Here is a 57,671-nt window from a genome sequence, read left to right as displayed (position 1 = left end):
CGCCGATGGCCTCGAAGAGCTGGCTGCGGGCGTCCAGGACGCGGCCTTCGCGGGCGGCGATGGCGACGGCGAGCTGGTGGCGGGGCATCTCGTGCTGCGGCATCCGGTCGTGCGGCCCGAAGTACCTTGTGGACTTGGCCAGTTGCGCCTTGGCCTCCTCGATCTCGCCCCGGTGCAGGGCGATCTCGGCCCGCCAGCGGGCGGCGGTGCCGCGCGGGCGGATGCTGGGCGAGGCGGCGAGTTCGGTGCGCAGGAAGTTGGCCGAGGCGTCGTCCCAGCGGCCGAGGGAGAAGTAGGACTCGGCCTGGTTGCCGAGGATCCAGTGCTCGCCGTCGACGAGGTTGTGGTCCTGGGCGTAGGCCAGGCCCACGGCGCAGAGATCGGCGGACTCCTGGGAGCGGCCGATGCCTTCGAGGTGGGAGGGGATGTTGGTGTGGGCGTGGTTGACGACGGAGACGATGCCCCGGGCGAGGGCGAGTTCGCGTACGGCGGTCATCTCGGCGAGGCCGTTGTCGATGTCGCCGGAGTCGACCATCAGGCCGCCGAGGGTGAGCCGGGAGCGGAGTTCGGTGTCCTCGGCGCCGACCATGCGGGCGTACTCGACGGCGCGTTCGGCGGTGGCGATGGCCTCGGGGCCGGGCTCGTGGAGCATGGCCCAGCTGGCGGCCATGGTGAGGATGTCGGCGTGCACGGCGGACGGCGGCAGCCCGCGCAGCAGTTCCTGCGCGGTGGCCAGTTCCTCCCAGCCGTCGCCGCGCGAGAGCCCGGTGATCGCCTTGCCGCGCTGCACCCAGAACCAGGCGGCACGCAGGGTGTCGGATTCGTTCACGCCGCCGGGGCCGGTGCCCGCCTCCTCCTCCAGGATGCGCAGGGCGCGCTTGGCGAGCTTGAGGGCGCGCTCGCGCTCACCGGCGAGGCGGGCGGCGACGGTGGCCTCGGCCATGAGGTCGAGGTAGCGCAGCGGGGCGGCGGCGGGGTCGCAGCCGCAGGGCGGGTAGACCTCGGCGTAGTCGATGGGCCGCAGTTCGTCCCGCACGTCTTCGGGGGCGTCGTCCCACAGCCCCAAAGCCCGCTCCAGGAGCTGGAGTTGCTCGGAGCGCGCATACCGCTTGCGGGCCTCGACGGCGGCGGAGAGCACGGCGGGCAGGGCCTTCGCGGCGTCGTGGGCGGCGTACCAGTAGCTGGCGAGGCGGGTGGCGCGGGCCTCCTGGCAGACGAGCGAGGGATCGGCCTCCAGCACCTCCGCGTACCGCCGGTTGATGCGTGAGCGCTCCCCGGGCAGCAGGTCGTCGCTGACGGCCTCGCGCACCAGCGAGTGCCGGAACCGGTACCCCTCCCCGTCGGGCGCGGCCTGGAGCAGGTTGGCGCCCACGGCGGCCCGCAGCGCCTCGATCAGGTCGTCCTCGGCGAGCCGGGCGACGGCCAGCAGCAGCGGGTACTCGACGGTCGACCCGCCCTCGGCGACGATCCGCACGACGCGCTGCGCGTCCTCCGGCAGTGCCTCGACGCGTACGAGCAGCAGGTCCCGGAGCGAGTCGGTGAGCCCGGTCCGGCAGCCGCCGCCGATCGAGACGGCCAGCTCCTCCACGAAGAAGGCGTTCCCGTCCGACCGGCCGAACACTTCGTCCAGCAGGGCGGGTTCGGGCACGCAGTCCAGGATTCCGGTGAGCTGGAACCGCACTTCCTCGCGGGTGAACCGGGGCAGTTCGATGCGGCGTACGGTGCGCAGCCGGTCGAGTTCGGCGAGCAGGGGCCGCAGCGGGTGCCGCCGGTGGATGTCGTCGGCGCGGTACGTCCCCAGCACCAGCAGCCGCCCGCTGCGCAGCGTGCGGAACAGGTACGACAGGAGGTTCCGGGTGGAGGCGTCGGCCCAGTGGAGGTCCTCCAGGACGAGGACGACGGTGTGGTCGGCGGCGACGCGCTCCAGGAGGCGCACGGTCAGCTCGAAGAGCCGCGCGGTGGCGTCCTCGCTGCCGGTCCGGCCGGGACCGTAGCCGCCCTGGTGGGCGTACGGGGCGTCGCTCAATTCCGGGAGCAGTCGGGCGAGTTCGTCCTCGTGCCCGGCGGCAGCGGCGGCCAGCACGTCGGGGAGGAGGCGGTGCAGGGTGCGCAGGGCCGCCGAGAAGGGGGCGAACGGCAGCCCCTCGGCGCCGATCTCCACACACGCTCCGACGGCGACGACGGCCGTCGTGGCCCGGTCGAGGAACTCCTCCACGAGCCGCGTCTTGCCGACTCCCGCCTCACCGCCGAGCAGCAACGCCTGCGGCTCGCCCGCGGTGGCGCGGGCGAGCGCATCGATGAGGGTGCTCAGTTCGCCTGTGCGGCCGACGAACACGGGGCTGACTGACCTGGTCTCCACGTCGCCGAGCATCGCACAGGCCTTCGTGGCACCGGCACCCGCTGTCCGCATTGCGGGCGCCCGTTCAGGCGGCGTGGGTGAAGTGGTCGCGGAGGGCTCTGAGCCCACTGGGGGCTCCCTCCTCGTTCTTGCCCACGCTCTGGGCCCGGCGGGCCTCCTTGCGGGCCTGGCGGGCGGCGCGGAGGAGACGGTCGTGGGCGGCGGCCCGGACGAGCTCGGTGTGGCGGGCCTGGAATTCGTACTCGAACATCTGGTGCTCCCTGGTGGGCTGTTTCTCATCGCTCTCTGCGATGACTCAACCTTCGCCCGCCAGGGGGGTGCACGGCATCGGGAGTGTGCCGGATCTTGGGTGGGGTGGGGGGCCTTAGGCGGGGGCCGGGTGCCTTAGGCGTCCCGCCCGGGGCACCGGGGGAAGGGGGAGGGCCTTAGGCCGCCGGAGGCACCGGCATCGGGGCGAAGAGGTCGAGGTACATCCCGGTGGAGATCAGGAGGCCGATCAGGCCCAGGATCACGCCCGCCCAGGCCACGGCCCGTATCCAGAGTCGGGGGGCCGCATCCGGGCCCGTCGGCCGCAGGGCCGCCAGCACGACCACGCCCACGAGCAGCGCCACCAGTGCGAAACCGCCGTTGACCAGGGCAGTCATGTGCCAGCCGTTGCCGTACAGCCCTTCGATCTGGGCGCTCGCCGCGCTCGACTTGGAGAGGTTGAGCTGGCTCACCAGCGTCTCCCGCTCGGCGAGCACCCGGCTCGGCCAGCCCCCGACCAGGGCCACCAGCCCGAGCCCCGCCGAAACGATCCCCGCGGCCCCGGCGCCGACACCCGCCGACGCGGGACGCGCCTTCACTTCTTCCTCGGGAATCTCGGGGGTCTCGTGAGTCTCATCTGCCTCGGCAGCCTCCGCCGCCACGGCCTCAGCCTCGGCGGCCTCAGCAGCCTCGTTGTCGCTCTTGTCCTCGGTACGGGTCGTCGCGTTCATGCCCCGCACGCTAGGTGTCCCGGATGAGAGACCCCTTAACGGCCTTCCAGCCACTCCGGCCCCAGCACCGACCACACCTCCTCGTCGCGCCACACCCCCCGGAAGAAGTACGCCTCGCGCAGCACCCCGTCGCGGCGCATGCCCAGCCGCTTGGCGACCTTGCTGCTGGGGAGGTTCTCCACGTCGCAGATCCACTCGACCCGGTGGATCCCCCGCACCCGCACCGCCCAGTCGATGATCTCCCGGCAGGCCCGGGTGACCAGCCCCTTCCCCGCCCCCGCCGGCTCCAGCCAGCACCCCACCTCGCAGGTCCGGGCCTCCGCGTCGAAGAGCCGCAGCGTGACGGCCCCGACGAGGGTCCCGTCGAGCCAGATCCCGTGCATCCGCCCCCGGTCGGCGGCGGCCTTCTCCGCGTACCGCTGGAGCAGCGCCCGCGCCGACTCCAGATCGCGGACCACGTCCGGCAGCCCGACGTACTGCCCGATGAAGTCGCTGCCCCGCTGTATGTGGGCCCAGAACTCCTCGGCCTGCCACGGCTCCAGCGGCCGCAGCTCCGCCTTGCCGCCGCCCTCTACCGCCCCAAGGTCCTTCGCGAACATCCCACCCCTGCTTCCCTGTTGGCGGCACCGGAGAGGGGCCGTCCCGGAGGGGATCCTCGCACGCACGCAAACGGGCGGGGCCCCTGGACCCCGCCCGCTCCCCCGCCTCACCCCGAGACGCTCGCCCGCCCGTTCTCGATGTGGCCCATCAGCCGCCGCCGGAAGCCCTGTTCGCCCTCAACGGTGACCGCGAGGTCGTACCAGCCGTGGGCGTCGTCCGCCGAGTGCACGACGCTGCGGCTACGCCCCGGCTTCACCACGACCCGGCGCGGCCGGCGCTCGTCGAGGTCGTCCTCGTCCGCGTACGCCAGCGGCTGCACCACGAAGGTGACCGCCTTGCGCCCCCGGTTGGTCAGCGTCAGGTGCAGGTCACGGTCCCGCGCCTCCACCCGGCTGCTGACCTCAGCGGTCCCCGCCTTCGTCCCCTCGAACTCCCGCCGGAAACCGTTCGGCCCGGTCACGGTGAAGCGGTACGCGTCCCCCGCGAGCGGCACGCTCCAGTCGACCCGGCCGCGCCCGGCGACGTCCAGGTGCTGCGGCACCGCGAACTCACCGGCGTACGGGTACAGCGCGAAGTGCGCACTGCCGCGCCCCTCGTTGCCGACGGTCAGCCGGAAGGAGGCACCGCCCGCGACGACCCTCCCGTACGCATCCGGCTGGTACGGCAACGGACGCGCCCGGCGCGCACCCGGCTCCTGCTTCGGCATCTGCTGGACGGCGGGGGGCACGGGCCGCCAGCGTCCGGTGAACGGCGGGATCGCCCCGGGGTGGTCGACGGACGGCTGCCGGTGCGCCCTCTTGAAGTCGAACGCCGAGGTCAGGTCACCGGTGACCTGCCGCCGCCAGGGCGTGATGTTGGGCTCCCGCACCCCGGTCCACTGCTCCAGGAAGCGGATCACGGAGGTGTGGTCGAAGGTCTCCGAGCACACGTACCCGCCCACCGACCAGGGCGAGACGACGAGCATCGGCACCCGGATGCCGAGCCCGGTCGGCCGTCCCTTCCACCGCTCGTCGGTGTTGTCGGTCGGCGGCACGGGCGGCGGGACGTGGTCGAAGAAGCCGTCGTTCTCGTCGTAGTTGATCAGTACGACGGTGTGCCGCCACACGTCGGGATGCGAGCCGAGCGCGTCCAGCACCTGGTACACCAGCGATGCGCTCGCCACCGGCGACGAGGCGCCCGGGTGCTCGGAGTCGATCGCGGACGGCACCAGGTAGGACACCTCGGGCAGCTTCCCGGCCGCCACGTCCGCCCGGAACTTCTTGGCCAGGCTGCCGGTCTCCCCGCGCCGCAGCCCCCGCTCGAACAGCGACCGCTCCTTCTTGTCGAGCGTGGCGACGCCCTCCTCGAGGAGTGCGAGCAGCTTCTCCCGCTCGGCGGCGTCCTTCGTGTCCCGGACCTGGGCGTAGAAGGACTCCATGAAGGTGTGCCCGCCGGTCTTGGCGAGCGCCTTGCGGGCGATGTTCTTGAAGCTGGTGAAGAACTCGATGTTGTTGTCGGTGAAGTTCTCCCACTCGGTGTACGTCTGCCAGGTGTGCCCGGCCTTCTCCAGCCGCTCGGCGTACGTCGGCCACGGGTATCCGGGGTGGGTGCCCTCCGCGTACGCGGCGTTGGTGACGGCCCGGCTGCCGTTCGCCTCGTACCCCGTCCAGCCGCTCCACAGGTGATTCCGGTTCGGGCTCGTCGACGTGTGAATGGACGAGTGGTAGGCGTCGCAGATGGTGAAGGTGTCGGCGAGTTCGTAGTGCAGGGGCAGGTCACGGCGGTCGTAGTACGCCATGGTGGCGCCGGTCTTGGCGGTCACCCAGCCGTTCATCCAGCCCTGGTTCCAGGCCTTCGCGCCGCCGTCCCAGGAGTGGTCCAGGTCGCCGATGTACTGGAGGTCCTTCTTCTGCGCGGCGGCCGCATCCCGCACCGGGAACGGCAGCACGCTCTTCAGCGGCCCCGGCTGTTCGAACACCGGCTTCCCGCCGGGGAGTTCGATCGCATTGCGGTCCCCGAAGCCTCTCACCCCTCGGAGAGTGCCGAAGTAGTGGTCGAAGGACCGGTTCTCCTGCATGAGTACGACGACGTGCTTGACGGCACGCAGCCCGCCGGCCGGGGGCCGCTCGGCGGCGATCGCGGCCTGGAGGGAGGGCGGCAGCATCGACGCGGCGGCGAGGGCACCGCCGCTGGTGAGGAGGCGGCGGCGGGTGAGGTCGGTGGGCATGGTGGTCCTCCCGGGGTGAGTGGGGCGTTGCCCGGAAAGTACGGGGCGGGAGTGTCCCGGAGAAGTACCTGAGCAAGATCACCGGTTAACGGGTTCCCCCACCGCCCCGCACCTCCCTAGAACCTCAGCCACGCCGACACCGGCACATGATCGCTCCCGGTGGCCGCGAGCCGCTCCACCCGGGAGACGACCCCGTCCCGGACCATCACGTGGTCCAGCCGCGCCACCGGGAACCTCCTCGGCCAGCTGAACACGAACCCGTCGCCGCCCGTGTCGTCCATGCGGGCCACCACCGGGTCGAGCCCCCGGTCGTCCGCCGTGGCGTTCAAGTCGCCGAGCAGCACGACCCGTTCGACCTGCTCGTCCCCCAGCGCCGCCCCCAGCTTGACCGCCGCCTCGTTGCGCCACCCCGTCTTCAGGCCCTGCGGCCAGGCGGCCCGTACCGACGGAAGGTGGGCGACGTACACCGCTACATGACCGACCGGGGTGGACGCGGTGGCGCGCAGGCCGCGCTGCCAGGGCTGTGTGATGCCCGCCGGCTTGAGGTCGAGCGGGCGCACGTCCCGCAGTGGGGACTTGGACCAGAGCCCGACCGTGCCGTGCACCGCGTGATGCGGGTACTGCTTGTCCAGTACGCCGGAGATCGCGGGGAGCGCCGCCGGGGTGACCTCCTGGAGGGCGATCAGTTCCGGCCCGGCCGCCGCCAACGCCCGTACGGTGCCCGCCGGGTCGGGGTTGTCGTCGGCGATGTTGTGCTGCACGACGCCGAAGCCGTACGCCCCGGTGCCGCCGTTGTCGAAGCCGCCCAGGTAGACCCCGCCGAGCAGTCCCGCCCATGCCATGACCGGCACCGCCAGCGTCAGCAGCGCGAAGGCCGACCTGCGCAGCCGGGCCAGCAGCAGCAACGGCAGGATCAGCAGCCCCAGCCAGGGCAGGAAGGTCTCCGCGAGGCTTCCGAGACCGCGAGCGTCGGGAACGTAACCGTGGAAGACCGGAAGCAGCCCGAGCAGCACCGCGCACAGGCCGATCAGCCGGCCGCGCTGCCAGGTGGTGCGCCCGCGCGCGTCCTCGCCCCAGTGGCGGCCGTCGGGCCGGGCGCCGCGCGCCGGGGGTTCCCGGTGGTTCTCGTACGTACTGGTCATCTTGGTGAGGACGCCGCACCGGCGCGCATGGTTCAACCGGTACGTGAAGGGGCCCCGGTCGCAGGATCTCGACCGGGGCCCCTCACTTGCGTACGACCGGAGCGTCAGCCCTCGACGCCCAGCTTCTCCAGGATCAGCTCGCGCACGCGTGCCGCGTCCGCCTGGCCCCGGGTGGTCTTCATGACCGCGCCGACCAGGGCACCGGCCGCCGCGACCTTGCCGCCGCGGATCTTGTCCGCGATGGCCGTGTTGGCGGCGATGGCCTCGTCGACGGCCGCGCCGAGCGCGCCGTCGTCGGAGACGACCTTCAGGCCGCGCTTCTCGACGACCTCGTCGGGGCCGCCCTCACCTGCGAGGACGCCCTCGATGACCTGGCGGGCCAGCTTGTCGTTCAGGTCGCCGGAAGCGACGAGAGCGGTGACGCGGGCCACCTGCGCCGGGGTCATCGGCAGCTCGTCGATCGCGCGGCCCGTCTCGTTGGCGTTGCGGGCCAGCTCGCCCATCCACCACTTGCGGGCGGACGCGGAGTCGGCTCCGGCCTCGATCGTGGCGACGATCGAGTCGACCGCACCGGCGTTGAGGATCGACTGCATGTCGTGCTCGTTGACGCCCCACTCCTCGCGGAGCCGGTTGCGACGAACCCGCGGCATCTCCGGGAGACCGGCGCGCAGTTCCTCGACCCACTCGCGTGCGGGGGCCACCGGAACGAGGTCCGGCTCGGGGAAGTAGCGGTAGTCCTCGGCGTTGTCCTTGATGCGACCGGACGTCGTCGAGCCGTCTTCCTCGTGGAAGTGGCGGGTCTCCTGGACGATCGTGCCACCGCTGTTGAGGACCGCGGCGTGCCGCTGGATCTCGAAGCGGGCGGCGCGCTCGACGGAGCGCAGCGAGTTGACGTTCTTCGTCTCGCTGCGGGTGCCGAACTCCTCGCGGCCGTGCGGGCGCAGCGACAGGTTGACGTCGCAGCGCATCTGGCCCTTGTCCATGCGGGCCTCGGAGACGCCGAGCGCCTTGATGACCTCGCGCAGCTCGGCGACGTACGCCTTGGCGACCTCGGGGGCCCGCTCGCCCGCGCCCTCGATCGGCTTGGTGACGATCTCGATGAGCGGGATGCCCGCGCGGTTGTAGTCGAGCAGCGAGTGCGAGGCGCCCTGGATGCGGCCGGTGGCACCGCCGACGTGCGTCGACTTGCCGGTGTCCTCCTCCATGTGGGCGCGCTCGATCTCCACGCGGAAGATCTCGCCGTCCTCCAGCTGTACGTCGAGGTAGCCGTTGAAGGCGATGGGCTCGTCGTACTGGGAGGTCTGGAAGTTCTTCGGCATGTCCGGATAGAAGTAGTTCTTCCGGGCGAAGCGGCACCACTCGGCGATCTCGCAGTTGAGCGCGAGGCCGATCTTGATGGCCGACTCGACGCCGATCTCGTTGACGACCGGCAGGGCGCCGGGCAGGCCGAGACAGGTCGGGCAGGTCTGGGTGTTCGCGTCCTGGCCCAGCTCCGTGGAGCAGCCGCAGAACATCTTGGTCTTGGTGCCGAGCTCGACGTGGACCTCGAGGCCCATGACGGGGTCGTACGCCGAGAGGGCGTCCTCGTAGGACACGAGGTCGGTGGTGACAGTCACGGTGAAACTTTCCCTCTCAGCCCAGCAGGACGTCGTCGTCGCCCAGGCGCTTCAGCTCCCGCAGGAGGATGGCGACGCCGGTGGCGATGGCGGCGGCGGAGACGACGGCGTCGATGAGCTGGAGCGTGTCGTTCTCGGTGCGGGCCTTGCGGGCCTGCTTGATCACGCTCAGCGCGCCGAACGCGGTGGTGCCGATGGACAGGTACGTACCGGTGCGGGACTTCTTGAAGCCCTTGGCCTTGGCGAGTGTGCTCACAGCGACGGTGCCTCCTCAAGCAGGTGGTGCCCCCACTTTTCCACGAAGGCCGCTTCCACAGCGGCGCCGACCTTGTAAAGACGGTCGTCCTTCAGGGCGGGGGCAATGATCTGGAGCCCGACCGGCATGTTGTCCTCCGGCGCGAGGCCGCAGGGCAGCGACATGGCGGCGTTGCCGGCCATGTTCGTCGGGATGGTGCACAGGTCGGCGAGGTACATCGCCATCGGGTCGTCGGCACGCTCGCCGATCGCGAAGGCGGTGGTGGGCGTCGTGGGAGACACGATCACATCCACCTGCTCGAAGGCCTTCTCGAAGTCCTGCGTGATGAGCGTGCGGACCTTCTGGGCGCTGCCGTAGTACGCGTCGTAGTAGCCGGAGCTCAGTGCGTACGTACCGAGGATGATGCGGCGCTTGACCTCGTCGCCGAATCCGGCTTCGCGGGTCAGGGCCGTGACGTCCTCGGCGGACTTCGTGCCGTCGTCGCCGACCCGCAGGCCGTAGCGCATGGCGTCGAAGCGGGCCAGGTTGGAGGAGCACTCCGAGGGGGCGATCAGGTAGTACGCGGAGAGCGCCAGGTCGAAGGACGGGCAGTCCAGCTCGACGATCTCGGCACCGAGCTTCTTCAGCAGCTCGACGGACTCGTCGAAGCGCTGGAGGACACCGGCCTGGTAGCCCTCGCCGCGGAACTGCTTGACGATGCCGACGCGCATGCCGTCGACGGAGCCGTTGCGGGCGGCCTCGACGACCGGCGGGACCGGGGCGTCGATGGAGGTCGAGTCGAGCGGGTCGTGCCCGGCGATGACCTCGTGCAGCAGCGCCGCGTCCAGGACCGTACGGGCGCAGGGGCCGCCCTGGTCGAGGCTGCTGCTGAAGGCCACCATGCCGTAGCGGGAGACCGCGCCGTACGTGGGCTTGACGCCGACGGTGCCGGTGACGGCGGCGGGCTGGCGGATGGAGCCGCCGGTGTCCGTGCCGATGGCGAGCGGGGCCTCGTACGAGGCGAGGGCGGCGGAGGAGCCGCCGCCGGAGCCGCCGGGGATCTTGGTGAGGTCCCAGGGGTTGCCGGTCGGGCCGTACGCGCTGTTCTCGGTGGAGGACCCCATGGCGAACTCGTCCATGTTGGTCTTGCCGAGGATGACGACGTCGGCGGCCTTGAGGCGCTTGGTGAGCGTCGCGTCGTACGGCGGGATCCAGCCTTCGAGGATCTTCGAACCGACGGTGGTGGGGATCCCCTCCGTGGTGAAGATGTCCTTCAGCGCGAGCGGGACGCCGGCCAGCGGGCCGAGCTTCTCGCCGTTGGCGCGCTTGGCGTCGACGGCGCGGGCCTGCGCGAGGGCGCCCTCGCGGTCGACGTGCAGGAAGGCGTGCACCTTCTCGTCGACGGCGTCGATCCGGGCCAGGTGGGCCTCGGTGACCTCGACGGCGGTGAGCTCGCCGGAAGCGATCTTCTCCGCCGTCTGGGCCGCAGTGAGCTTGATGATCTCAGTCATGCTGATTAGTCCTCCCCCAGGATCTGCGGCACCTTGAAACGCTGCTGCTCCTGGGCCGGGGCGCCGGAGAGCGCCTGCTCGGGGGTGAGCGACGGGCGTACCTCGTCCTTGCGCATGACGTTCGTCAGCGGCAGGGGGTGGGAGGTAGGCGGTACGTCTTGGTCGGCGACCTCGGAGACGCGGGCGACCGCGCCGATGATGTCGTCGAGCTGACCGGCGAAGTGCTCAAGCTCTTCGGGCTTCAGCTCCAGACGCGCCAGCCGTGCGAGGTGTGCGACCTCCTCGCGCGTGATGCCAGGCATGCAGCGATCCTCAGGGGTTGATGTGCGGTGTGGTTATTGGGCCCAATCCTATGGGTCGCGGTCGTGTGCCCGCGAAACAGTTCCGTCGTACGGAACAGCCGGCGCTCCTCCCCCGCCCCCTTGGGCGGCGCCCCCCCCACTTCCGCCAAGCCCCCTTGGGCGGCGGGGCCGCCCCCCCCCGGGGCGGAACGGGCGGGCAAGGGGGCGGCCCGCCCGATCCGGGCCCGCCCCGGTTCCGCCCCCTGCCCGCACCCACCGGCACCGGCCGGCCCCCACACCCCCCGCCCCACCACAAAGGGGCCCCGGCGGCATTCACCGCCGGGGCCCCTTCGCGTACCGCTCAATCCCTCACCCTCAGCCGCGCCTCCGCGAGGCCATCACCAGCCCTCCCCCGGTCACCAGCAGCACCGCAGCACCGCCCCCCATCCCCCAGACACCCTCACTCCCGGTGAGCGGCAGGAACGCCGCCTTGCCGTGCGGCTTCACCTTCTTCGGCCACGGCGGAACGACCTCCGGAGTCGTGCTGCACCCCGCCTCCTCCCCGGTCCGGCAATTGCTGCCGGCCCCGGTGACGACGTTCCGCAGCCGCCCGTCCCCCTTGAGCACCGGCCGCACCGTGACTGAGAACGTCACCCGGACCGTCTTCCCGGCCCCGAGCGGCCCCCGCCACACCAGCCGGTCCCCGACCAGCCGCACCGCACCGACGGTGGCCCGCGCGTCCCCGTTGTACGAGGCGTCGTCCAGCACCCGCCGCAGGTCGTCGGTGAAGGTGGCCGCCTCGTAGGGCGCCGTCCCGGTGTTGCGCGCGGTGATGGTGAAGGTCACCACGCCCCCGGGCTTCACCTTGTGCGGCGTCGCCGTCTTGCGGATCTCCAGCTTCCGTACGGGCGGCTCCACCGGAGGCTCGACCGGAGTGATCGGCGTGACCGTGGAACACCGCGGATCAGCAGCCCCCTCCGGACAGTTCGACTTCTCACCCCCGTCGACGACGTTCCGCAGCTTCTGGTCACCCTTGGCAGGCTCCCCCACGGTGACCGAGTACCGCACCGTCACGGACGCCCCGACCGCCAGGCGGCCGGTCCAGATCAGCCGCGGCGTCTGGAAGGCGACGGCCCCGGCGGACGCCTGAGCGTCACCGTTGTACGTCGCGTCGTCCAGCACACCGCTCAGGTCGTCGGCGACGAGCGCGTCCTCGTAGACCCCGTCACCCGTGTTGCGGATCACCAGGGTGTACGTCACCTTGCCGCCCGCCTTCACCGGCGACGGCGTCGCGCTCTTGACGACCTCGATCCTCTTGTTCTCGTCGTCCGGCGGAACCGGCGGGATGACGAAGGTGCAGTCGGGGTCGTCGGAACCCTCCTCGCAGTTGGTGCCGGGGGCGACGACCGTGTTCAACAGCGTCTCGTCCCCCTCCAGAGTGACGGTGACGGTATAGCTGATGACGGCCCGCTGCCCCTTGCGGAGATCACCGGTCCACGTCAGCTTCGGCGCCACGAACTCCACGGCACCGACATCGGCGCGCGCGGTGTCGTCCCACGTGGCGTCGTCCAGCACACCGCTCAGGTCGTCACTGACGACAACACCAGTGGCATCCACGTCACCGGTGTTCTCCACAACCAGCGTGTACGTCACCCTGTCGCCCTTGGCGGCCTCACGCGTGTCGCCGCTCTTCTTGACCGTGAGCACCGGCACCGGTTCGCTGGTCGAGCACTCGGGGTCGGTGGAGTCCGGCGGGCAATTCGAGTCACCGGGACCGGTGACAGCGTTCTTCAGCACCTTGTCACCGGCCGGGGGCTTCCCGACGGTGACGCTGTAGACCACCGTGACGGTCTTCCCCACGGCCACGTCACCGTTCCAGGTGAGCTTGGGCCGCGCATAGACGACGTTCCCGGAGTCCGCCGTGGCGTCCTCCCCGTACGTGGCGTCGTCCAGCACACCACTGAGGTCGTCCGTGAAAGTGGCCCCCCGGTACTCCGTGCGCCCGGTGTTGGTGACGGTCACGGTGTACGTGACCTTCTCACCGGGCTTCGGAGCCGCCGGGGCGACCGTCTTGCGGATGTCGATCGAGCCGACAGGCACGACCTCGCCGCAGTCGGGATCGGTCGATCCGGGCGGGCAGGACGAGTCGTCCGGACCCGTGACCGCGTTCTTCAGCTCCTTGTCGCCGGTGGCGGGCTTGTTGACGGTGACGGAGTAGGTGACCGTGACGGTGGCTCCGGCGGGCAGGTCGTGCGCCCAGCGCAGCTTGGGGGCGGTGTAGGTGACCGTCCCGCCGCCTTCGGCCCTGGCGTCGCCGTTGTAGGCGGCGTTGTCCAGCACCTGACTCAGGTCGTCCTCGAAGGAGGCTCCCTCGTACGTCGCGGTGCCCGCGTTGCGCGCGACCACGGTGTACGTCACGGTGTCGCCGGGCTTGGCGGCTGCCGGGTTCGCGGTCTTCTTCAGGTCGAGAAGTGCGACCCCTCCGGTGGTCGAGCAGTCGGGATCGTCGCTCCCCGGCGGGCAGTTGGTGCCCTCCGGCCCGACGACCGCGTTGGTGAGCTTCTTGTCACCGGCGGGCGGCTTCCCGACGGTCACCGTGTAGGTCACCGTCACGGTCGCACCCTTGGCGACGTCACCGGTCCAGGTGAGCTTCTTCGACGCGGCGTCGAAGGACGCCGTACCGCTGCCCGCACGCACGCTGTCGTCCCACGTGGCGTCATCCAGCACACCACTCAGGTCATCGGTGAAGGTCGCACCCTTGTAATCACCAGCACCGGTATTCCGCACCGTCACCGTGTACGTGACCTTCTCGCCGGCCTTGGCGTCCTTCGGCGCGGACGTCTTCTTGATCTCGACGACGCCGAGAGGGGTGACGGTCCCGCAGGCCGGATCGGTGGAACCGGGCGGGCAGGTGGAGTCCTCGGGCCCCACGACGGCGTTCTTGAGCACCTTGTCCCCGGCGGGCGGCTTCCCGACGACGACCTGGTACGTCACGGTCACCGTCGTCCCGCGTGCGACGTCACCGCTCCACCGGAACGACTTCGCCCCGGCGTCGAAGGCGGTCTCGCCGGACGTCTTGGTCACCCGGTCCGCCCAGGAGGCGTCATCGAGCACACCACGCAGATCGTCCAGGAACGACGCCCCGGTGTAATCCGCATCGGCACTCGTGTTCCGCACCTTGACGGTGTACGTCACCGTGTCACCGGGCTTGGCGTCGGCGGGCTGGACGGACTTGCGGATCTCCAGCCCGGGCCGCGGCAGGATCTCCCGGCAGTCGGGGTCGTCCGACCCCTGCTCGCAGTTGGACCCCTCCGAACTGACCACATTGCGCAGGTACTTGTCACCGGCGTTGGTGACCACGACCGTGTACGTGACCGTGGCCTTCTCCCCCTTGCGGAGATCACCGGTCCACGTGAGCCTGGGCGCCGCGAACGTCACGTCCCCGACATCGGCACGCGCGCTGTCCCCCCAACTCGCGTCATCGAGCACATCCGTCAGATCGTCCTCGAAAGACGCTCCCTTGTACTCCGCCCCACCGGTGTTCTCCACGGTGACGGTGTACGTAACGGTGTCCCCGACCTTGGGATTCTCGGGCCCACCGGACTTCTTGACGACGAGCGCCGCAACCGGAGTCACGGTCCCGCATTCCGGTTCGGTCGAGCCGGGCGGACAAGTGGAGCCCTCGGGCCCCACGACGGCGTTCTTGAGCACCTTGTCCCCGGCCGGAGGCTTCCCCACAGTGACGCTGTACGTCACCGTCACGGTCGCACCGGCAGCGACATCACCGCTCCACGACAGCTTCTTCGCGGTAGCGTCAAACGTGGCCGAACCACTGCCCGCACTCACGTTGTCGTCCCAGGCGGCGTCATCCAGCACACCACTCAGGTCATCGGTGAAGGTCGCACCCTTGTAATCACCAGCACCGGTGTTCCGCACCGTCACCGTGTACGTGACCTTGTCGCCGGGCTTGGCGTCCGTACGGTCGACGGCCTTGCGCACCTCGACCGCCCCGACGGGCGTGACGGTGCCACACTCCGGATCGGTTGATCCCGGCGGGCAGTTGTCGCCGCCCACGAGGACGTTGGTGAGCTTCTTGTCACCGGCGGGCGGCTTCCCGACGGTCACCGAGTACGTCACCGTCACCGTCGCCCCGGCAGCGACATCACCGGTCCAGGTCAGCTTCTTCGCCGCGGCATCAAAGGACGCCGTACCGCTGCCCGCACTCACGCTGTCGTCCCACGTGGCGTCATCCAACACACCACTCAAGTCGTCGGCAAAAGTCGCACCCTTGTAGTCACCAGCACCGGTATTCCGCACCGTCACCGTGTACGTGACCTTGTCACCGGGCTTGGCGTCCTTCCGGTCGGCAGCCTTCCGAACCTCGACGGCACTCACCGGGGTGACCGAAGTGCACTCGGGGTCGGTGGAGTCCGGCGGGCAATTCGAGTCACCGGGACCGGTGACAGCGTTCTTCAGCACCTTGTCACCGGCCGGGGGCTTCCCCACGGTCACCGAGTAGGTCACCGTCACGGTCGCACCGGCAGCGACATCACCACTCCACGACAGCTTCTTCCCACCAGCGTCAAAGGTGGCCGTACCACCGTCCGCCGTCACCTTGTCGTCCCACGCGGCGTCATCCAGCACACCACTCAGATCATCGGTGAAGGTCGCACCCTTGTAGTCACCAGCACCGGTGTTGCGCACCGTCACCGTGTAGGTGATCTTCTCCCCGGGCTTGACGTCCTTGCGGTCGGACACCTTGCGGATCTCGATCGAACCCACAGGGGTTTCGGTCCCGCACTCGGGAGCGGTCGAATCCGGCGGGCAGTTGGAGCCTTCCGGCCCCACCACCGCGTTCTTCAGCTTCTTGTCGCCGGCCGGGGGCTTCCCCACGGTCACGGTGTACGTCACCGTCACCGTCGCACCGGCAGCAACATCACCGGTCCAGGTCAGCTTCTTCGCCGCGGCGTCAAAAGACGCCGTACCGCTGCCCGCACTCACGCTGTCGTCCCACGTGGCGTCATCCAACACACCACTCAAGTCGTCAGCGAAAGTCGCACCCTTGTAGTGACCAGCACCCGTATTCCGCACCGTCACCGTGTAGGTGATCCGCTCACCGGGCTTGGCGTCCGTGCGGTCCGCCGTCTTGCGGATCTCGATCGCGCCGACAGGGGTCTCCGTACCGCACTCAGGAGCGGTGGAGTCCGGCGGGCAGTTCGAGTCGTCCGGGCCGACGACCGCGTTCTTCAGCTTCTTGTCACCGGCCGGGGGCTTCCCGACGGTCACGGTGTACGTCACCGTCACCGTCGCACCGGCAGCAACATCACCCGTCCACGACAGCTTCTTCCCAGCCGCGTCGAAGGTGGCCGTGCCACCGTCCGCCGTCACCTTGTCGTCCCACGCGGCGTCGTCCAGGACACCGGTCAGGTCGTCCGTGAAAGTGGCGCCCTTGTAGGCAGCGGCGCCGGTGTTGCGCACCGTCACCGTGTAGGTGATCTTGTCGCCGGGCTTGGCGTCCGTGCGGTCGGCGGCCTTGCGGATCTCGATCGAGCCGAGAGGGGTCTCCGTACCGCACTCGGGAGCGGTCGAATCCGGCGGGCAGTTGGAGCCTTCCGGCCCCACCACCGCGTTCTTCAGCTTCTTGTCACCGGCCGGGGGCTTGCCCACCGTCACCGAGTAGCGGACGGTCACCGTTGCGCCCTTGGCGACGTCGCCGGTCCAGGTGAGCTTCTTCGTACCGGCGTCGAAGGAGGCCGTTCCGCTGTCGGAGCTCGCGTTGTCGTCCCAGGTGGCGTCGTCGAGGACGCCTGTCAGGTCGTCGGTGAAAGAGGCACCCTTGTAGGCGGCTTCGCCCGTGTTACGTACCGTCACCGTGTAGGTGATCCGGTCACCGGGCTTGGCGTCCGTGCGGTCGGCGACCTTGCGGATCTCGATCGTGCCGAGCGGGGTGACCGAGGTGCAGTCGGGGTCGGTGGAGTCGGGCGGGCAGTTGGAGCCTTCGGGGCCGACGACGGCGTTCGTCAGCTTCTTGTCACCGGCCGGGGGCTTGCCCACCGTCACGGTGTACGTCATCGTCACCGTCGTTCCGGCGGCGATGTCACCGGTCCAGGTGAGCTTTTTGGTCGCCGTGTCGTAAGACGGCTGGGTGGCGGTGTTCGTGCCGCCTGTGGTCGTTTTCGCGTCGTTGTTGTACGTCGCGTCGTCGACGACGCCCGTCAGGTCGTCCGCGAGGGTGACGGCTTTCGCGACTGCGCCGCCGGTGTTCTCGGCGGTCACCGTGTAGGTGATGGTGTCACCGGGGCCGGCGTCGGTTTTGCTCGCGGTCTTCTTGATCTTCAGGCCGCTGACGGGGTTCTCGTCGTTGCAGTCGGGGTCGGTGCTGCCCGGCTCGCAGGAGGAGCCGTCGGGGCCGACGACCGCGTTCGACAGGCGCTTGTTGCCACCGGGCGGGTTGTTCACCGTCACCGTGTAGGTGATCGTGACGGTGCTGCCCTTGGCGACCGTGCCGGACCAGGTCAGCTTCTTGGTGTCCGGGTCGTACGAGGGCTGCGTGGCGGTGTTCGTGCCGCTCGTGGTCGCCTTCGCGTCGCTGTTGTACGTCGCGTCGTCCACGACGTCCGTCAGGTCGTCGCTGGTCGTCGCGCCCGCCCAGTCGGCGTCGCCGTCATTGGTGAGTGTCACGGTGTACGTGACCTTGTCCCCCGCCTTCGGGCTGCGCGGGGAGCTCGACTTGGCGATCTTCAGCTGCGCCACCGGCGTGACCGTCCCGCACTCGGGGTCGGTGCTGTCCGGCGGGCACTGGCCGGGAATGTCCGTGGTGACGGCGTTGCGCAGGGTCGTCTTCCCCGCGGGCACCGGCTTGCGGACGGTCGCGGTGTACGTGATCACGACCTTGCCGCCCGCCTTCACCGGGCCCGTCCAGCTCAGCTTCGGCTCCGCGTAGGCGGGAGCGGTGAGCGCAGCCCCGGTGCCGTCCTTCGCGGCCGCGTCGTTGTTGTACGTCGCGGCGCCGATGACGCCGGTCAGGTCGTCCTCGACCTTCGCCGCCGGGTAGTCGGCGCGGCTGGGGTTGGTGAGGGTGATCGTGTACGTCACCTTCTCGCCGGGCTTCACGCTCGCGGGCGCGGAGGTCTTCACGACGACGACCTTCGGCTTGTCGTCCAGCGGGACGACCGTGCCGCAGTCCGGGTCGGTGGAGCCGGACTTGCAGTTGGTGTCGTCGTTGCCGGTGACGGTGTTGCGGAGTTCCGCACCGTCGGCGACCTCGTCCTTGACGGTGACCGAGTACGTCAGCGTCACCGTCTTCCCGGCCTTCACCGTGCCGTTCCACGCCAGCGCCGGCGGTGGCTTCGCCGAGAACGTCCCCGTCTCCGCCCCGGTGTCGTCCTTCGCGGTGGCGTCGTCGTTGTACGTGGCGTTGGCCAGGACCTGGGTGAGGTCGTCGGAGGCGGTCGCACCGGTGTAGTCGAGGGTGCTGGTGTTCTCCAGCTTCACCGTGTACGTCACCTTGTCGCCGGGCTTGGCCCGCCCGGCCGGGACGCCGTTCACGGAGGCCGACTTGCTCACCTTGAGCGTGGGCACCAGCGGCGGGGCGACGTCGCAGCTCGCGAGGTCGGTGATGGGCCAGGAGCCGCCGTTCTCGGAGGTGGGGCTGCCGGTGCGGTTCCGCTCGACGTAACCGGCGTTGGAGACGGCGGTGGAAGCACCGGTGGTCGGGTCGACCTTGTACAGCTGCCCGCTGTAGTTCCCGACGTAGATGGCGTCCTTGTGCCAGGCCATGCCGTACAGCGAACCGCCCTGCGCACCGGGACCGGTGATCTGGAGGACACGGGTGGCGGTCTCCGCCTCGACGTCGATGCGGTAGACGTACGTGGTCGAGCCGGAGTAGGCGCCCATGTACGGGAAGCCGTCGCTGTCCACGAAGATGTCCGGGACGGAGGCGTACGAGGGCCAGACGGTGTCCTTCGGGTCGGCGGCCGTCGGCCGGAAGACCTTGCTGGCCCCGGTCTTCAGGTCCATCGAGAAGAACTGCTTGGTGTACGTGAGGTTCTCCGCGCCGAAGAGCTTGCCGCGGGCCGGGTCGGCGCCCAGGCCGCCCCAGTTGTAACCGGGCGGCAGCGGGCGCTGCTCGCCGTCCGCGATGGCGTCGGTGGCCTGCCAGGTGCCCTGGACGTGCTTGTACAGGGTGCGGTTGGAGGTCGTGTAGTTCGCGTAGAAGAGCGCCGGCTTGCCCGTGTCGGGGTCGCGTCCGGCGGCCATGCTGGTCGACCAGTAGGCGGGCAGGGAACTGCCGCTCGGACGGCGGGAGATCACCCGGTTGGTGATCACGGGTTCGCCGGAGGCGTCGTTGTCGAACTGCGAACCGCTGAGATAGTTCGAGTAGTACAGGCGGTCGCAGTCGATCTCCGCACTCGGATCGCTCTGCAGGGGGTAGTCGGCAGCGTACGCCGGAAGGGGGGACAGCCCCACCAGCCCCAGGGCCACCGTCCCGACGAGGGTCTTGCGGGCCCACTGCCCGATCGCTCTCCCCAGCCGTCCGGAACGCGGGGGCGTTCGCGTTCCGTCGTGTCTGCTCCGTACCACGCTGCTCCTCGGACACCTGTGCCGTGCGGCGGGGGTTCCCGCCAAATGAGCAGCTTCCGAGGAGGGCGCTCAGGGGGGTGCCGGACCCGCTCAAGGTTTCGCCCGAACAGCGGCCCGATCGCTACACACCCCCACCCGAACGGCCCTCCCCGCCCCCGCTCCGCCCGGGCCCGTCCTGAACCTGCACCTCCCCGGCACGGGGCTGTACCGACTTGCGCCCCCGCCGCGCGGGCGCGCCCTTCCCGTCCGGGCCGCTTGAGACCGCGCCCCGTCAGGGGCGCGGGGAACTGCGCGACCAGCCACCCACTCACCCGCACGGAACCCTCCAACTGCCCCGCAGGGTTTAGGCGAAGGGGCGGGGCTGGGGACCCCATGGCCCAGCGGGCCGGAGCTTCACGTGCCCGGTACCGGGAGGCGCCCCGTGGGGCCCGGGGTGAGCGCGTCCGGCGTGCAAGGTGCGGGCAGGGGCGGCACCCGGGCGGGCCGGGAGCGGGAGGGGCCGCCCCCTTGCCCGCCCGTCCCGCCCCCGGGGGGCGGCCCCGCCGCCCAAGGGGGCTAGGGAGGGGAGGGAGGGGGCGGCGCCCAAGGCCCCCTACTCCCCCTCCGCCCGCAAGGAGTCCGCCGCAGCCGCCGCCAGCTCCGCCGGCCGCTGCCACCCCCGCGACCCCCTCGCCAGGAGCCACGCCGTCGCCTCCTCCGGCGGCATGGCCGCCGCGACGAGCCACCCCTGCACCGCGTCGCAGCGCAGGTCCCGCAGCCGCTCCCACGTCTCGTCGTCCTCGACGCCCTCCGCGACGACCAGCAGGCCCAGCGAGTGGGCGAGGTCGACCGTGCACCGTACGATCTCGGCGTCCTCGGTGTCGACGGCCAGCCGCGCCACGAACGACCGGTCGATCTTCAGCTCACTGACCGGCAGCCGCCGCAGGTGCACCAGCGAGGAGTAGCCCGTCCCGAAGTCGTCGAGCGACATCTTCACGCCGTGCCCCGTCAGCCCGGCGAGCGTGTCCGCGGCCCGCTGCGGGTCCTCGAGCAGCACATGCTCGGTTATCTCCAGCTGCAGCGACCCCGCCGGAACCCCGTGCCGCGCCAGCCTCGCCGCGACCGCCCCCGCGAAGCCCGGCGTGTGCACGTCGCGCGGCGAGACGTTCACCGCGACCGGCACGAAGAGGCCCTGTGCCCGCCACCGCGCGACCTGCGCGAGGGCGGTCTCCAGTACGTACTCCGTGAGGTGCGGCATCAGCCCCGACGACTCCGCGATGGCGATGAACTCGTCGGGAGGGACCCGCCCGCGCTCCGGGTGCACCCACCGCACCAGCGCCTCCAGACCGGCGACCTGCCCGTCGAAGCGCACCTTGGGCTGGTAGTGGAGTTCGACCTCCCCCGCGTCCAGCGCCCGCCGCAGATCCCCCAACAGCCCCAGCCGGTCCGGTGTGTTGGAGTCGCGCTTCGACTCGTACACCTCGACCCCGCTGCGGTCCCGCTTCGCCTGGTACATCGCCACGTCCGCCCGCCGCAGCAGCCCCTCGGCATCCAGTGCGTGGTCGGGGAAGACGGCCACCCCTGCGCTGGCCTCCAGGACGAGCGTCAGCCCGTCCAGATCGAGCGGCGAGCCCAGTTCGGCCACCAGGTGCCGCGCGATCCGCTGCGCACTCGTCGCGGACTCCGTGCGCGGCAGCAGTACGGCGAACTCGTCGCCGCCGAGCCGGGCCGCCTCCGCCCCCTTGGGGAGCGCCTTGCGCAGCCGGGCGGCTATCTGGAGCAGCAGCCGGTCACCGGCGAGGTGCCCGAGGGTGTCGTTGACCGAACGGAAGCGGTCCATGTCGATGAGGACCAGTGCCGACCGGGAGCCGAGCGACTCCGCCTCCTCCAGCGCGGGCCAGGCGCGCTCCAGCAGCCACTGCCGGTTGGGCAGCCCGGTGAGGGGGTCGCGCAGCTGCTCCTCGGCCCGCGCCCTGGCTATCCACAGGGTGGAGTCCAGTGCGATCAGGGGTACGGCGAACAGCGGCAGCAGTACGGGCAGCGCGACGGCCACCACGCAGATCAGCGGGGCGATGCCCAGCAGCGCCCCGGCGACAAGTCCCTGGCGGACCAGGGTCGTTCGGGCGACGGACGGCAGCCGGCCGTGCTGCGGGACCTGGGCGAGCCACAGGAGCAGCCGGGTGACCACCAGGTAGGTGCCCGCGGTGAGGACCACTTCGGGCAGTGCGGCCCAGTCCCAGCCGAGCGGCTGCCAGGGCTCTTCCACGGTCGGTACGGCGCCGAAGAGGTTCAGGGTGAGGGCGGCGGCGACGATGCCGAGGATGTCGACGGCGCCGTGCAGCAGGCCCTGCCGCCAGCGTCGCCTGCGCGCGGTGCCGACCAGCACGACAACGGCCAGGCTGACCAGCCCGGCCGGGACCCATCCGTACAGCAGCAGGACGGCGAGGGTGAGCGCCGCCCCCGATCCCGTGCCGCCCCACCACCTGTCCCGGCCGAGTGCGACGAGGTGGCCGACTATGACGCCGGTGAGGACGGCGAGGGACCAGCCCGTCGCACCGGAGGGGAACAGGGCGCGCCCCTCGCCCAGGGTCTGTGCGATGCCCGCGCCGAGGACGAGGGCGGCGAGTGCGGCCGCCGCGGCGGGGAGCGTGGGCCCCCAGAGCCGCCCCAGTCTGCGTCCCCTGCTCTCCGCGGCGGGCATGCCCTGTCTGGTCGCGGACGGCGGGTGCGGGGCCGGGGACGGGGTCCGCACCGGCGGGGCCTGCGTGGCGTACCCGGCGTGCGTCGCGGAACGGCCGTTGCGCTGCGGCAGCCCGGGCTGATGCGGTCCGGGCTGTGTCGGTCCGAGCGGCATCGGACCGGGCTGCGTTGGCCCCATTGGCCCGGACTGCATCGGATCGGACTGCATCGATCCGGGCTGCACCGACACCCCCGACGCCGGGAGCTGCCCGGCCGGAAGCGGCCCCCGATGGCTGCTCGCCGGATGTGGTTGCCCGGCGGGCAGAGGTTGACCGGATTGCTGCGGCTGTGCCGGGCGGGACGGTTCCGGCTGCTGCGGCTGGTGCGAGGCACGCGGCCGGCGCCGGGGGCCCACGGCCCGGCGGCCGAACAGTGCGGCCCGAGTGGCCAGACTGCGCAGCCGGGAGGCCGAATCGGCACTCTCGGTCGGTTTCATTCCCGTCCCTCTCACAGCCGGCGGTGCCCGTGTCACGCGAGATGGCCCCGTAGTCATGCCATCACGGCCACTCTCCCGCTTCCCCCGGCCCTGCGGGCGTCTCTTTACTATGCAGACACCCCGGAGGCGGCAAGCGGTTCCACAGCCGTGCACGACAGGCGCACGTCCCCACAGTAGGCCGCAGCAGGCTCTCCCGGGCAGCGGTAGCCCGCTGTTGCCCGAATGCGACCCGGCCACCCGGCGACGTCTGGTATGCGCCGAACGGGTGGCCCTCCGGCCGCTGTTCTTCCCGTTACTGCTCCACCGGAACCGCCGCTTCACGTGCGGCTTCCGGCCCTTCGGCGAGCAACACCCCAAAGCCCGCCTCGTTGAGCACCGGCACCTTCAGCTGCATGGCCTTGTCGTACTTCGAACCGGGGCTGTCACCGACCACGACGAAGGACGTCTTCTTCGAAACGGAACCGGTCACTTTCGCTCCGAGGTTCTGGAGGGACTCTTTTGCGCCATCCCGGGTGTAGTTCTCCAGCGTTCCGGTGACGACGACGGTCAGTCCTTCCAGCGGGCGGGGCCCCTGCTCCTCGTCCGCGCCCTCCTCCTCCATCCGGACGCCGGCTTCCTTCCACTTGCGCAGGATCTCCTGGTGCCAGTCGACGGCGAACCATTCCTTGAGCGAGGCCGCGATGATCCCGCCGACGCCGTCGACTCCCGCCAACTCCTCCTCGCTCGCCTGCTCGATCTTCTCGATCGACCGGAACTCGCGGGCCAGCGCCTCGGCCGCGACCGGCCCGACGTGCCGGATGGACAGGCCGGTAAGGATGCGGGCGAGCGGCATCTCCTTGGCGGCCTTGATGTTCTCCAGCATCGCCAGGGCGTTCTTGCGGGGTTCGCCGTCCTGGTTGGCGAAGATCAGCGCGATCTTGTCCTCGCCGGTCTTCGGGTCCTTCTTGGGCAGTCCGGAGTCCGCATCCAGGACGTACGACCTGATCGGCAGCAGCTGTTCGATGGTGAGGTCGAAGAGGTCGCCCTCGTCGAGCAGCGGCGGCTCGGCGGGCTCCAGCGGCTTGGTGAGCGCGGTCGCGGCCACGTACCCGAAGTTCTCGATGTCGAGGCTCTTGCGGCCCGCGAGGTAGAACAGGCGCTCGCGCAACTGGGCGGGGCAGGTCTGCGCGTTGGGGCAGCGGAGGTCGATGTCGCCCTCCTTCATGGGCCGCAGCGCCGTCCCGCACTCGGGGCACTCGGCGGGCATCACGAACTCGCGCTCGGTGCCGTCCCGCAGGTCCACGACCGGGCCGAGGATCTCCGGGATGACGTCGCCCGCCTTGCGCAGGACGACGGTGTCGCCGATGAGGACGCCCTTCTTCTTCACGACCTCCTGGTTGTGGAGCGTCGCGAACTCGACCTCGGACCCGGCCACCGTCACCGGCTCCACCTGCGCGTACGGGGTGACGCGGCCGGTGCGCCCGACGCCGACGCGGATGTTGACCAGCTTGGTGTTGACCTCTTCCGGGGGGAACTTCCAGGCGATCGCCCAGCGCGGCGCGCGGGACGTGGAGCCCAGGCGCCCCTGGAGCGGGATCTCGTCGAGCTTGATCACGACGCCGTCGATCTCGTGCTCGGCGACGGAGTGCCGGTTCTTGCCGATGTAGGCGATGAACTCCCGTACGCCGTCGAGGTCGTCGACCACCCGGTTGGCCTGGGCGGTGGGCAGGCCCCACTCCCCCAGCAGTTCGTACGCCTCGGACAGGCGGGCGATGTCGAGGCCCTCGCGGGCGCCGATGCCGTGCACGACCATCCGCAGCGGGCGGCTCGCGGTGACCCGGGGGTCCTTCTGGCGCAGCGAACCCGCCGCGGCGTTGCGCGGGTTGGCGAAGGGCTTGTCGCCGGCCTCGACCAGGCGGGCGTTGAGCTCGCCGAAGGCCTCCATCGGGAAGTAGACCTCGCCCCGGATCTCCACCAGCTCCGGGATCCGGTCGCCCTCGAGGCGCTGCGGGATCTGCGCGATGGTGCGCACGTTGGGCGTGATGTCCTCGCCGGTGCGCCCGTCGCCCCGGGTGGCGGCGCGGGTCAGCTTCCCCTTCTCGTACGTCAGGTTGACGGCGAGGCCGTCGACCTTCAGCTCGCACAGCAGGTGGTACTCGATGCCGCTCAGCTCGCCCGCGAGACGATCGGCCCAGGCGGCGAGCTCCTCGTCGTCGAAGGCGTTGTCGAGGGAGAGCATCCGCTCGCGGTGCTGGACGGAGGTGAACTCCGTCTCGTACGCCCCGGCGACCTTCTGGGTCGGCGAGTCGGGCGTGCGCAGCTCGGAGAACTCCTCCTCCAGCGCCTGAAGGGAGCGGAGCAGCTTGTCGAACTCGGCGTCGCTGACGACCGGTTGGTCGTTGACGTAGTACCGGAAGCGGTGCTCCTCGATCTGCTCAGCGAGCCGCGCGTGCTTCTCCCGTGCCTCTGCGGGTACCGCCGCATGCTGTTCGCCAGCCACCGTCTTCATCCTCCCGTTGGCCCCGTGAGGGGACTGCTCGTCACTCTGGGTTGTCCGCGAGCGACCGTGCCGCCCGGCTGCTGCGGTCCAGCGCCGCACGTGCGTACGCCGGGGTGGCCCCGGCGAGACCGCACGTGGGGGTGATCACCACGGACTCGTACAGAAGTCCGGGATTCAGCCCCAGCCTGCGCCACAACTGCCTGACACCCATGACGCTACCGCCCGGGTCTGACAATGGGCCTTCCACGCTCGGCACGACGCCCGCGAAGAGCTTCGTGCCGCCCTCGACCGCTTCGCCGATCGCGTCGTCGTCACGCTCGGTGAGCAGGGTGAAGTCGAAGGAGATGCCGTCCGCGCCGGCCCTGCGCAGCAGTGCGAAGGGCACGTCGGGAGCGCACGAGTGGACGACGGTCGGCCCGTCGTGGACAGCCAGAACATCGCGCAGTGCGCTCTCCACGACCTGCCGGTCGGGGGCCCGGTAGGTGCGGTAGCCGCTGGCGGTCTTGATCTGCCCGCGCAGTACGGCGATGAGCGAGGGCTCGTCGAGCTGGAGGACGAGCTGCGCGCCGGGAATGCGCCGCCGCACCTCCGCGAGGTGCCCGCGCAGCCCTTCGGCGAGCGAGGACGCCAGGTCGCGGCAGGCGCCCGCATCACCGAGGGCGGCCTCGCCGCCGCGCAGCTCCAGGGCTGCGGCGAGCGTCCAGGGGCCGACGGCCTGCACCTTCAGCGGCCCGGTGTAGCCCTGGGTGAACTCCTCCAGGGCGTCCAGGTCCTCGCCCAGCCAGGAGCGGGCCCGCCGGGTGTCGCGTCCCGGGCGGTCGCTGAAGCGCCAGCCGCTGGGCTCCAGATGGACGTACATCTCGGCGAGCATCCCGGCCGTGCGGCCGATCATGTCCGCGCCGGGTCCGCGCCCGGGCAGCTCGGCGAGGTACGGGAAGTCCTCGAAGCTGCCGGTGACGGTCTTGGCGGTCTCCCGGGCGTCGCCGCCGGGCATGGAGCCGACGCCGGTGGCGGGCCCCCACCACTTCACGGTGCTGTCCGAGGTCATCGTCCGGGCCGCACCGTCAGGTCGTTGACCTCGGCGTCGCGCGGCAGGTCGAGGGCCATCAGGATGGTGGTCGCCACCGACTCCGGGTCGATCCACTTCGACGGGTCGTACGTCTTGCCCTCCTGGGAGTGCACCTTCTCCTGCATGGGGCTCGCGGTGCGCCCGGGGTAGACGGAGGTGACGCGCACCCCGTTGGGGTGCTCCTCGTGCCGCAGGGAGTCGGCCAGGGCCTTCAGACCGTGCTTGCTGGCTGCGTACGCACCCCACTCGGCGTGCGCGTTGAGGCCTGCGCCGGAGTTCACGAAGATCACGTGCCCCTTGTCGAGGCGCAGCTGCGGCAGGAAGAGCCGCGTCAGCTCGGCGGGGGCAATGAGGTTGGTGTTGAGCTGGTTGTGCCAGGCGCGCACGCCCAGGTCGCCGATCGGGCCGAGGTCGACGACACCGGCGATGTGCAGCAGCGAGTCGACCCGCTCCGGCATCCGCTGGTGCGAGAACGCCCAGGACAGCCTGTCGGGGTTGGACAGGTCGCCGACGAGGGTGCCCGCGCCCGGGAGCTGGGCCTCCAGCTCCTTGGCGCGGCCCGCGTCGCGTGCCATGAGGACGACGTCGTCGCCGCGCTCGTGCAGGCGGCGGGCGACGGCGGCGCCGATGCCCGACCCCGCCCCGGTGATCACATGAGTAGCCATGTGCCCCATGCTCGCACCCCCGGGGGCACTACCGGACCCCGGCGGACTCCTCCAGGTACGCCAGCGCCGCCACCCCGTCCTCGGCGAAGAACACCAGGTCAGTGAGGGGAACGGGCAGGAAGCCCTCCTCGTCCATGCGCTGGAACTGCTGCTTGAGGCCGTCGTAGAAGCCCTCGGTGTTGAGCAGCACCACCGGCTTGTCGGTCATCCCGTGCTTCTTCAGCTCCAGGATCTCGGTCGCCTCGTCCAGAGTGCCGGTGCCACCCACCATGATCACTACGGCGTCGGACTTCCCCAGCAGCAGGGCCTTGCGCTCGGCGAGGTCCTTGGCGACGACCATCTCGTCGGCCTGGGGCCGCGCCTTGCTCTGGAGGAAGTCCACGGAGACGCCCACCAGCCTGCCTCCCGCCCGCTCGACGCCGTCGGCGACGACCTTCATCAGACCGACGTCGGAGCCGCCCCAGACCAGGGTGTGGCCGCCCTTGCCGAGGAGTTCGGCGAACTCCCGGGCAGGGCGGGTGTAGCGCTCGTCGAGATCGGCCGCGGAGAGGAAGACACAGATGTTCATGGCCTCCAACCTAACGCCGGGCCCGGTGGCACAGAGCGCCGCGTCCGACGGCGGAGAAGTTCCCGGAAAAACTTCCTCCCGCGAGCGATGAGTTCCGTGCGCGCCCGCAGTCCAAGTCGGTATGAGCAAAGTGATTTCGCGTGACGGCACCCCTCTCGCGTACGAGCGCACGGGCGAGGGCCCGCCGCTGATCCTGGTCGGCGGCGCCTTCAGCACGGGTACGGCGGAGGGCCCCCTCGCGGGTCTGCTCGCCGAGCGGTTCAGCGTCGTCACGTACGACCGCAGGGGCCGCGGCGACAGCGGTGACACGGCCCCCTACACGGTGGCCCGCGAGGTGGAGGACCTGGCGGCGCTGGTCGAGGAGGTCGGCGGCAGCGCCTGCCTGTACGGGATGTCTTCGGGCGGCGCACTGGTGCTGCGGGCGGTCGCCGCCGGGCTGAGCGTGCCGCGTCTGGGGGTGTACGAGCCGCCGTTCACGGTGCTGGAGGAGACGCGGGCCGAGAAGGCGGCGTACACCCGGCGCCTGAACGCCCTGCTGGACGAGGGCGACCGGGGCGCGGCGGTGGAGCTGTTCCTGTCCGTGGTCGGGATGCCGAAGGAATTCGTCGTGCAGATGAAGCAGGCGCCGGTGTGGCGCTCCTTCGAATCCCTCGCACCGACGCTGGCGTACGACGACGCGGTGATGGGCGACGGGACGGTGCCGGTGGAGCGGCTGGCGGCGCTCGCGCAGCCGGTGCTGGTGGTGTCGGGGGACGCCAGCCCCGGTGTCATGCGCGACGCGGCCCGCCGGACGGCGGAGTCGGTGCCGGACGGCCGGCATGTGTCCCTGCCGCAGCAGACGCACGACGTGGACCCGCGAAAACTGGCACCGGTGCTGGAGGAGTTTTTCGCAGCCTCAGCCGCCTCAGCCGGCTCAGCCGCCTCGTAGCCGGAGGCGTGCACCGTTGCGGGTGGGTGCACGCCTCCGCGCGAGCAGAACTTCAGACAGACGCTTCGGTGCGCCGCGACGTCGTCGCGATGGTCGCCGAGCCGACCACCCGCGTGCCGTCGTACAGCACGATCGCCTGGCCCGGGGCCACCCCGCGCACCGGCTCCTTGAAGCTGACGCGGAGCTCACCGCCGACGAGCTCCGCGTCGACCTCGGTCTCGCCGCCGTGGGCGCGCAGCTGGGCGGTGTACGTGCCGGGGGCGGCCGGCTCGGTGCCGCACCAGCGGGGGCGGATCGCGGTCAGCGCGGTGACGTCGAGGGCCTCGGCGGGGCCGACGGTGACGGTGTTGTTGACCGGGGAGATGTCCAGGACGTAGCGCGGCTTGCCGTCGGGGGCGGGGTGGCCGATGCGCAGGCCCTTGCGCTGGCCGATGGTGAAGCCGAAGGCGCCGTCGTGGGTGCCCAGCTTCGCCCCGGACTCGTCGAGGATGTCGCCCTCCGCCTTGCCGCCGAGACGGTTGGCGAGGAAGCCCTGGGTGTCGCCGTCGGCGATGAAGCAAATGTCGTGGCTGTCGGGCTTCTTGGCGACGGCGAGGTCGCGGCGCTCGGCCTCGGCCCGGATCTCCTCCTTGGTGGTGAGGGTGTCACCCAGGGGGAACATCGCGTGCGCGAGCTGCTTCTCGTCCAGGACCCCGAGGACGTACGACTGGTCCTTGGCCATGTCGGAGGCGCGGTGCAGCTCCCGCGAGCCGTCCTCGTTGACCACGACCGTCGCGTAGTGGCCGGTGCACACGGCGTCGAAGCCGAGCGCGAGGGCCTTGTCGAGGAGCGCCGCGAACTTGATCTTCTCGTTGCAGCGCAGGCAGGGGTTCGGCGTGCGCCCGGCCTCGTACTCGGCGACGAAGTCCTCGACGACGTCCTCGCGGAAGCGCTCGGCGAGGTCCCACACGTAGAACGGGATGCCGATGACGTCGGCGGCCCTGCGGGCGTCCCGGGAGTCCTCGATGGTGCAACAGCCGCGCGCACCGGTCCGGAAGGACTGCGGGTTGGCGGAGAGCGCGAGGTGGACTCCGGTCACGTCGTGTCCGGCCTCGACGGCTCGGGCGGCGGCGACGGCGGAGTCGACGCCGCCGGACATGGCGGCGAGGACGCGGAGGGGGCGCGGGGCAGCAGGGCGCGGGGTATCGGTCATAGCTCGTCCAGAGTAGTCGGAACCTTCCCGGACCTCCCAAGCGTTACCGGAGCAGGAACGCCGACAAGGAGGGACAGGGGGTCGTGATGGCCAAGAAGGCGAAGCCGAAGCCGTCGGCGCAGAAGAAGCCGAGCAGACGCGGCTTCCTGATCGGTACGGGCCTGGTGGTGACCGGCGCGGCCGTGGTGTGGGGCGACGACGCGTCGCGGCTGTGGTGGAAGGTGCCGGGGGTGGACAAGCAGCGCACGGACGGCGCGGTGGACCAGCCGGGCGCGCAGTGGGTGGCGGCGTCGCGCGGCAATCTGCGCACGGCGGACCGGCCGGACGACTACACCATCGACCGGATCGTGATCCACACCACGGAAGGCAGCTACGACACGGCGATACGGGTCTTCCGCGACCCGCTGCACGCGGCCGCCGCGCACTACGTGGTGCGCGCCAGGGACGGGCACATCACACAGATGGCCCGGGAGCTGGACGTGGCGTACCACGCGGGAAACCGCGGCTACAACGAGCGCAGCATCGGCATCGAGCACGAGGCGTTCGCGCACAAGAAGGGCACGTTGACGGAGGTCATGTACCGGTCGTCGGCCCGGCTGGCGGCCGGGATCTGCGCCCGGTACGGCATACCGGTCGACCGGGAGCACATCATCGGCCACGTGGAGGTCCCGGGCACCGACCACACGGACCCGGGCCCCTACTGGGACTGGGACCACTACCTGAAGCTGGTCCGCCAGGAGGCCCGCCGCCCGACCCCTGCCGCCAACCCCGTGCGCAGTACCTAGCGCAGGTGCACCGGCAGCGAGTCCACTCCGTACACGATGGAGAGCTTGCGGAAGTCCAGGTCCTCCGGCTTCACCGCGAGCTTCATCTGCGGGAAGCGGCGGACCAGTGCCGGGTAGGCGGCCCGCAGCTCCATGCGGGCCAGCTCGGCGCCGATGCAGCGGTGGATGCCGTAGCCGAAGGCCAGGTGTCCGGACGCCTTCCGGTCCGGGTCGAAGCCGCCCTTGTCGGGGGTGTAGGCCGCGTCCCTGTTGCCGCCCGCCAGGGAGCACAGCACCAGGTCGCCCTTGGGGATGTGCACACCGGCTATCTCGATGTCCTCGCGTGCGAAGCGCGGGAAGGCGACCTGCACGACGGTGAGGTAGCGCAGCGCCTCCTCGACGAAGGGCGCGGCGGCCGCGTCGTCGTCGCGCAGGCGCGCGAAGGCGTCCGGGTTCTGGAGGAGCAGCAGGGAGCCGAGGGCGAGCATGCTCGCGGTGGTCTCGAAGCCGCCGGTGAGGACGCCGTCGGCGAGACCGGCCAGCTCCTCGTCGCCGACGGTGTCGCCGTGGTCCCGGATGATCATGCCGATGAGGCCGTCGCCCGGGTTCTCGCGCTGCTTCTTGACGACGTCGCGGAAGTACGAGAGCGACTCCGACATCGCACCGAAGGGCGCGGTGGCCCCGCTGAACAGGTCGAAGCGCTCCATCGCGAGCTGCTGGAAGTCGTGGCGGTCCTCGTAGGGGACGCCGAGCAGCTCGCAGATGGTGAGGGAGGGGATCGGCAGTGCGAAGTCCTGCACCAGGTCCACCGGCGCGCCCGTGGCGCCCGCCGCCTCCATCACGTCGAGCTGCGCCTCGATCAGCTCGTCGATGCGCGGGGTGAGGCGGCGCAGCCGGCGCATCGTGAACTCGGGGGTCAGGATGCGGCGCAGGTGCGTGTGGACCGGCGGGTCGCTGAAGCCCAGGCCGCCGGGGTTGTGCTCGGCGACGACGCCGGCGTTGCCCGCGAGGTTGGTGAAGTCGCTGCTGAAGCCGTCCGTGGAGCCGAGGACCTCCTTCATCTCCTCGTACCCGGTCACCACCCAGGCGTCCATGCCGAAGGGCAGGGGCACCTGGTAGATCGGGGACTGGGCCGCCCTGGCGGACAGCTTCGCCACCGGGTCGAGGCCGTCTCGGCGCATGGGCAGGAGCAGGTTCTCGGGAAGCCGGTTGAGCAGCGAGGAGCTGATGCCGTGCTTCTGGATCCTGGCCAGATACATGCGCCCGATCCGCGCGGTGATGCGGGAACGGAGGGTCGCCTTCAACGTGTACTCCATGGGTCGTCGTGCGGCCCCCACGCGCGGCGCGTGACTTCTGCGACTTCTGAGGGACTTCAGAGGGCTCAAGTATAAAGAGCGATTGTGGGCCATCAGGGTTGAGCGTGATGAGGGTTACATAAAACAGAGTCCCCCTCCGCTTCCCGTTCTGATACTGACTCGCAGGTCAGAACGGGCGCGCACGGCTGGGGGCGGTCAGCTGAGCCCCGCCGTGCGGGCCCGTTCCACCGCAGGGCCGATCGCGGCGGCGACCGCCGCGACGTCCGCCGCCGTGGAGGTGTGCCCGAGGCTGAAACGCAGGGTTCCGCGCGCCAGATCCGGGTCGGTGCCCGTCGCGAGGAGTACGTGCGAGGGCTGGGCGACGCCCGCGGTGCAGGCGGAGCCCGTGGAGCACTCGATGCCCTGGGCGTCGAGCAGCAGAAGCAGCGAGTCGCCCTCGCAGCCGGGGAAGGTGAAGTGCGCGTTGGCCGGAAGTCGCCCGCCGGGGGCCGGGTCACCGCCGAGGATCGCATCGGGAGCGGCGGCGAGCACGGCCTTCACCAGATCGTCGCGCAGCGCACCGACGGTGCGGGCGAAGTCTTCACGCCGCTCGGCGGCCAGAACGCCCGCGACGGCGAAGGAGGCGATGGCGGGCACGTCCAGGGTGCCCGAGCGCACGTGCCGCTCCTGCCCGCCACCGTGCAGCACGGGTACGGGGGTGTACTGGCGGCCGAGCAGCAGGGCGCCGATGCCGTACGGGCCGCCGACCTTGTGCCCGGAGACGGTCATGGCGGCGAGCCCGGAGGCGGCGAAGTCGACGTCGAGCTGGCCGTACGCCTGGACGGCGTCGGCGTGCAGGGGGACGCCGAACTCGGCCGCCACGTCGGCGAGTTCACGGACCGGCATGACCGTGCCGATCTCGTTGTTGGCCCACATGACCGTGGCCAGGGCGACGTCGTCGGGGTCGCGGGCGATGGCCTCGCGGAGGGTGTCCGGGTGGACCCGGCCGTAACGGTCGACGGCCAGGTACTCGACGTTCGCCCCCTCGTGAGCGGCCAGCCAGTCGACGGCGTCGAGGACGGCGTGGTGCTCGACGGGGCTGGCCAGGACGCGGGTGCGGCGGGGTTCTGCGTCGCGGCGGGCCCAGTACAGCCCCTTGACGGCGAGGTTGTCGGCCTCGGTGCCGCCCGCGGTGAAGACCACCTCGCTGGGGCGGGCCCCGAGCGACGCGGCGAAGGCCTCGCGGCCCTCTTCGACGGTACGACGGGCGCGCCGACCGGCGGCGTGCAGGGAGGAGGCGTTGCCGGTGACGGTCAGCTGGGCGGTCATCGCCTCGACCGCCTCGGGCAGCATGGGCGTGGTCGCGGCGTGGTCGAGGTAAGCCATGGTGGGGCGATTGTACGAGGACGGGGTGCGGCCCCTCGCACGGTGCCGCCCCGGGCGGGGACCCGGCGGGGACCCGGTGGAAGCCCGGCGGGGGCTCAGCCCCCGTACAGCTCCACCACCTCCCGCGCCGCCCGCAGCACCTCCTCGCGGGCCTCCGCCGGCTCCAGCACCTCCAGGCTCGCCCCGAAGTCGAGGAGCCCGCGGACCCAGCGGAGGTCGGGGTAGGCGAGCGAGAGTTCGGCCCACTCCCCCACCGCCTCCCCCACCGACCCCACCGACCCCACCACGTCCGCCCCGTGTATCCGCAGGAACATGTCCAGCCGCCCCCTGCGCACCCTCACCCGCACCACCACCCCCGCCTCCCGGGACTCCACGCCCGCCCGCAGCCCCTCCCAGACCTGCGCCAGCTCCACGCCCGCCCGCCGCCGCACCGGGTCCTCCAGCACGGCCGCCGACCGCACCCGGTCCGCCCGGTACAGCCGGGGCACACCCCGGTGGTCGGCGACCAGGTACCAGGTCCCGGCCTTGGACACGAGCCCGTAGGGGTCCACCGTGTACGTCCGCAGCGCGGCGGAGTCCGCGTGCCGGTAGCGCAGCCGCACCCGGCGGTCGGCGAAGACCGCCTCGTGCAGCACCCCCACGTCGGCCTCCTCGGCGGACCGCCGCCACCGCACCGGGTCCACGACGATCCGCCGGCTGGTCAGTTCGGCGGCGGGCCGGTGCGGTTCGGGCAGCGCCGCCATCACCTTGCGCAGGGCGCTGCCGAGGGCCCGGTCGAGCCCGAGGTCGGCGTGCGTGCCCTGGGCGGCCAGGACGAACAGGGCCCGCGCCTCGTCGCCGGTCAGCCCGGTGACGTCGGTGCGGTAGCCGGGCAGCAGGGCGAACCCGCCGCGCCTGCCCCGCTCCGCGTACACGGGCACGCCCGCCGCCGACAGGGCCTCCATGTCGCGGTGGACGGTCCGTACGGACACCTCCAGCCGCTCGGCCAGCTCGGCGGCCTGCACCAGTCCGCGGGTCTGGAGCAGCAGCAGGATCGAGAGCAGCCGGTCGGATTTCACAACGGCCACCCTCCCACCGCATGTCCGCCCGCACCGGGGGCACCCGGCGCATAAGGATTCCGTAAGGGGTCGCAGGACCAACCGGCACGAGGTCGCAGGACCGGTCGGCCGAGCCAGTCAACTGGCAAGCACACAAGGAGACTTCAGATGCTGGCAATCGTGGGAGCGGTACTTTTCGCCATCGCGTTCATCATCAACGCGGCCGAGATATCGGCGAACCACATCTTCATGCCGACCAGCCTGATGCTGCTCGGCCTGGCCTTCATGGCCCTGCACGTGGCGGGCATCGGCTCCGGCTGGGGCGGCCGGGGCCGCAGCCGCCGCTGACCCCGACCACCCCGGGAGTCGACCCCGACCACCCCGAGAAACGCCTACTGCCGCGGCGCCCGCGCCAGCTGCCGCGACTGCGCCACCAGCCGGTCCGCGCTGTCCCAGACCTCGGCGTCCTCCTCCAGGAAGCCGCCCGCCAGGTTGCGGGTGACGATGGCGACCCGCAGGGGTCCCGGCGCGGGCCGGCACCGTACGTGACAGGTCAGTTCGACGGTCGGCGTCCAGCCCTTCAACCCCAGCTCGAAGCTGGTCGGGGGCAGCGCGTCGACGGTGAGCAGCAGCGACAGCGGGTCCGCGTCGCGGCCGTCCGCCAGCCCGAACCAGGCCCGCATCTCGCCCTTGCCGGACGGTGCGCCGATCGCCCAGCCGACGGTCGCCGGGTCGAGCCGCAGGTCGAGGCGGTCGGTGATGGCGTTGGAGCCGGGGATCGGCGGGGCGGGCCCGTCGGACGCCCCGAAGCAGTGCTCCTGCGGCGGGATCGCGGGCGGCTTCGCGGTCGTACGGACGTCGTCGGTGAGGGCGTCGAGGTCGCCGTAGGAGGCGAGGACGCGGATGCGTTCGACCTCGTTGCCCTCCTCGTCGTACTGGAAGAGGGACGCCTGTCCGGAGGAGAGCGTGCGCCCGCTCCGTACGACGTCCGTGCGCACGACGGCCGGTCCGGGGACGGACGGCGTGAAGTAGTGCGCGGAGACCGTGAACGGGTCCGGGTGCGGGAGCGCGTCGGCGAGGGCGCGGCCGATGACGGCGAGGAGGTAGCCGCCGTTGACGGCGTTGATGATCGTCCAGCCCGCGGAGAGTTCCGCGTCGTACACGCCCGGCTCGCGCAGCCGCACGGCGGTGTCGCGGTCGAACTCGCTGTCCCCGAGGGACCCGGTGGGAATCTGTGCCATGCCTGGCACGCTACACCGGCCGATTACTGAGCGGTAGCTTTTCTCGTACGGGAGCACCGGGCGCCCCCGGAATCACCCCGCCTGATCCGGCGCCTCCACCTTCACCGACGACCTGTGCCAGGCCCTCGGCGCCCGCCAGTGGAACTTCAGCGCGGCCAGCCGCAGCCCGAAGGCGGTGACCACGGCGAGTCCGCTGGTGAAGGGGTTGAGCACGTCGAAGCGGATGCACAGCGCGACCATCGCCGCCCCCACGATCGCGGGCACCGCGTACAGGTCCCGGTCCCAGCGCAGCAGCGACGGCACCTCGTTGGCCAGCACGTCGCGCAGTACGCCGCCGCCGACCGCCGAGGCGAGACCGAGCGTCGCGGACGCGGTCAGGCCGAGCCCGTAGTCGTACGCCTTGGCCGTGCCCGTGACGGCGAACAGACCGAGGCCGGCCGCGTCGAAGACGTTCACCCCGAGCTGGATGCGCTCCACCTCGGGGTGCAGGAAGAAGACCAGGACGGTGGCCAGCAGCGGGGTGGTGAAGTACCCCAGGTCGCTGAAGGCGGCGGGCGGCACCGCGCCGATGATCAGGTCGCGGAACAGCCCCCCGCCCAGTGCGGTGACCTCCGCGAGGACCGCCATGCCGAAGACGTCGAAGTTCTTGCGGACGGCGAGCAGCGCGCCGGAGATCGCGAAGACGAAGATCCCGACGAGGTCGAGCACATGTTGGACGGAGGGGCTGAAGAGTTCCTGGAGCACGCGACATTGTTACCTACGTACGGGCTCCGAACGGCTTTGTGACGGGCGTGTGGCTCACAGCGCGGGCTTGCCCTTCGTGTACAGCCAGGTGTTGAAGAGCCCGTCGAGCTGCTGTCCGGAGATCCGCTCCGCGTACTTGATGAACTCGCTGGTCTCCGCGTTGGCGTACTTGTAGTCGGAGACCCAGGTGCGCAGCAGCTTGAAGAAGGCCTTGTCGCCGATCTTCTCGCGCAGCACCTGGAGCGTCATGGCGCCGCGGTTGTAGACGGCGGAGGCGAACATCGTGTCGCGCTGCGGGTCGCCGACCACGGTCTGCCAGAACGCCGACTCGGCCGGGCGCGCGTTGTACGAGGCGCGCATCAGGTCGTGGGCGTTGCCGCGCCCCTTGTGCTCCTCCCACAGCCACTGGCTGTAGGTGGCGAAGCCCTCGTTGAGCCAGATGTTCTGCCACTCCTCGACCGAGACGGAGTCGCCGAACCACTGGTGGGCCAGCTCGTGCGCGATGGTCGACTCGCTGCGGATCGCCGAGTACACCGGCTTGGTCTGGGTCTCCAGGGAGAACCCGGCCTGCGGCATGTCGTCGACGATCGCGCCGGTCTCCTCGAAGGGGTACTTCCCGAAGAGCTCGGACCAGTAGTCGGTGACCTCGGCGGTCACGCCGTACACGTCGACGCTGCTGCTGTTCTTCAGTACGGGGTCGATGGCGACGTAGATCGGGGTGCCGCCGGGGGTGACGCCCTGCTTGACGTCGAACTTGCCGATGGTGGCGGTGGCCAGGTAGGTGGCCATGGGCTTGGTGGTGCGCCAGTGGGTGAGGGTCTTGTCGCCCTGGTCCGTGGTGGAGACCAGGCGGCCGTTGGAGACGCCCTTGAGGCCCTTGGGGGCCTTGATGCGGATGTCGAAGGTGGCCTTGTCGGAGGGGTGGTCGCTGCCGGGGAACCAGGTGGAGGCGGCGTTCGGCTCGCAGGCGACGAAGACGCCGTCGGTGGTCTTCATCCAGCCGTAGTCGGAGCCGAAGACGATCGGCCCGGACAGCGCCTCGGGCACTCCCCCGTACTTCACCTCGACGGTGAAGGTGTCGCCCTTCTCCAGCCAGTGGCGGGGCGTGATGCGGATGTCGTCGCCCTTGCGGCTGAAGTCGGCACGTCTGCCGTTCACGGATATCGAGTCGACCGTGAGCTTCTGGAGGTCGAGGTGGAAGGAGGAGAGGTTCTTCAGCGCCTTGGCGGTGATCTTCGTCGTGCCGTCGAGGCGGTCGGTGTCGGGGTTGTAGTCCAGCCCCAGGTCGTAGTGGCGGACGTCGAAGCCGCCGTTGCCGAGGTTGGGGAAGTACGGGTCGTCGACGCCCACGGACCCGGGTTTCGGGCCGGGGGCGGCCGCCACCAGACAGAAGGAGGAGGCCGCGAGAGCGACCGCCGCCAGACGTGCCGAACGGGAGAGTGCCATGAGTCATCCCTTCGAACGCGTTGCCCTGCCCCACGGTGTGTGGAGCAGACGCGCCGACTCTGCACTCTCCCGTTCCGGGATGCGACCGACATGTACATGACTTTACGAAGTCGTGCCCTACCGGCCGGTTGGAACCCGTACGTCCGGATTCCCCCTTGCTCAACTCCCGTACGCCTAGGCGTCCTTGGCGACGTCCACGACCTTCACCGCGTCCTTCGCCTCCGCCACGATCTCCTCGCCCGGCGCCTGGTCCGCGGCGTTCTCCGGGTGGTGGCAGGCCACCTGCTGGCCGGGCTTGAGCTCAAGCAGCGGCGGGTCCTGCGTCAGGCAGATCTCGGTCGCCTTCCAGCACCGGGTGTGGAACCGGCAGCCGCTCGGCGGCTTGATCGGCGAGGGCACGTCGCCCTTGAGCAGGATGCGCTCGCTCTTGACGCCGCGCCGCCTGGGGTCCGGCACCGGCACCGCCGACATGAGCGCCTTGGTGTACGGGTGCATCGGCGCCTTGTACAGCGACGCGCGGTCCGCCAGCTCGACGATCTTGCCGAGGTACATCACCGCGATCCGGTCGGAGACGTGCCGGATGACCGACAGGTCGTGCGCGATGATCACGTACGTCAGGCCCAGCTCCTGCTGGAGGTCGTCCAGCAGGTTGACCACCTGCGCCTGGATCGACACGTCGAGGGCCGAGACCGGCTCGTCCGCGACCACCAGCTTGGGGTTGAGCGCGAGCGCGCGGGCGATGCCGATGCGCTGGCGCTGGCCGCCGGAGAACTCGTGCGGGTAGCGGTTGTAGTGCTCGGGGTTGAGGCCCACGAGGGCCATCAGCCGCTGCACTTCCTTCTTGACCCCGCCCTCGGGCGTGACGCCCTGGAGCTTGAACGGCGCGCTGACGATCGTGCCGATCGTGTGGCGCGGGTTCAGCGAGGAGTACGGGTCCTGGAAGATCATCTGCACGTCGCGACGGTGCGGACGCATCTTCGCCGTGGACATGTGGGTGATGTCGTTGCCCTCGAACTCGACCTTGCCGCTGGTCGGCTCCAGCAGGCGGGTGATCAGCCGGCCCATGGTCGACTTACCGCAGCCGGACTCGCCGACGACGCCCAGGGTCTCCCCCGGGTACACCTCGAAGGACAGCCCGTCGACGGCCTTGACCGCGCCGGTCTGGCGCTGCATCAGCCCGGACCTGATCGGGAAGTGCTTGACCAGGTTCTCGACCTTGAGCAGCGGCTCGCCCTTGGGCTTGACGGCTGCCTGCGCGGGCTCGGCCGCCTTCGTCTCGTTCTCGCTCACGGCTTCACCGCTCGTCACAGCTTCATCGCTCACAGCTTCGGCGCAATCTCTTCGGTCCAGATCCGGGTCCGCTGCTCGGCCGAGAGGTGGCAGGCCGAGTAGTGACCGCTGCTGACCTGCTGCAGCTCGGGCCGCACGGTCCGGGTGACGTTGCCCTTGGGCACGTCGGCGTACGGACAGCGCGGGTTGAAGGCACAGCCGTCGGGGATGTTGATCAGCGACGGCGGCGAGCCCTTGACCGGGATCAGCCGCTCGGTCTGCTCGCGGTCGATGCGCGGCATCGAGCCCAGCAGACCCCAGGTGTACGGGTGCTGCGGCTGGTAGAAGACCTCTTCCGCGCTGCCCCGCTCGACGCACCGGCCGCCGTACATGACGAGCAGCTGGTCGGCCATCTCCGCGACGACGCCGAGGTCGTGCGTGATCATGATGACCGCGGAGCCGAACTCCTTCTGGAGGTCGCGGATCAGGTCGAGGATCTGCGCCTGGACGGTGACGTCCAGGGCGGTCGTCGGCTCGTCCGCGATCAGCAGGTTGGGGTTGTTGACCAGCGACATCGCGATCATCGCGCGCTGGCGCATACCGCCGGAGAACTCGTGCGGGTAGGAGTCCACGCGCTTGTCGGGCTGCGGGATGCCGACCAGGTCGAGCATCTCGATCGCCCGCTTGCGCGCGACCTTCTTGTCGACGTTGTGGTGGACCCGGTAGGCCTCCACGATCTGCTTGCCGACCGTGTAGTACGGGTGCATCGCGGAGAGCGGGTCCTGGAAGATCATCGCCATCTCGCGGCCGCGCAGCTTGCGCACCTCGTCCGGATCGGCGCCGAGCAGTTCCTGCCCGTCGAACCAGATCTCACCGGTGACGCGGGCCTTGCTGCGGCCGTACTGACCCGTGGTGTGCAGGCCCATGATGCCGAGCGAGGTGACCGACTTGCCGGAGCCGGACTCGCCGACGATGCCGAGGGTCTGGCCCTTCTCCAGCTGGAAGCTGAGCCCGTCGACGGACTTGACCAGACCGTCGTCGGTGGGGAAGTGCACCCGCAGGTCGCGGACCTCCAGGAAGGAGGTCGACGGCGCGGAGCCGACGGCCTGCGGGACGCCCACGGTGGTGTCGGGCACGGTCTCCGCGGCGGAAGCGGCGGTGGCGGGCTTGTCGAAGTCGGTCATCCGAGCCTCACTCGCGGGTCGATGACGGCGTACAGCATGTCCACGAGAAGGTTGGCGACGCAGATGAAGATCGCCGCGATCAGCGTGACGCCGAGGATCACGGGCAGGTCCTTCTGGGCGATCGCGTCGACCGCGAGCCGGCCGAGACCCGGGAGGTTGTACGTGGACTCGGTCAGGATCGCGCCGCCGAGGAGGGCGCCGAGGTCCAGGCCGAGCAGGGTGAGGACCGGGGTCCAGGTGGAACGCATCGCGTGCTTGCTGATGACGACGCGTTCGGTGAGGCCCTTGGCGCGGGCGGTACGGATGTAGTCCTCGCCCAGGATCTCCAGCATGCTCGCCCGGGTCAGTCGGGCGTACATGGCGGCGTACAGGAAGGCGAGGGTGATCCAGGGCAGCAGCAGGCTCTGGAACCACTGGGCCGGGTCGTCGGAGAACGAGGCGAACTCGCCCTCGATCCAGCCCAGTTTGAAGCTGAAGATGGCCAGCGAGAGCAGGCCGGTGAAGTAGATGGGGAGCGAGACGCCGGCCAGGGCGATGCTCATCGCCGCCCGGTCCCAGATCGTGCCCCGGCGAAGCGCCGAGACCACGCCCGCGGCGACACCGCCGACGACCCACAGCAGGCACGCGCCCGCCGCGAGGGACAGGGTGACCGGAAGGGCGTCGGTGAGCTGCGGCCAGACTTCCTGCTCGGTGCGGAAGGAGTAGCCGAAGCAGGGGGCCGCACACTGGGTGACGTCAGTTCCGCTGGAGTACTCCCGGCCGACGAACAGCGCCTGGACGAAGTGCCAGAACTGCACGAGGACGGGGTCGGCGAGACCCAGCTTCTCCCGGATGCCCTGGATGGACGCCGCGTCGGTCTGCTTGCCGACGAACAGCAGGGCGGGGTCCTGTCCGGCCCATTTGGGCAGGACGAAGAAGATGACGAAGGTCGTCAGAGTGACGACCAACAGCATCATGACGACGGCGAACAGGCGCCGGATGACGTAAGCAAGCACTGTGCGCGGCCCGGTGGCGGCCGGAGCACCCCGGGTCACGGGGTCCTCCGGCCGCCTCCTGCGGCCATCACCTGCCCTTCGGGCTTGGCGGGTTGGCGATGGTGGGGATCAACTGGTCCTCGGTGAGGACTACTTCACGACGCCGAGCGACGCGTAGTCGTAGCGGCCGTTGTAGGCGGTCGACGAGTAGACGTTCGTCAGCCGCGAGCTGCGCCACGAGAAGTTCTTCTCGTACAGGAACGGCATCTGCGCGGCGATGTCGGCGGTCTTGTGGTTGATCTGCTTGTAGAACTCCGCGGCCTTGTCCGGGTCGGTCGCCTTCAGCGCGTCGTCGAACATCTTGTTGATCGCCGGGTCGTTCGTCTCCGAGCCGTTGTAGTTACCGGTCGGAGCGATGAAGCGGCCGTCGATCAGCGGCTGCGAGAAGCCCTGGCCGGTCGGGAAGTCGGGGCCCCAACCGGTCATGATCAGACCGATCTTGCGCTCCTTGACGACCTTCGGCGAACCGGTGATGGACTGCGACTCGGCGCCGTCGATGACCTCGACCTCGGCCTTGATGCCGACGGCCTTGAGGGACTGCTGGAGAGCCTCGGCGGTCTCCTTCTCACCCGGGTTGTTGCTGCGCGCGCTGATCTTGGTGGAGAAGCCGTCCGGCTGGTTGCAGGCCTTCAGCTGCTCCTTGGCCTTGGCCACGTCCGGCTTGCCGCCACGGGCCTTGACGCCGTACGGGTCGTAGTCGTCGTAGCCCTTGATGGTGGTGGGCAGCATGGTGGTGGCCAGCGGACCGCCGGCCTCCTCGCCGCCGCGGACCTCCTGGAGCGACTTGAAGTCGGTCGCGTAGACGACCGCCTTGCGGCAGGCGACGTTGTTCAGCGGGGCGACCGGCGTCATGTCGACGTAGCGGGTGAACGACGTCTGGATGTTGTCGACGTTGTCCTTGTGCTTCTTCAGCGCCTCGATGCGGCCGGACTGAGTCAGGCCGGTGCCGTTCATGTCGACGTCGTAGTCACCCTTGATCAGAAGCTTGTCGAGGGCTTCCATGTTGGAGTTGATCGTGACGGTGATCTTGTCGGGAAGGGCGGCACGGACGGTGTCCGTCTCCTTCTTCCACTTGTCGTTGCGCACCAGCGAGATGGACTTCTTCGGCGCGTACGACTCGAACTTGTACGGGCCGGAGGAGAACGGCTTCAGCTGGTACTTGGCACCGGTGTCCTTCTCCTTCTTCACCGGGGAGCCGGCCGGCATCGCCAGCATCTGCTCGAAGTCGACGTTGGGCGTCGCCAGGTTGAAGACGATGGTCTTGTCGTTGGGCGTCTCGATGCCCTTGGGACCGTCGCTGGTCTTGTCCTTGTACGGGCCCTGGTACTCGCCCTTCGGGTCCAGGGCCTGCTTCAGGTAGGTCGGGCCGCCGGTGATGGCTTCCTTGGCCCAGATGCGCGAGATGCCGTACTTGATGTCCTTGGAGGTGATCGGCGTGCCGTCCTCCCAGGCGATCCCGTCCTTGAGCTCGTACGTGTAGGTCTTGCCGCCGTTCGAGATCTTGCCGTTGGCCTTGGCGAGGTCCGGCACGAGCTCCGAGCTGGCGTTGCCCGGCTTGGCCGCGTAGGTGACCAGCTGACGCGAGTAGAAGCGGGAGAAGTCCCAGGCCATGCCGTAGTACTGACGCTGCGGGTCGGCAGAGTCCAGGTCCTGCTTGCTGATCATCTTCAGCGTGCCGCCCGCCTTGGTGGACGGGTTCGCGATCTTGTCACCGGTGGCCGCGTTGAAGCCCGCGCCCTTGCCACCGCTCTTGTCGCCGTCTTTGCCCTTGTCACCGCCGCCACCGCACGCAGCGGTGGTCATGAGGGCGGCCACGACGACCGCCGCTCCGGCGACCTGCCTGATCCTCGCCGACGAACGCTGGGGATTCATGGGTTCTGCAACCTCCGGGTGAGTGCGGTTACCGGCACAGGGCCCGGGAACCTTCGAGTTGCCGCCTGGCCGTTGTGGCAGGGGCGAGGTGGACGGGGCGCGGTCCTCGCGGACCGCGCGACCGGTGGTCAACGGGTGCCCTTCGGGTCGAGCGCGTCGCGCACTCCGTCGCCGAAGAGGTTGAAGGCGAGCACCGTGATGAAGATCGCCAGACCGGGCGCGATCATGAACAGCGGGTCGCTCTCGTAGGTGTTGATGGCCTTGGAGAGCATCTGTCCCCAGGAGGCCGTCGGCGGCTTCACACCGGCGTTCAGGAAGGAGAGCGCCGCCTCGGTGAGGATGTTGGTGGGGATCATCAGCGTCGTGTAGACGGTGATCGGCGCCACCAGGTTCGGCAGCAGCTCCTTGAACAGGATGTACGCCCGTCCGGCGCCCAGGCTCCGCGCGGCCTCGACGTACTCCTTCTCGCGCAGCGACAACGTCTGCCCGCGCACGATGCGGCCGATGTAGGGCCAGCCGAAGAAGCCGATGACCATGACCAGGATGAAGATGCGGACCGAACTGCCGGTCATACCCAGGAGGTCGCCCGGCAGCACCGAGACCAGCGAGATGATGAAGAGCAGCTGCGGGAAGGCCAGCAGCATGTCCATGACCCGGCTGATGACCGAGTCGATCCAGCCGCCGAAGTAACCGGCAACGATGCCCAGGACCGTACCGAGGACGACGGCGACCACCGCGGCGAGGAACGCCACCAGGAGGGAGATCCTGGCGCCGTAGACGATGCGGCTGAACACGTCGCGGCCGTTGCCGGGCTCGACGCCCAGCAGGAAGTCCGAGCTGACACCGGCGAACATGCTGTCGTCGAGGCCCTTGGCCACACCGAACAGCGGGTCGATCTTGTCCTGGTGGAACTCGTCCGGCGGGTGGCCGAGCAGGCTCACGATCAGCGGGGCGAAGAGCGCCACGAGCACCAGGAAGACGACGACAATGCCGCCGGCCAGCGCGAGCTTGTCGCGCTTGAGTCTGGTCCAGGCGATCTGGCGCAGCGACCGCCCCTCGACCGACTTCTTCGCAACATCGGCCGCGACGTCGGCGGGAGCGGCCTTGTCCGCGTCCGGCGAGGTGTCGTGCAATGGTGCCGTCATCGTGGTGGGGACCCCTCTCGGCCGACGGTGGTCGGCCCTTGCCCGCCGCTGTGGCGGCTTGGAGCTTGTCGAACACAGGGCGAACGCCCCTTGATTCGGGGAGTCTTCAACGCCGACGCCGGACCCCGCCAGACCCCCTGACCAATGGATGCGCAACCGTGATGCTGTCTGCGGTTTTCCGCTATCCGGACGGGGGTGAACGACGGGCGAACAGTGGGCAATTGGGCGCAACGCCCGGCAGTACCGCCCAACTGGCGTGCAGAGCCGCCAAATTGGGGCAGACCCATTTCCCCCGCATGCGCAACCCCCGTCTCAGCATGCAGACCTTCCCAACTCTGCGCGCAGACATGCCGATTGGCCCCCTAAGGGGCTTTTGGCAGGAAAACGGGACGGCTCGAAGGACCCGAGCGGGTCAGACGGACCAGGCGGGTCAGGCGGTCCGGACGGCTCAGTAGGCGCGCGACGGCGGGTAGCCGTAGCCGGGGGCGCCGGTCGGAGCGGGCGCGTGCGCGTCGCGGTCGTAGAACGGGCGGGCGTTGGCGCGCAGCCACATCCCGACCGGGTCGTGCTCGTCGGTCATCGCGACCGTGGACACCGGCAGGCCGTCCGGGACGACGCCGATGGACTGCTGCATCATCGCCCGCACCGCCTCCACCGACTGCCGGCCGGTGTCGTACAGGTCGAGACCGATGGCGAGGTACGGGGCTCCCAGCGCAGGCTGCACCCAGGCGCGGCTGAGCGCGCGGACGGCCGGGGTGCGGTGTGCGTTCTGGGACAGCTGGGCGTAGAACTGCGGGATGTCCAGGGCCGGTTCGCTCATCCGCAGCGGCCCCGCGGGCATCCGGTCCAGACCGGTGGCGATGCGCCGCAGGTCCAGCCAGGGGATGCCGACGCCGCCGCCGGGGGCGTGCGGGTTCAGCCAGATGCCCCAGTGGTCGGGGTACAGGGCGCGGGCCAGGTCACGGCCGGAGGTCACTTCGTACGCCCGGTTCCAGCCGCTCGCGGAGAGCTCCTGGGCGGAGGTCACGCAGGGGGCGTAACCGGTGCCCTCGACCTCCATGTTCCCGTACTGCGCGTCGGGGGAACCGGCCGTGCCGTGCCAGAGCAACATCCACACCTGGCCGTCCGCGAGGGCGTGCAGCAGCGCCTCGTACGCGTCGTACCGCCCCGGGGTCACCTGGCGCAGCATGTGCTCGACCTGTCCGGCCGCCGCGGAGCCTGACGCGCTCACCCTGGGTCCCGCCCCTCTTCGATCCACCGTGTCGACACCGCCCCCGTGTGGCGTGGTCATCAAACCAGCTTAAGCGGCACCGCTGACACCGAGTCGGTGTCGGGCGGGAAGTCTTGGCCCCCCTTTGGGAACCGTGCCGTCCCGCACCGTCGTACCGGATCTCAGTGCTCGCGCGTGTAGAACGGCCGGATCCGCTCCAGCATCCAGTCCGCCACCGGGTCCTGCGCCATGTCGAGCAGCAGCAGGTGCACCGGCCACGGCACGGCCTCCCGGCCCAGCGCCCGCCCCAGCGCGTCCATCGGGGCGTTGCGGTCCGCCCCTTCCCACGACGACAGCTGTACGCCGACGAACAGGGCCGGCGGGTCGCCCTCCACGCTCGCCAGCGCGCGCCGGGCGGTGACGACGACCCCGCTCTGCTGGAACTCGCCCGCGGCGGCGGCCAGGAAGTCCACCGGCTCGTCCTGCCAGTCGGGCTCGAAGAGCCGCACCCGTCCGCCGGTCGAGGGCCCGTCCAGCGGGGTGCGGCCGGTGCGGCACAGTTCGGCGACGGCGGGCGGCGGCAGCGGCATACCGACCGCGCCGTCCGGGTTCACCGCGATGCCGAGCTGCGGCGGCAGCCCGCGGGCGAACTCCACGGCCGGGGCGACCGCGAAGTCGAGGTGGCTGCCGACGCAGGTGCGGAACTGCTGCTCGGAGCTGAAGACCGGTACGTACGCCTGCCCGTCCAGTTCGAGGGTCGGCAGGTCGAGCGGGCCCTGGTCGGGGCCGCCGCCGTTGGGCAGCGGGATCCACACCGGCGAACGCCCGAGCACCTCCACGAGCCGGGGGCCCGCACCGGGGTTCCCGAGGGAGGCGGCCAGCACCTCCTCCAGCTCGTTGGCGGGCCAGCCCCCGCCGGGCAGCGCGCCGTCGCCGGGGAGGCTGTCGCCGGGGGCTCCGTAGGGAGTACCGCCGTACGGACCGGGCTGCTCCGGCACCCCGTACTGCCCCGTCGTCTCCGGTATGTCCACGGACCGTCCCCTTCTCGCCTGCCCACCGCCTCTGTACTGGGCCAGAGCCTATCGCCGGGCGGCTCCGGATCCGCAGAGTGCACCCGAATGGCCACGTTGTGCACCCGTCGCGTTGCGGAGTGTGCTGCGCCATTCGAGGGTGGCGGACAGGGCCGATCGGCCGCCTCCCGCTCCACCGGACGTTCCCCCTGCGGCCCGGTCGCCCCCGTCCCCGAATCTCCCCTTCCGGAAGGAAACCCGCCGTCATGGCACTGAACAGGACCGCCGCCCTCGCCCTCTCCACGTCGCTCTGCGGGGCGCTGATCCTCGGCACGGCCGGTACGGCCGTCGCCACCACCACCGACAGCCGCCCGTCGGCGTCCGCCGCCGCGCAGCACGGCGTCCAGCGGGACCTGGACGCCCTCACCGAAGCCACCAGGACCTTCGCGGCGGCACCCGCGGCGGACCGGGCCGCAGCCCGCGCCCTGGTCGAGGCCCGGCTGGCCGACGCCCTGACGGACGACCCCGAGCCCGCCGCGGCCAACACCCCGCTGTCCCTGCTCACGCCGGTGGACGACGACGTGACGGACACCGGTCCCGCCGGACAGACCACCACCCCCGTGCAGACGGAGGACCCGAACGCCAACGCCGGTGTCGGCACGAACACGGCGACGACCACGGTCGACACCACCCCTCCGCCCGTGATCGTCGACCCGGGACCGGTCAAGCCGTGCCCCATGGTCTCCGCCGCCCGCACCGCGCTGAAGGCGAGCGTCGAGGCGCTCGTCAAGGCCGTGTCGACCGGCAACTGGGACGCGGCCAGGCAGGCCTTCGGCAATGTGCAGCAGGCTTCCGCCAAACTGGCGGCAGCGGTGTGGGCCAAGGCGTCGGCCGCCTCCAGGTAGTTCCCTGGCCGGGCATCCGTGCCCCGAAGCTGCCCTGACGGACAAGACGCCCCGACCGGCGTCGCAGCCACTGCCCCCGGCGTTCCTCCGCCGGGGGCAGTGCCGCAGGTGCCCCGCCCGCCCCTACTCCCCCTCGAACCCGATCTCCCGCAGCACCCCCGCCGCATCCCGGTCCAGCAGTACGGCCGAGGCGCACCCGGCGGGCAGTCGCCCCTCCTCCGCGTCCCGGACCAGGGCGCCGACGGCCCTGCGATGCCGGGCGAAGGCGTAACCGGAGACTCCGCGTCCGCGCTCCCGCTGGCCGTCCCTGGCCACCTCGGGCGACACGTCGAGCAGCACCAGCCGCAGCCCGCGCCCCCGTCTGCGGGCCTCGCGCGCCAGCCACCGGCGCACCCACGCCTGCGTACCGCAGTCGTGCACGACGACCGACTCGCCGGAGCGCAGCACCCGATACAGGCCCGCGTAGTGCGCGAGGCGGACGAGCGGTCGGTAGAGGGCGTACGGCACTAAACGCGGCGCCCTCGCGTCCCAGCGTTCGCGCACGTCCTGCGAGTCGATGGTGCGCACTCCCGTGGCGGCGCGGCCCATGAGCGTGGACTTGCCGCTGCCGGGCAGCCCGGACACCACGACCACGTCCCCCCTGGCGAACATCAGCCGCCGCGGACCGTGCCCCGCACGCTCGCGCAGGTCGCGCACGACCGGAACCGGAACCGGCACGGCTCCCACCGCCCCCACGACCGTCTCGGTCCGTACGCCGGTTGTGGCGCATGCACTGGGCTGCTGCAACGTCCTCACCCCTCCCCCTCGGGTATGCCCTCACCCTTGCCCAAGAAGTGTAAAGAAAAGGTAATGCGGGACAAGCGATTTGCTGACCGAGGGGGCCGTGCAATGATGTGCGCGCCAGGCCTGCCCTGTGCACCCTCAACTTCACAACGGCCGTATGAATCCGCGCGGGAGAGTCCGGGGCAGCAGTCGCCCGGACGCCGAAGGAGCAAGCTCCTCCCTTGAATCTCTCAGGCCCCGAACCGCGCGGGCGAGGCAGATCTGAAAAGCGGGTCCCCCACCGGGCGGCCCCACCCAAGGTGCAAGCCGGATTGCTCCGGCGAACCTCTCAGGTTCCGATGACAGATGGGGAGGAAAGTCCTCGTCGTCATGCCCTGGGAGTTTTTCCGTCATGAGCACCGCACCCCGCCACACCGCCCTCGATGCCCTGCATCGCTCGCTCGGCGCGACCATGACCGACTTCGCGGGCTGGGACATGCCGCTGCGGTACGCCTCCGAGCGCGACGAGCACAACGCCGTGCGCACGAAGGCCGGCCTCTTCGACCTCTCCCACATGGGCGAGATCACGGTGACGGGCCCGCAGGCCGTCGACCTCCTCAACTTCGCCCTCGTCGGCAACATCGGCACCGTGGGCCTCGGCCGCGCCCGGTACACGATGATCTGCCAGGAGGACGGCGGCATCGTCGACGACCTGATCGTCTACCGCCTGGGCGAGACCGAGTACATGGTGGTCGCGAACGCGGGCAACGCCCAGGTCGTCCTCGACGCCCTGATCGCCCGCTCCGAGGGCTTCGACGCCGAGGTCCGCGACGACCGCGACGCGTACGCGCTGATCGCCGTCCAGGGCCCCGAGTCCCCCGGCATCCTGAAGTCCGTCACGGACGCCGACCTGGACGGCCTGAAGTACTACGCGGGCCTGCCCGGCACCGTCGCCGGCGTCCCGGCGCTGATCGCCCGCACCGGCTACACCGGCGAGGACGGCTTCGAGCTGTTCGTCGAGCCGAAGCACGCGGAGACCCTGTGGCAGGCGCTGACCGAGGCGGGCGCGGGCGTCGGCCTCATCCCGTGCGGCCTGTCCTGCCGGGACACGCTGCGCCTGGAGGCGGGCATGCCGCTGTACGGCAACGAGCTGACCACTTCCCTCACCCCGTTCGACGCGGGCCTGGGCCGGGTCGTCAAGTTCGAGAAGGACGGCGACTTCGTCGGTCGTACGTCCCTGGAGGCCGCCGCCGAGCGCGCCGAGACCGCCCCGCCGCGCAAGCTGGTCGGCCTGATCGCCGAGGGCCGCCGCGTCCCGCGCTCCGGCTACCAGGTCGTCGCCGACGGCAAGGTCATCGGCGAGGTCACCTCCGGCGCCCCGTCCCCGACGCTGGGCAAGCCGATCGCCATGGCGTACGTCGACGCGGCCTTCGCGGCGCCGGGCACGGCGGGCGTCGGTGTCGACATCCGGGGCAGCCACGAGCCGTACGAGGTCGTGGCCCTCCCCTTCTACAAGCGCCAGAAGTGACGAACGCCGCATCCTCACGGACGTACCCACGTCTCATCTGTCAAGACCCCGTTCCTCAGCACTCCCCCGCATCCAGGAGAATTCAGCCATGAGCAACCCCCAGCAGCTGCGTTACAGCAAGGAGCACGAGTGGCTCGCGACGGCCGAGGACGGCGTCGCGACGGTCGGCATCACGGAGTTCGCGGCCAACGCGCTCGGTGACGTCGTCTACGCCCAGCTCCCGGAGGTCGGCGACACGGTGACCGCGGGCGAGACCTGCGGCGAGCTGGAGTCGACCAAGTCCGTCAGCGACCTGTACTCCCCGGTGACCGGCGAGGTCGTCGCGGCCAACCAGGACGTCGTGGACGACCCCTCGCTGGTGAACTCCGCCCCCTTCGAGGGCGGCTGGCTGTTCAAGGTGCGCGTCACGGACGAGCCGGGCGACCTGCTCTCCGCCGACGAGTACACCGCGCTCTCCGGCAACTGAAACCCTTAGGGACCCGCCTGATGTCGCTTCTCAACTCCTCCCTCCACGAGCTGGACCCGGACGTCGCCGCCGCCGTCGACGCCGAGCTCCACCGCCAGCAGTCCACCCTCGAAATGATCGCGTCGGAGAACTTCGCTCCGGTCGCCGTCATGGAGGCCCAGGGCTCGGTCCTCACCAACAAGTACGCCGAGGGCTACCCGGGCCGCCGCTACTACGGCGGCTGCGAGCACGTCGACGTCGTCGAGCAGATCGCGATCGACCGCATCAAGGCGCTGTTCGGCGCCGAGCACGCGAACGTCCAGCCGCACTCGGGCGCCCAGGCCAACGCCGCCGCGATGTTCGCGCTGCTGAAGCCGGGCGACACGATCATGGGCCTGAACCTGGCCCACGGCGGTCACCTGACCCACGGCATGAAGATCAACTTCTCCGGCAAGCTCTACAACGTGGTCCCGTACCACGTCGACGAGTCCGGCCAGGTCGACATGGACGAGGTCGCCCGCCTCGCCAAGGAGTCCCAGCCGAAGCTGATCGTGGCCGGCTGGTCGGCGTACCCGCGCCAGCTGGACTTCGCCAAGTTCCGCGAGATCGCGGACGAGGTCGGCGCGTACCTGATGGTCGACATGGCGCACTTCGCGGGCCTCGTCGCGGCCGGGCTGCACCCCAACCCGGTCCCGCACGCCCACGTCGTCACCACGACCACGCACAAGACCCTCGGCGGCCCGCGCGGCGGTGTGATCCTCTCGACGGCGGAGCTCGCCAAGAAGATCAACTCGGCGGTCTTCCCGGGTCAGCAGGGCGGTCCGCTGGAGCACGTGATCGCGGCCAAGGCGGTCTCCTTCAAGGTCGCGGCCTCGCCGGAGTTCAAGGAGCGCCAGCAGCGCACCCTGGACGGCGCCCGCATCCTGGCCGAGCGCCTGGTCCAGGCTGACGTCACCGAGCACGGCGTCTCCGTCCTGTCCGGCGGCACCGACGTGCACCTGGTCCTGGTGGACCTGCGCAACTCGGAGCTGGACGGCCAGCAGGCCGAGGACCGCCTCCACGAGGTCGGCATCACGGTCAACCGCAACGCCATCCCGAACGACCCCCGCCCCCCGATGGTCACCTCGGGCCTGCGCATCGGCACGCCGGCGCTCGCCACCCGCGGTTTCCAGACGGAGGACTTCACCGAGGTCGCCGACATCATCGCGGAGGCCCTGAAGCCTTCGTACGACGTCAAGGCGCTGTCGGCCCGGGTCTCCGCCCTCGCCGACAAGCACCCGCTTTACCCCGGCCTGAAGTAATTCGGACCGATTACGTAGGCTTCATCTGAACGTCGCGTGGTAGGCGACTTCCAGCAATACGTAAATACGGGGCACCGCGCACACTGGACAGTGAGTGCGGTGCCCCGTCCCTTGCCCGGGGCATCCGGCCCCGTACCGCACTGTTCTGCCCTGTTCTGCCCGACGGACAACGGCGTCCGCCACCCTTCTGAGGAGTTCTGCTGTGGCCATCTCGGTCTTCGACCTGTTCTCGATCGGCATAGGCCCGTCCAGCTCCCACACGGTGGGCCCCATGCGGGCCGCCCGGATGTTCGTGGGACGCCTCAAGAAGGACGGCCTGCTCGCCCAGACCACGTCCGTACGCGCCGAACTCTTCGGCTCGCTCGGCGCCACCGGCCACGGCCACGGCACCCCGAAGGCCGTCCTGCTCGGCCTGGAGGGCCACTCCCCGCGCACGGTGAACGTCGAGACGGCCGACGCCGAGGTCGAGCGCATCCGCGCCACCGGCAAGCTCCGCCTGCTCGGCACCGAGATCGGCTCGGCCCACGAGATCGACTTCGACGAGCCCAACGAGCTGATCCTGCACCGCCGCCGCTCCCTGCCGTACCACGCGAACGGAATGACCCTCTTCGCGTACGACTCCCAGGGCGCGCCCCTCCTGGAGAAGACCTACTACTCCGTCGGCGGCGGCTTCGTCGTGGACGAGGACGCGGTGGCGGGCGAGAACCCGATCGTCCCCGACGACACGGTCCTCAAGCACCCCTTCCGCACCGGCGACGAACTCCTGCGCCTCGCGAACGAGACCGGCCTGTCCATCTCCTCCCTGATGCTGGAGAACGAGAAGGCCTGGCGCACCGAGGAGGAGATCCGCGAGGGCCTCCTGGAAATCTGGCGCGTCATGCAGGCCTGCGTCTCGCGCGGCATGTCCCGCGAGGGCATCCTCCCCGGCGGCCTCAAGGTCCGCCGCCGCGCCGCGAATTCGGCCCGCCAGCTGCGCGCCGACGGCGACCCGAAGGCGCACGCCATGGAGTGGGTCACCCTCTACGCCATGGCCGTGAACGAGGAGAACGCCGCCGGCGGCCGCGTCGTCACCGCCCCCACCAACGGCGCCGCGGGCATCATCCCGGCCGTCCTGCACTTCTACATGAACTTCGTCCCCGGAGCCGACGAGGACGGCATCGTCCGCTTCCTCCTCGCGGCCGGCGCGATCGGCATGCTCTTCAAGGAGAACGCCTCCATCTCCGGCGCCGAGGTCGGCTGCCAGGGCGAGGTCGGCTCCGCCTGCTCGATGGCGGCGGGCGCGCTCGCCGAGGTTCTGGGCGGCACCCCGGAGCAGGTCGAGAACGCCGCCGAGATCGGCATGGAGCACAACCTGGGCCTGACCTGCGACCCGGTCGGCGGTCTGGTCCAGATCCCGTGCATCGAGCGCAACGGCATGGCGGCCGTGAAGGCGGTCACCGCCGCGAAGATGGCGATGCGCGGCGACGGCAGCCACAAGGTCTCCCTCGACAAGGTCATCAAGACCATGAAGGAGACGGGCGCCGACATGAAGGTCAAGTACAAGGAGACGGCCCGCGGCGGCCTCGCGGTCAACGTCATCGAGTGCTGACGGCCGTACGGTGACATGACTCTGCGGCGGACGGCCTTTTGGTCGTCCGCCGCAGAGTCATGTGCGGAGGCATCCGCGGAGACAGGCGCGGAAGCTTGTGAAAACGGTCAGCTGTTGTTGATCAGGTTGATCAGCTGCTTGATGCCCTCCGTGCCCAGCGCCGCCAGGGCCAGGCGGACCGGGTGGTACCAGGGCAGGTCGTCCATCCACTTCTTGAAGGCCGTGAAGCCCTTGGCCGCGGCGGACTTCGCGCCGGACCAGACCTTGCCGCCCGCCTTCTTCAGTGCGGCCAGTGCCGCCTTCGCGGCGGCCGACGCGGCGCTCCTCTGGAGCTGCGGCGCGGCCTCGCCCGCGGCGACGGCACGCAGCTCGGTCTGCGCCTGGGTGCTCAGGTGCGGGCGCAGTTCCGGCGAGTCCAGTACGGTGCGCGCCTGGTCGGCGGTGAGCACGGCGACCGTGGCGGAGGCCGCCGCCGGGCGGGCCTGTGCGGCGGTGGCTGCGGGTGCGGCCACCCCGAGGGCGACGGCAGCGGCGACGGTGGCCGCGGCGACGCGGAGGTGCGAGATGTTCATGAAGCGGTGGGTCCTCTTCGGATTCATCTTCGGGTTCATCAGGTTCGGGTGAGCCAGAACAGGGCGCCGAGCAGGACATGGAGCAGCGGAACGACCACTCCGCCCACCCCCGGGGAGATCCTGCGCAGGGCGAACCAGCCGTGCGCCAGGACCGTGCCGGCCGCCCCCGTGGCGTACAGGATCCAGCCGGGCGCGGTGTTGTGGGGCAGCAGGTGGAAGGTGATCCAGGCCGCCAGCAGGGGCAGTGTCACGAAGCCCCAGACCGTGTCGGTCCGCTTGGCCTGCTTCTGGTCGTTCGTCTCTTCCATGGTCAACCTCGTGGTGTCCCGTCGGGCCCGGTCCGGTCCGGCCGCTGGTCAGGCGGCCGGACCGGTTTCGATCAGGGGTGTGGTCAGCCGACCTGCTTGGCGAGCCAGTCGATGATTTCGTACTGGACGGCACCCGGCAGCGCCTTCAGCGTCCACTTGACCGGGTTGAAGTTGGAGAGGCTGTCGACCCACTTGCGGTAGGCGTCGGCGCCCTTCTTCGCGGCCTTCACGGCCGCCTTGAACAGGGAGCCCGACTTCTTCAGCAGTGCCTTGATCGCCTCGGCCCTGGGGCTGCCGTACTGGACCAGCTGCGGGTCCTGGAGCTGAGCGACGACGGCGGCGTTCAGACCGGCCTCGCCGTTCGCGGCCGCGGCCGGGTTCTGGGCGATCAGGGTGGCGAGCCGGGCCGCGTCGGCCTGCTGCACACTCACTGCCGAGACCGGCGTACGGACGGTCTCGGCGGCCTGCGCCGCGGGAGCCGCGACACCGAACGCGACGGCGGTCAGCGCGGTGGCAGCGGCAAGGCGGATCTTCTGACGGTTCACGTGAACTCCGTTGAGCATCATGCGGGGAGGACCCGCGGAAGCCCGGCGAGGCGTGGAAACTTGGCCGTCTTCCGTGGGTCCTCGTCCCCCGAGGAATTGTCGAAGAGTTCCCCCCGCCGGGTCCGGCCCGGCAGTGCGGGCGCGAGCGCCCCTCTTCACGGATGAAATCCTGTCAGCCCGTCGCCGTCGCCCTGTCATGCCTGGGGAGGATTGCCGGGCACCGGCCCCCGCCGGACAGCGGGGGCCGTCCGGAGCGCTCTCCCGGTCAGTCGGCGGGGTGGCCCGCCGAAAGCGGCAGCCGTACCCGGACCGCGAAGCCGCCGTCCGGCTCGTGCCCCGCCGTCGCGCTCCCGCCCAGCCGCTCCGCCCGCTCGCGCAAACCGACGAGCCCGTGCCCGTGCCCGTGCCCGTGCCCGTGCCCGTGCCCGTGCCCGTGTCCGTCTTCGTGTCCGTACGACGACGGGCGCTCCCCCACCGCCCCGTGCGCCGTAGCCGAGTTGACCACGTCGACGCCGAGCACGGACGTACGCGCGCACACCCCGACCGACACCGTGATCCTGCTGCCGGGCGCGTGCTTGGCCGCATTGGTGAGCGCTTCCTGCACCGTGCGGTAGACCGCCAGTTCCCGCTCCGGCGTGAGCCCCGGGTGCTGCGGCGAAACAGTGCCTTCAACGTGTACGGGAAGACCGCTGGCCTCGATCAGACCGGGCAGCCCGGCGAGCCGGGGCAGCCTGTCCGCCGCGCCGGAGCCGCGCAGTACCCCGAGGACGTCGCGGAGTTCGTCCACCGCCCTGCCGCCGAGTTCCCCGATGCGTTCGGCGCGGGACCTGGCCTCGGCGTCCGTCGCCTCCAGAGCGAGCAGATGCGCCTCCATGGACAGCAGGCTGACGTGGTGGGAGACGCCGTCGTGCATCTCGCGGGCGAGCCGGGCGCGTTCCTCCACGACGGCCTTCTCCACGGAGAGCCGCCGCTCCTGCTCCTTGCTGTGCTGGAGTTCGCGCAGCCGGGCGGCCAGTTCACGCCGGGTGCGCGCCAACTGCCCCCACGCCGTGGGCCCGATGCTGAAGAGGGCGGGCCCGATCAGCGTCGCCGCCCACTGGTCGACGTTCCGGTCCCGGGCCTCCGCGACGGACTTGGGCGAGGCGGCTGCCAGGAAGATCAGCCCCGCGCAGCCGTAGACCGCCAGCCGGGCCGGCACCAACGCCGCCGCGGTCGCGAGCGCGGCCAGCGGCGCCAGCCACAGATACCCGCTCGCCGCCGCCGGAACGGCGGCAAGCGTGACGGCCACCGGCCACTTCCTGCGGAACGCCAGAGCGGCGACGGCCAGCACATAGGTCGCCGCGACCCACGGCCCCACCCGTGAGCGGACCGTCAGGTACTCACCGGCCGCGAGCAGGACGATCCCGACGTCGAGCACCCACGGCGAAACCCTGCGCCTCATGTACGGGAGTCCCACTCCGCGCCGTCCGGCCCCGCCCCGGGCACGCCGTGGTGGGCGGCGACGGCGGCCTGGACCCGGTTGGCCACCCCGAGCTTGGCGAGTATCGCGCTCACGTGGTCCTTCACGGTCGAACTGCTCAAAGAAAGCCGCCGGGCAATCTCCGAATTCGTCATTCCTGTCGGCAACAGCTCGAATACGGTCCGCTCCCGCGACGTGAGAACCCCGCGGGAAGACCGCGGCGACACGAACTCGGAAGCAGCCGAATTACCGGACCGGAATCCCGGTTCCTGATTGACCGTCAAAGCCCGAACAACCCTGGACGACAAGGCAGTTCCTCCCGCCCCGAGCAATCGCACTCCCGGAATGAGTTCGTGCGGGGAGGCGTCCTTGAGGAAGAACCCGACTGCTCCCTCGGACAACGCACGCACCACGTGCTCGTCGCTGCCGAACCCGGTCAGCATGGCCACGGCGGGCGCCACGGCCAGTCCCCGCAGCGCGGCGAGCACCGCGAATCCGTCGACGTCCGGCATCTGAATGTCGACGAGGGCCACGTCCGGGGTGTGTTTCTCCGCCATTGCGACGGCTTCGCCGCCGTCGCACACGACGGCCACGCGGATGTCCGGAGCGGTCTCCAGAATGCGCTGCAATCCATAACGGAGAAGCTTGTCGTCATCGACGATCATTACGGTCACGACAGACATGGCCGGTTCCGTCCCCCACGGTTCCTGTTGATGGTGCACGTGCACCATATAGGGGATCCCATTTCCCGCAGAACGCGCCCCTCGGCCGTGCCCGGCGAAACCGCTTGACCTGAAGTGCGCTCCAACACGCAGACTCCGTTCCGAAGCCCGACACCCGGCCCCGGAAAGGGAGTTCCCATGTCCGCAACCACCCCGTCCCCCGCATCCACCCCCTCCACCACGTCCACCCCGCCCATGCGTCACCGCACCATCGGCTCCGACCCCGCCACCCGGCGCGAGGTCAGCGTGCTGGCCCTCGGGGCGATGCTGTTCGGCACGTACACCGACGAGAGGACGTCGTACGCGATCCTCGACCGGTTCGCGGAGGCCGGCGGCACCTTCCTCGACACCTCGAACAACTACTCCTACTGGCACGACGACAGCCAGGGCGGCCAGAGCGAGCGCCTGCTCGGCCGGTGGCTGAAGAGCCAGGGCGTCGCCGACCGCATGGTGATCGCCACCAAGATGGGCGCCCGCCCGAAGGCCGCCGGGACCGGGTACATCGAGAACCGGGAGGGCCTGGGCGCGAAGGCGATCCGCGAGGCCGTCGACCGCAGCCGCGAACAGCTCGGCATCGAGAAGATCGACCTCCTCTACACCCACATCGAGGACCGCACGGTCGACCTCTCCGAGACCGTCGAGGCGCTGGGTGAGACGGTACGGGAGGGAGCCGTCGGCCTCCTGGGCACGAGCAACCACGCCACCTGGCGCATCGAACGCGCCCGCACCCTCGCGAAGGCCGCCGGCCTGCCGGGTTACGAGGTCCTCCAGTACCAGCACAGCTATCTGCGCCCGCGCTTCGACATCCCCTTCCCGCTCTTCCCCGAGGGCAGCCTCGGCCACGTCGGCCCGGACCTGGCCAGCTACCTGCACGCCGAGCCCGGCCTCTCCCTGGTGGCGTACTCACCGCTGATAGGCGGCGCGTACGTCCGCGAGGACAAGCCCGTCCCGGACGACTACGACCACCCGGGCACTCCGGCCCGCCTCGCCGTACTGCGCGAGGTGGCCGCGGAAACCGGCGCGACCCCCAACCAGGTCGTCCTGTCCTGGCAACTGGGCCACGCCCTGCCGCTCATCCCGCTCGCGGGAGCTTCCTCGGTGGCCCAACTCGACGAGAATCTCGGCGCACTGGCCCTCGAACTCTCTCCCGAGCAGCGGGCCCGCCTGGACGCGGCCCACTGAGAAAGGGACCCGAAACGCAGAAAAGCCCCGCACCATTACTGGTGCGGGGCTTTCCCGTTATCAAAATTAGTTCGGCGGCGTCCTACTCTCCCACAGGGTCCCCCCTGCAGTACCATCGGCGCTGAAAGGCTTAGCTTCCGGGTTCGGAATGT

General features: G+C 70.6%; 45 protein-coding genes, 1 rRNA gene and 2 riboswitches (1 of these 48 running past the window's edge). Of the genes, 9 read left to right on the top strand and 37 right to left on the bottom strand.

Annotated features, from left to right (window positions below):
• From IE269_RS26935 to IE269_RS26860, 16 genes are all read right to left on the bottom strand, one after another.
• Positions 1–2,371, bottom strand: the 5' portion of a protein-coding gene (locus tag IE269_RS26935; RefSeq protein ID WP_189825940.1) for a helix-turn-helix transcriptional regulator. Its footprint begins 713 nt before the window's first position; the window shows 2,371 of its 3,084 coding nt (coding positions 1–2,371); its start codon is at positions 2,369–2,371; its stop codon lies off the left edge, out of view.
• Positions 2,372–2,423: 52 nt separating this feature from the next.
• Complete coding sequence (locus tag IE269_RS26930) at positions 2,424–2,609, bottom strand: hypothetical protein (protein ID WP_189825756.1); 186 nt, start codon at positions 2,607–2,609, stop codon at positions 2,424–2,426.
• 175 nt (positions 2,610–2,784) lie between these two features.
• Positions 2,785–3,336: a hypothetical protein gene (locus tag IE269_RS26925; RefSeq protein ID WP_189825755.1), complete on the bottom strand. Its 552-nt coding sequence runs from the start codon at positions 3,334–3,336 to the stop codon at positions 2,785–2,787.
• A 35-nt stretch (positions 3,337–3,371) separates the two neighbouring features.
• Positions 3,372–3,935 carry a GNAT family N-acetyltransferase gene (locus IE269_RS26920; RefSeq protein WP_189825754.1) on the bottom strand — a complete coding sequence of 188 codons (564 nt, stop codon included), beginning with the start codon at positions 3,933–3,935 and terminating at the stop codon, positions 3,372–3,374.
• Positions 3,936–4,042: 107 nt separating this feature from the next.
• Positions 4,043–6,142, bottom strand: coding sequence for a phosphocholine-specific phospholipase C (locus tag IE269_RS26915; protein WP_189825753.1), 2,100 nt, complete (start codon positions 6,140–6,142; stop codon positions 4,043–4,045).
• Positions 6,143–6,258: 116 nt separating this feature from the next.
• Complete coding sequence (locus IE269_RS26910) at positions 6,259–7,284, bottom strand: endonuclease/exonuclease/phosphatase family protein (RefSeq protein ID WP_189825752.1); 1,026 nt, start codon at positions 7,282–7,284, stop codon at positions 6,259–6,261.
• A 104-nt stretch (positions 7,285–7,388) separates the two neighbouring features.
• Positions 7,389–8,900, bottom strand: a complete 1,512-nt coding sequence (gene gatB, locus IE269_RS26905) for an Asp-tRNA(Asn)/Glu-tRNA(Gln) amidotransferase subunit GatB (RefSeq protein ID WP_189825751.1) — start codon at positions 8,898–8,900, stop codon at positions 7,389–7,391.
• A gap of 16 nt (positions 8,901–8,916) precedes the next feature.
• A complete protein-coding gene (locus IE269_RS26900) occupies positions 8,917–9,156 on the bottom strand; it encodes a hypothetical protein (RefSeq protein ID WP_189825750.1) in 240 nt (79 codons plus the stop codon).
• Positions 9,153–10,646: an Asp-tRNA(Asn)/Glu-tRNA(Gln) amidotransferase subunit GatA gene (gatA, locus tag IE269_RS26895; protein ID WP_189825749.1), complete on the bottom strand. Its 1,494-nt coding sequence runs from the start codon at positions 10,644–10,646 to the stop codon at positions 9,153–9,155. Before gatA ends, IE269_RS26900 begins: the two co-directional genes overlap by 4 nt.
• A gap of 5 nt (positions 10,647–10,651) precedes the next feature.
• Complete coding sequence (gatC, locus tag IE269_RS26890) at positions 10,652–10,948, bottom strand: Asp-tRNA(Asn)/Glu-tRNA(Gln) amidotransferase subunit GatC (protein ID WP_030851400.1); 297 nt, start codon at positions 10,946–10,948, stop codon at positions 10,652–10,654.
• Positions 10,949–11,302: 354 nt separating this feature from the next.
• Positions 11,303–19,510: a DUF7927 domain-containing protein gene (locus IE269_RS26885; protein WP_189825748.1), complete on the bottom strand. Its 8,208-nt coding sequence runs from the start codon at positions 19,508–19,510 to the stop codon at positions 11,303–11,305.
• 592 nt (positions 19,511–20,102) lie between these two features.
• Positions 20,103–22,190 carry a putative bifunctional diguanylate cyclase/phosphodiesterase gene (locus IE269_RS26880; RefSeq protein ID WP_189825939.1) on the bottom strand — a complete coding sequence of 696 codons (2,088 nt, stop codon included), beginning with the start codon at positions 22,188–22,190 and terminating at the stop codon, positions 20,103–20,105.
• Positions 22,191–22,956: 766 nt separating this feature from the next.
• A complete protein-coding gene (gene ligA, locus IE269_RS26875; protein ID WP_474184265.1) occupies positions 22,957–25,152 on the bottom strand; it encodes an NAD-dependent DNA ligase LigA in 2,196 nt (731 codons plus the stop codon).
• Positions 25,153–25,183: 31 nt separating this feature from the next.
• On the bottom strand, positions 25,184–26,191 hold the full coding sequence (locus tag IE269_RS26870) for a methionine synthase (RefSeq protein ID WP_189825746.1): 1,008 nt from the start codon (positions 26,189–26,191) through the stop codon (positions 25,184–25,186).
• Entirely contained in the window at positions 26,188–26,877 is a 690-nt protein-coding gene (locus IE269_RS26865; RefSeq protein WP_189825745.1) for an SDR family oxidoreductase, read from the bottom strand. The genes IE269_RS26870 and IE269_RS26865 overlap by 4 nt, the downstream gene beginning before the upstream one ends.
• 28 nt (positions 26,878–26,905) lie before the next feature.
• On the bottom strand, positions 26,906–27,445 hold the full coding sequence (locus tag IE269_RS26860; protein WP_189825744.1) for an LOG family protein: 540 nt from the start codon (positions 27,443–27,445) through the stop codon (positions 26,906–26,908).
• Between the two features lie 121 nt (positions 27,446–27,566).
• Here IE269_RS26860 and IE269_RS26855 point away from each other — a divergent pair, with 121 nt between their 5' ends.
• On the top strand, positions 27,567–28,373 hold the full coding sequence (locus IE269_RS26855) for an alpha/beta fold hydrolase (RefSeq protein ID WP_189825743.1): 807 nt from the start codon (positions 27,567–27,569) through the stop codon (positions 28,371–28,373).
• A gap of 52 nt (positions 28,374–28,425) precedes the next feature.
• Here IE269_RS26855 and mnmA read toward each other — a convergent pair whose 3' ends face one another.
• Positions 28,426–29,565 carry a tRNA 2-thiouridine(34) synthase MnmA gene (mnmA, locus tag IE269_RS26850; RefSeq protein ID WP_189825742.1) on the bottom strand — a complete coding sequence of 380 codons (1,140 nt, stop codon included), beginning with the start codon at positions 29,563–29,565 and terminating at the stop codon, positions 28,426–28,428.
• 86 nt (positions 29,566–29,651) lie between these two features.
• On the opposite strand from mnmA, the gene IE269_RS26845 reads away from it, so the two are divergent.
• Positions 29,652–30,350: an N-acetylmuramoyl-L-alanine amidase gene (locus IE269_RS26845; RefSeq protein ID WP_189825938.1), complete on the top strand. Its 699-nt coding sequence runs from the start codon at positions 29,652–29,654 to the stop codon at positions 30,348–30,350.
• Here the strand turns inward: IE269_RS26845 and IE269_RS26840 are convergent.
• From IE269_RS26840 to IE269_RS26830, 3 genes are all read right to left on the bottom strand, one after another.
• A complete protein-coding gene (locus IE269_RS26840) occupies positions 30,347–31,588 on the bottom strand; it encodes a cytochrome P450 (protein WP_229898272.1) in 1,242 nt (413 codons plus the stop codon). The two genes, IE269_RS26845 and IE269_RS26840, sit on opposite strands and share 4 nt — an antisense overlap.
• A gap of 252 nt (positions 31,589–31,840) precedes the next feature.
• On the bottom strand, positions 31,841–33,010 hold the full coding sequence (locus tag IE269_RS26835) for a cysteine desulfurase family protein (RefSeq protein WP_189825740.1): 1,170 nt from the start codon (positions 33,008–33,010) through the stop codon (positions 31,841–31,843).
• 95 nt (positions 33,011–33,105) lie between these two features.
• On the bottom strand, positions 33,106–34,068 hold the full coding sequence (locus IE269_RS26830) for a helix-turn-helix transcriptional regulator (protein ID WP_189825937.1): 963 nt from the start codon (positions 34,066–34,068) through the stop codon (positions 33,106–33,108).
• Between the two features lie 147 nt (positions 34,069–34,215).
• On the opposite strand from IE269_RS26830, the gene IE269_RS26825 reads away from it, so the two are divergent.
• Positions 34,216–34,395: a hypothetical protein gene (locus IE269_RS26825; RefSeq protein WP_189825739.1), complete on the top strand. Its 180-nt coding sequence runs from the start codon at positions 34,216–34,218 to the stop codon at positions 34,393–34,395.
• 44 nt (positions 34,396–34,439) lie between these two features.
• Here IE269_RS26825 and IE269_RS26820 read toward each other — a convergent pair whose 3' ends face one another.
• The 10 genes from IE269_RS26820 to IE269_RS26775 form a co-directional block, all read right to left on the bottom strand.
• Positions 34,440–35,288 (bottom strand): thioesterase family protein, encoded by an 849-nt coding sequence (locus IE269_RS26820; RefSeq protein ID WP_189825738.1) that lies wholly within the window; start codon positions 35,286–35,288, stop codon positions 34,440–34,442.
• 72 nt (positions 35,289–35,360) lie between these two features.
• Entirely contained in the window at positions 35,361–36,032 is a 672-nt protein-coding gene (locus tag IE269_RS26815; RefSeq protein ID WP_189825737.1) for a trimeric intracellular cation channel family protein, read from the bottom strand.
• A gap of 54 nt (positions 36,033–36,086) precedes the next feature.
• Positions 36,087–37,478, bottom strand: coding sequence for a M1 family metallopeptidase (locus IE269_RS26810; protein ID WP_189825736.1), 1,392 nt, complete (start codon positions 37,476–37,478; stop codon positions 36,087–36,089).
• A 174-nt stretch (positions 37,479–37,652) separates the two neighbouring features.
• Positions 37,653–38,768, bottom strand: coding sequence for an ABC transporter ATP-binding protein (locus IE269_RS26805; RefSeq protein ID WP_189825735.1), 1,116 nt, complete (start codon positions 38,766–38,768; stop codon positions 37,653–37,655).
• 29 nt (positions 38,769–38,797) lie between these two features.
• Positions 38,798–39,931, bottom strand: coding sequence for an ABC transporter ATP-binding protein (locus IE269_RS26800; RefSeq protein ID WP_189825734.1), 1,134 nt, complete (start codon positions 39,929–39,931; stop codon positions 38,798–38,800).
• The gene (locus tag IE269_RS26795; protein WP_229898274.1) at positions 39,928–40,902 is read right to left on the bottom strand and encodes an ABC transporter permease; all 975 of its coding nucleotides are present in this window, start codon (positions 40,900–40,902) and stop codon (positions 39,928–39,930) included. The genes IE269_RS26800 and IE269_RS26795 overlap by 4 nt, the downstream gene beginning before the upstream one ends.
• A 153-nt stretch (positions 40,903–41,055) precedes the next feature.
• Positions 41,056–42,837 (bottom strand): ABC transporter substrate-binding protein, encoded by a 1,782-nt coding sequence (locus tag IE269_RS26790; RefSeq protein ID WP_189825733.1) that lies wholly within the window; start codon positions 42,835–42,837, stop codon positions 41,056–41,058.
• A 128-nt stretch (positions 42,838–42,965) separates the two neighbouring features.
• The gene (locus IE269_RS26785) at positions 42,966–43,982 is read right to left on the bottom strand and encodes an ABC transporter permease (protein WP_189825732.1); all 1,017 of its coding nucleotides are present in this window, start codon (positions 43,980–43,982) and stop codon (positions 42,966–42,968) included.
• A gap of 448 nt (positions 43,983–44,430) precedes the next feature.
• Entirely contained in the window at positions 44,431–45,213 is a 783-nt protein-coding gene (locus tag IE269_RS26780; protein WP_189825731.1) for an enhanced serine sensitivity protein SseB C-terminal domain-containing protein, read from the bottom strand.
• A gap of 161 nt (positions 45,214–45,374) precedes the next feature.
• On the bottom strand, positions 45,375–46,076 hold the full coding sequence (locus IE269_RS26775) for an enhanced serine sensitivity protein SseB (protein ID WP_189825935.1): 702 nt from the start codon (positions 46,074–46,076) through the stop codon (positions 45,375–45,377).
• Positions 46,077–46,468: 392 nt separating this feature from the next.
• Here IE269_RS26775 and IE269_RS26770 point away from each other — a divergent pair, with 392 nt between their 5' ends.
• On the top strand, positions 46,469–47,107 hold the full coding sequence (locus IE269_RS26770) for a hypothetical protein (RefSeq protein WP_189825730.1): 639 nt from the start codon (positions 46,469–46,471) through the stop codon (positions 47,105–47,107).
• A 123-nt stretch (positions 47,108–47,230) separates the two neighbouring features.
• Here the strand turns inward: IE269_RS26770 and IE269_RS26765 are convergent, their stop codons facing one another.
• Positions 47,231–47,893, bottom strand: coding sequence for an AAA family ATPase (locus IE269_RS26765; protein ID WP_438817634.1), 663 nt, complete (start codon positions 47,891–47,893; stop codon positions 47,231–47,233).
• A 155-nt stretch (positions 47,894–48,048) separates the two neighbouring features.
• Positions 48,049–48,145, top strand: a riboswitch (glycine riboswitch).
• A riboswitch (glycine riboswitch) is annotated at positions 48,146–48,245 on the top strand.
• Positions 48,246–48,281: 36 nt separating this feature from the next.
• Between IE269_RS26765 and gcvT the strand changes: the two genes are divergently transcribed.
• From gcvT to IE269_RS26745, 4 genes are all read left to right on the top strand, one after another.
• A complete protein-coding gene (gene gcvT / locus IE269_RS26760) occupies positions 48,282–49,397 on the top strand; it encodes a glycine cleavage system aminomethyltransferase GcvT (RefSeq protein ID WP_189825729.1) in 1,116 nt (371 codons plus the stop codon).
• Positions 49,398–49,485: 88 nt separating this feature from the next.
• The gene (gene gcvH / locus IE269_RS26755; RefSeq protein WP_189825728.1) at positions 49,486–49,863 is read left to right on the top strand and encodes a glycine cleavage system protein GcvH; all 378 of its coding nucleotides are present in this window, start codon (positions 49,486–49,488) and stop codon (positions 49,861–49,863) included.
• Positions 49,864–49,883: 20 nt separating this feature from the next.
• A complete protein-coding gene (glyA, locus tag IE269_RS26750) occupies positions 49,884–51,143 on the top strand; it encodes a serine hydroxymethyltransferase (RefSeq protein WP_189825727.1) in 1,260 nt (419 codons plus the stop codon).
• 202 nt (positions 51,144–51,345) lie between these two features.
• Entirely contained in the window at positions 51,346–52,731 is a 1,386-nt protein-coding gene (locus tag IE269_RS26745) for an L-serine ammonia-lyase (RefSeq protein ID WP_189825726.1), read from the top strand.
• A 107-nt stretch (positions 52,732–52,838) separates the two neighbouring features.
• Here IE269_RS26745 and IE269_RS26740 read toward each other — a convergent pair whose 3' ends face one another.
• The 5 genes from IE269_RS26740 to IE269_RS26720 form a co-directional block, all read right to left on the bottom strand.
• Positions 52,839–53,330, bottom strand: a complete 492-nt coding sequence (locus IE269_RS26740; protein ID WP_189825725.1) for a hypothetical protein — start codon at positions 53,328–53,330, stop codon at positions 52,839–52,841.
• 11 nt (positions 53,331–53,341) lie between these two features.
• On the bottom strand, positions 53,342–53,611 hold the full coding sequence (locus tag IE269_RS26735; RefSeq protein WP_189825724.1) for a hypothetical protein: 270 nt from the start codon (positions 53,609–53,611) through the stop codon (positions 53,342–53,344).
• 83 nt (positions 53,612–53,694) lie between these two features.
• The gene (locus IE269_RS26730) at positions 53,695–54,156 is read right to left on the bottom strand and encodes a hypothetical protein (RefSeq protein WP_189825723.1); all 462 of its coding nucleotides are present in this window, start codon (positions 54,154–54,156) and stop codon (positions 53,695–53,697) included.
• Positions 54,157–54,421: 265 nt separating this feature from the next.
• Entirely contained in the window at positions 54,422–55,597 is a 1,176-nt protein-coding gene (locus tag IE269_RS26725) for a sensor histidine kinase (protein WP_189825722.1), read from the bottom strand.
• Complete coding sequence (locus IE269_RS26720; RefSeq protein ID WP_189825721.1) at positions 55,594–56,298, bottom strand: response regulator; 705 nt, start codon at positions 56,296–56,298, stop codon at positions 55,594–55,596. Before IE269_RS26720 ends, IE269_RS26725 begins: the two co-directional genes overlap by 4 nt.
• Before the next feature lie 234 nt (positions 56,299–56,532).
• Between IE269_RS26720 and IE269_RS26715 the strand changes: the two genes are divergently transcribed.
• Complete coding sequence (locus IE269_RS26715; RefSeq protein WP_189825933.1) at positions 56,533–57,519, top strand: aldo/keto reductase; 987 nt, start codon at positions 56,533–56,535, stop codon at positions 57,517–57,519.
• Between the two features lie 69 nt (positions 57,520–57,588).
• Here IE269_RS26715 and rrf read toward each other — a convergent pair.
• Positions 57,589–57,671, bottom strand: a 5S ribosomal RNA gene (gene rrf / locus IE269_RS26710); the annotation flags it as partial.

It is taken from the genome of Streptomyces spiroverticillatus (assembly GCA_014650415.1).
GTDB lineage: Bacteria > Actinomycetota > Actinomycetes > Streptomycetales > Streptomycetaceae > Streptomyces > Streptomyces spiroverticillatus.
Note: the sequence above shows the minus strand (reverse complement) of the source record. Positions and strands in the feature narration are given on the sequence as shown.

Coding starts and splice junctions, on each gene's coding strand:
- IE269_RS26735 (WP_189825724.1), bottom strand. CDS start 53,611: ATGGAAGAGACGAACGACCAGAAGCAGGCCAAGCGGACCGACACGGTC.
- IE269_RS26925 (WP_189825755.1), bottom strand. CDS start 3,336: ATGAACGCGACGACCCGTACCGAGGACAAGAGCGACAACGAGGCTGCT.
- gcvH (WP_189825728.1), top strand. CDS start 49,486: ATGAGCAACCCCCAGCAGCTGCGTTACAGCAAGGAGCACGAGTGGCTC.
- IE269_RS26855 (WP_189825743.1), top strand. CDS start 27,567: ATGAGCAAAGTGATTTCGCGTGACGGCACCCCTCTCGCGTACGAGCGC.
- IE269_RS26860 (WP_189825744.1), bottom strand. CDS start 27,445: ATGAACATCTGTGTCTTCCTCTCCGCGGCCGATCTCGACGAGCGCTAC.
- IE269_RS26740 (WP_189825725.1), bottom strand. CDS start 53,330: ATGAATCCGAAGAGGACCCACCGCTTCATGAACATCTCGCACCTCCGC.
- IE269_RS26870 (WP_189825746.1), bottom strand. CDS start 26,191: ATGACCTCGGACAGCACCGTGAAGTGGTGGGGGCCCGCCACCGGCGTC.
- IE269_RS26845 (WP_189825938.1), top strand. CDS start 29,652: ATGGCCAAGAAGGCGAAGCCGAAGCCGTCGGCGCAGAAGAAGCCGAGC.
- IE269_RS26790 (WP_189825733.1), bottom strand. CDS start 42,837: ATGAATCCCCAGCGTTCGTCGGCGAGGATCAGGCAGGTCGCCGGAGCG.
- gatA (WP_189825749.1), bottom strand. CDS start 10,646: ATGACTGAGATCATCAAGCTCACTGCGGCCCAGACGGCGGAGAAGATC.
- IE269_RS26835 (WP_189825740.1), bottom strand. CDS start 33,010: ATGGCTTACCTCGACCACGCCGCGACCACGCCCATGCTGCCCGAGGCG.
- IE269_RS26825 (WP_189825739.1), top strand. CDS start 34,216: ATGCTGGCAATCGTGGGAGCGGTACTTTTCGCCATCGCGTTCATCATC.
- IE269_RS26910 (WP_189825752.1), bottom strand. CDS start 7,284: ATGACCAGTACGTACGAGAACCACCGGGAACCCCCGGCGCGCGGCGCC.
- IE269_RS26725 (WP_189825722.1), bottom strand. CDS start 55,597: ATGAGGCGCAGGGTTTCGCCGTGGGTGCTCGACGTCGGGATCGTCCTG.
- IE269_RS26915 (WP_189825753.1), bottom strand. CDS start 6,142: ATGCCCACCGACCTCACCCGCCGCCGCCTCCTCACCAGCGGCGGTGCC.
- IE269_RS26840 (WP_229898272.1), bottom strand. CDS start 31,588: ATGTATCTGGCCAGGATCCAGAAGCACGGCATCAGCTCCTCGCTGCTC.
- ligA (WP_474184265.1), bottom strand. CDS start 25,152: ATGAAGACGGTGGCTGGCGAACAGCATGCGGCGGTACCCGCAGAGGCA.
- IE269_RS26785 (WP_189825732.1), bottom strand. CDS start 43,982: ATGACGGCACCATTGCACGACACCTCGCCGGACGCGGACAAGGCCGCT.
- glyA (WP_189825727.1), top strand. CDS start 49,884: ATGTCGCTTCTCAACTCCTCCCTCCACGAGCTGGACCCGGACGTCGCC.
- mnmA (WP_189825742.1), bottom strand. CDS start 29,565: ATGACCGATACCCCGCGCCCTGCTGCCCCGCGCCCCCTCCGCGTCCTC.
- IE269_RS26715 (WP_189825933.1), top strand. CDS start 56,533: ATGCGTCACCGCACCATCGGCTCCGACCCCGCCACCCGGCGCGAGGTC.
- IE269_RS26720 (WP_189825721.1), bottom strand. CDS start 56,298: ATGTCTGTCGTGACCGTAATGATCGTCGATGACGACAAGCTTCTCCGT.
- gatC (WP_030851400.1), bottom strand. CDS start 10,948: ATGCCTGGCATCACGCGCGAGGAGGTCGCACACCTCGCACGGCTGGCG.
- IE269_RS26820 (WP_189825738.1), bottom strand. CDS start 35,288: ATGGCACAGATTCCCACCGGGTCCCTCGGGGACAGCGAGTTCGACCGC.
- IE269_RS26865 (WP_189825745.1), bottom strand. CDS start 26,877: ATGGCTACTCATGTGATCACCGGGGCGGGGTCGGGCATCGGCGCCGCC.
- IE269_RS26930 (WP_189825756.1), bottom strand. CDS start 2,609: ATGTTCGAGTACGAATTCCAGGCCCGCCACACCGAGCTCGTCCGGGCC.
- IE269_RS26770 (WP_189825730.1), top strand. CDS start 46,469: ATGGCACTGAACAGGACCGCCGCCCTCGCCCTCTCCACGTCGCTCTGC.
- gcvT (WP_189825729.1), top strand. CDS start 48,282: ATGAGCACCGCACCCCGCCACACCGCCCTCGATGCCCTGCATCGCTCG.
- IE269_RS26810 (WP_189825736.1), bottom strand. CDS start 37,478: ATGGCACTCTCCCGTTCGGCACGTCTGGCGGCGGTCGCTCTCGCGGCC.
- IE269_RS26800 (WP_189825734.1), bottom strand. CDS start 39,931: ATGACCGACTTCGACAAGCCCGCCACCGCCGCTTCCGCCGCGGAGACC.
- IE269_RS26920 (WP_189825754.1), bottom strand. CDS start 3,935: ATGTTCGCGAAGGACCTTGGGGCGGTAGAGGGCGGCGGCAAGGCGGAG.
- IE269_RS26880 (WP_189825939.1), bottom strand. CDS start 22,190: ATGCCCGCCGCGGAGAGCAGGGGACGCAGACTGGGGCGGCTCTGGGGG.